The organism is Microbacterium sp. (assembly GCF_047606685.1).
Classification (GTDB): Bacteria; Actinomycetota; Actinomycetes; order Actinomycetales; family Microbacteriaceae; genus Microbacterium.
In genome coordinates this window covers 1-54,620 of record NZ_JASGEC010000102.1, presented here as the reverse complement: position 1 = coordinate 54,620, position 54,620 = coordinate 1, and the positions used below count along the sequence as shown (strand labels likewise).

Sequence of the window (54,620 nt, the reverse complement as noted above, 5' to 3'; positions counted from 1 at the left end):
GCCGCGTGCGCGTGCTGCCCCGGCCGGACGCGCGGCGATCCGGCCGTGCGCGCCGGCCACGGGACGACGCGGCGCGCGAGGTCGTGGTCGAGCGGGCGCGCGGCCGCGATTTCCGTGTCGCCGCGGGCGGCTTCTGGCAGGTGCACCGCCTCGCGGCGGACACGCTCGCCGGGCTGGTCGTCGAGCGCGTGCGGGCGGTCGCGCCGCACGGGCAGACCGCGGCCGTCGACCCGGATGCCTGGCATCTCGACCTGTACGGGGGCGTGGGCCTGTTCGCGGCGGCGCTCGGCGAGCTGGGCGGCCCGTCCACGCGGGTGACCTCCGTCGAGTCCGACCCGCGTGCCACCGCCCACGCCCGCGAGAACCTGGCAGAGTGGGCCGGCGCCCGCGCCGAGACCGCTCGCGTGGACCGCTGGCTCGCCGCCCTGCCAGAGAGGGCGACCCGGGCCGATCGCGAGCGGCTGCGGCGCGGCGTGGTCGTGCTCGACCCGCCGCGCTCGGGCGCGGGCGCGGCCGTGTCGTCGGCGATCGCCGCGCTCCAGCCAGCCGCCGTCGTGTACGTCGCATGCGACCCCGTCGCCCTCGCGCGCGACCTCGCCGCGTTCCGCGCCGCGGGCTACCAGCCGCGCTCCATCGACGCCGTCGACCTGTTCCCGAACTCCCACCACCTCGAGGCCGTCGCGCTGCTCGTGCGCGACGCGCCCTGATCCGCTCGCGCACACGGCGCCGCGGTGGGGCGTGCCCTAGCCTTGACGTGTGACGAATGTCGCGCTCATCGACGACCACGAGTCCGTGCGACTCGGACTCGAGGCCGCCTGCCAGCGTGCCAGCACGAAAGACGTGGTCTTCTCCGGCAGCACCGTGACCGAGTACCTGTCGTGGCGCGCCCGCGCCGGCGCGAGCCCCGCCGACGTCGTCGTGCTCGACCTCACGCTCGGCGACGGGACGACAGTCACCGAGAACGTCGGGCGCCTCGTGCGCGACGGCTCCAGCGTCATCATCCACAGTGTGGCCGACCGCCCGGCCGCCGTGCGCGAGGCGCTGGCCGCCGGCGCGGCAGGCGTCGTGAGCAAGTCGTCGTCGATCGACGAGGTGATCGCTGCGATCCGCACGGTCGCCCGTGGCGAGCTGCTCAACAACGTCGAGTGGGCCAGCGCGGTCGAGGGCGACCGCGAGTTCGCTGACGCGCAGTTGTCCGCACGCGAGCGCGAGGTGTTGCGGCTCTACGCCGCCGGGCTCCCGCTGAAGGTCGTCGCCGACCGCCTGGGCGTGGCCTACTCGACAGCGAAGGAGAACATCACGCGCGTGCGCATGAAGTACGTCGAGGTGGGCCGCCCCGCCCCGACCAAGGTCGACCTGCTGCGGCGCGCGATGGAGGACGGCATCCTCGAACCGGGCACGGACGGCCGCGATGCCGACTGACGCCGCGCGTGCGGTGCTCGGCGACGCGTGGGGGCGCATCCCGCAGACACGGGAGGCGACCGAGAGCCTCGGCTCGTTCACGCGCACGCGCATCGAGCGGATCATCGACTTCTCGGTCGGATTCGGATGCCTCGTGCTTGGCGCGCAGGCGTTCGTCGCCGCCCTGACCGCCGAGTCGGGGGTGCCGGAGGGCTGGTCGACGACGCTCATCGTCGCGACGTTCGTGCCGCTGGCGGCCATGATCATCGCGTGCGCGATCGGCCGGGCCGTGGTGTGGTTCGCCGGCGCCTTCGCGGTCATTTACGCGCTGATCCTCATGGTGTGGCCGATCGCGACGACGCAGTCCACCTTGCCGGCGCACATCGAGCCGTGGGTGTTCTACCTCGTCAACGTCGGCACGGCGGCCGCGGTGCTGGCGTTCCCGCTCACCCTGCAGATCGCGTGGGCGGTGCTCATTCCGCTGATGTTCGGGATCGCACGCCTGATCCAGGGCGGCTTCGCGCCGCCCCTTCGCGTCAACGTGGTGCTCGACGTGTCGTTCACCCTCATCCTCGGCGGCGTCCTGGTCACCCTCGGCTGGCTGTACCGCGCGATCGCGGTGAACGTCGACGAGACGCGCGCCCGCGCGGTCTCGTCGTACTCGGCGGCAGCGGCGGCCGCCGCCGCCGAGTCGGAGCGCGTCGCGGTGGCCGGGCTCATGCACGACTCCGTGCTGGCCGCGCTCATCGCCGCGTCGCGCACCGAGAGCCCGCGCGAGCGCCACCTCGCCGTGCAGATGGCCCGGGAGGCGCTCACCCGGCTCGCCAACGCCGACTCGACGGCGGAGGAGGGCTCGGACGCCCCGGTGACCGTCGCCGGCATCGCCAACGAGATCGAGCGGGTCGCCAGCGACCTGGGCGTGGTCATCCGCGTTCGCCGCGAAGACGCCGCGGGGACGCCCGCCATCCCCGGCCGCGTCGCGCACGCCCTCGTGCTCGCGGCGGCCCAGGCCGTCGCGAACAGCGTGCAGCACGCGGACGCGAAGGGCTTGCAGGTGTCTCTCGCCCGCGAGGGCGAGACCGGCCTGTCGGTGGCGGTGCGCGACCGCGGGCCCGGGTTCGACCTCGGCTCCATCCCGCCCGACCGGCTCGGCATCCGCGGCTCGATCATCGCCCGCATGGACGCCGTCGGCGGGCAGGCCGTGGTCGAGCCCGGGCCCGCGGGCACCACGGTGGTCCTCACCTGGGAGGCCTCGGCCTGATGCTCAGCGTGCGGAACGTGCTCATCGGGCTCGCGGTCGCGTTCACGGCCTATCTCGGCGTGCGGGGCCTGCTCGGCCTCGGCTCCGTCGAGTCGCCGCTGATCATCATCGCCACCCTCGCCGTCTATGTCGCCGGCACCTGGGTGTGCCTGCTGGTGCAGCGCCCGGGCGAGGCGCGCTCGGCGCGCGTGGAGCAGCCGGTGCACGCCACGCCGGCCTCCCGGCTGCCGCTGGGCGCGGCGATCGCCGCGCTGTTCGTGGCGGCAGTCGTGCCCACGGGCATTGCCCTCGGCGTCGGCGAGTCTGTTCGCGCCGAGCCGTTCGCCACGTGGTACATCGGCGGCATCGGCGCCCTCATGACCATCGTCATGGTGCGCCGCCGGCCGTGGTTCGCATGGGCTGGCATGGTGCTCCTGACGGCCGCGTGCTCGGCGTGGATCGGGCTGTTGCTCGCCCTCGCGCTGGGCCTGGTCGGCTCGCTCATGTGGGTGACGGCCGCCCAGCTCCTCGTGTACGCGATCGATCGCGCGGTCAGCGACACCGAGCGCCTCGCCGAGCTGCAGCAGGCCGCGTCGGCGTGGCAGGCGTCGCAGGCGGGGCGCCAGCGCGAGCGCCGCGTGCAGGTGCAACGGGCGCTGGCGCTGGCGGGGCCCGTGCTGACCCGTGTGGTGCGCTCGGGTGGGCACCTCGACGAGGAGGGCCGTGCGTCCGCTCGACTGGCCGAGGGCCGCCTCCGCGACGAGCTGCGCGGCCCGCGGCTGCTCGACGACGACGTGCGCGCGGCGCTGGAGGCGGCCCGCCGCCGCGGCGCCACGGTGACGATGCTCGACGAGGGCGGCTTGGACGACCTCGACGCGGACGCGCTGCGGGTCATCCGGGCGGAACTGGCCGACACGATCCGCGGCTCGACCTCACGCCGGCTGTACATCCGCACGGCTCCGCACGACAGTGTCGCGGTGACCGTCGTCGGCCGCGAAGAGGCGACCGGCACGCTGTCCGACGACGACAGCGTGGACCTGTGGCGCGAGATCCCGCGCCCGAACGCGGCGGCTCCGGAGAGGTGAAGGCGAGGGGCGGCGAAGCCGCCCGCCCCTCGCCCGTGGCGGGAACGGTTACCCGAAAACCGTCCCGCGCGGCTGAGCCCGGCCCGTTATCGGCGCAGGCCAACCGAACGCGAATGCGTTCCAGCTTGTCCAGTATGCGTGAGCCTGCGGCGGCTGTCTGTAGGTATTTCGGGGGACAAAGCCAACACACAGGATTGCGTCAGCCTGCGAAGCGCCCCCACGCCACATCGCGCCGCAACCGCTGGTGCGGAGCGCGCTGCGACCGGCGCCACGGCGACGGCGGCGGCTCGTCTTCGGCGACCGCGGCCGCGACCTCGCTCGCGTACGCCTCGCTCACGACGGCGATGAGCGCCGCCAGCTCCTCGGGCGTCGGGCTGCCTCGGCGCACCTCGACCGCGAGCTCGCCGCCATCCGGGCCCTCGTCGTCTCCGGTCATAGCGGGATGTTGCCGTGCTTCTTCGGCGGCATGCTCGATCGCTTGCCGCGCAGCGCCCGCAGCGCCTTCGCGACCGCGACGCGGGTCTGCGCCGGCTCGATGATGCTGTCCAGCTCGCCGCGCTCGGCCGCCAGGAACGGCGAGGCGACGTTGTAGGTGTACTCGTTCGCCAGGCGCGTGCGCACCGCCGCGACATCCTCCCCGGCCTCCTCGGCCTTCTTGATCTCGCCGCGGAAGAGGATGTTCACGGCGCCCTGCCCGCCCATCACCGCGATCTCGGCGGTCGGCCATGCGAGGTTGATGTCGGCGCCGAGCTGTTTCGAGCCCATCACGATGTACGCGCCGCCGTAGGCCTTGCGCAGGATGACGGTCACCAGCGGCACCGTCGCCTCCGCGTACGCGTACAGCAGCTTCGCGCCGCGCCGGATGACGCCGGTCCACTCCTGGTCGGTGCCGGGGAGGTAGCCGGGAACGTCGACGAGCGTGAGGATCGGTATCGAGAACGCGTCGCAGAAGCGCACGAACCTGCTCGCCTTCTCGCCCGCCTCGATGTTCAAAGTGCCCGCCATCTGCGAGGGCTGGTTGGCGATGATGCCCACGGTGCGGCCCTCCACGCGGCCGAAGCCGATCACGATGTTCGGCGCGAACAGCGGCTGCACCTCGAGGAACTCCTCGCCATCGACGATGTGGCGGATCACGGTGTGGATGTCGTACGGCTGGTTGGGCGAGTCGGGGATGACCGTGTTCAGCACGCGGTCGGCGTCGGTCGTCTCCCACTCGAACGCCGTCTCGTAGACGGGGACCTCGGACATGTTGTTGTCCGGCAGGAAGCCGACCAGCGTGCGGACGTAGTCGATCGCGTCGTCCTCGTCCTCGGCGAGGTAGTGCGCGACGCCGGAGCGCGTGTTGTGGGTGTGCGCGCCGCCGAGCTCTTCCATCCCGACGTCTTCGCCCGTGACGGTCTTGATGACATCGGGGCCGGTCACGAACATCTGGCTCGTCTTGTCGACCATCACGACGAAGTCGGTGAGCGCGGGGGAGTACACGGCCCCGCCGGCGGCAGGCCCCATGATGATCGAGATCTGCGGGATCACACCGGACGCCGCGGTGTTGAGGCGGAAGATCTCGCCGTACTTGCCGAGCGCGACCACGCCCTCCTGGATGCGCGCGCCGCCCGAGTCGAGCAGGCCGATGCACGGCATTCCGCCCCGCATCGCGAGCTCCATGATCTTGATGATCTTCTCGCCGGCGACCTCGCCGAGCGAGCCGCCGAACGTCGTGAAGTCCTGCGCGTAGACGGCGACGGTGCGGCCGTGGATCGTGCCGACACCGGTGACGACAGAGTCGCCGTACGGGCGCGAGCGGTCCATGCCGAAAGCGGTCGTGCGGTGCCGCACATACTCGTCGAACTCGACGAACGTGCCGGGGTCGGTGAGCAGTTCGAGCCGCTCGCGGGCGGTGAGCTTGCCCTTCGCGTGCTGCTTGTGCTGGGACGCCTTCTCGGCGTCCACGACGGCTTCCGCGTACCGTGCGCGCAAGTCGGCGATCTTGCCGGCCGTGGTGGAGAAGTCGGGCTGATCGGTCACGCGTTCCACCCTAGCGCCGAGGTCTCCCGAGGCTTTGGCGGGTGGGCACAAGGGGTTCGCGCGTCTGCTGTCGGCATCCCACCGCACGGCGACGGGCGCGGGCGTCCAGTTGCCGCGATCCGCGGGCCCCGGGCGCAGAACGCGGCACACGGACGACGCGGGCCGACGTAGGGTGAGGGGATGCCGGTGCCCGCCGCCTCGTATCCGCGCGCCGCCGCGCTCAGCCCGAGGCTGGAGCCGCGCGAGCGCGCCGGCTCGACCAACGCCGACCTCGTCGCGGCGGTGTCGTCCGCGCCAGCGGAGTGGCCGCACCTGTCCGTGCTGCTGACGACGTCGCAGACCTCGGGGCGCGGCCGCCTCGGCCGCACGTGGACGGCCGCTCCCGGCGCGGCGCTCGCGGTGTCGGTGCTCGTGCGGGTGCCGCTCGTGCCGCCGGAGTCGCGCGGCTGGATCCCGCTGGCAGCCGGTGCGGCGATGACGTGCGCGATCGCGCGGCAGGTGCCGGGCACGGGCGTGAAGTGGCCCAACGACGTGCTCGTGGCAGGGCTCAAGATCTGCGGCATCCTGGCCGAGGGCGTTCCGGGCGAGCCGCATGCGGTCGTCGTCGGCAGCGGCGTCAACACGCGGATGGCGCCAGTCGACCTGCCGGTGCCGACCGCGACCTCCTTCGCCGCGCTCGGCGCCGAGGCCGACGACGACGCACTGGTGGCCGACTACCTCGCCGGGCTGCGGGACCGCCTCGACGCGCTGGCGGACGCGCGCGGCGACGCGGACGCGTCAGGACTGCGGGCCGAGCTGCAGCGGCTGTGCGTGACGCTGGGGCGGGATGTCGCGGTGTCGCTGCCCGGCGGCGACACCCTGCGCGGACGGGCCGAGGGACTGGACGCGTCCGGCCGCCTGCTGGTCGTCGCCGACGGAGCCGTGACGGCGGTCTCCGCCGGCGACGTCGTGCACGTGCGCTGACGCGCCGGCGCTGCAGCTCGGCGCGCAGGAGCGCGGCGCGCAGGAGCTCGGCGCGCAGGAGCTCGAAGTGTCGCGTCGCGCCGCATCCTCCGTCCTGACACGACACGAAGCGCCACCTTCCGGGGTTGGAGCGCGGCGCGCAGAAGCTCGAAGTGGCGCGCGGCGCCGGATCGGGGCGAGGGATGCGGCGCGAAGCGCCACCTTGGGGAGGAGGCGGTGGACAGCGGGGATGGGGCGGGGAAGCGGGGAGTCGAGCTCGAGGCGCCGGACCCGGAACCGCGCGGGGTGGCGCGCCGGCGTGTCGGCGCCGCGGGGCACAATGGAACCGTGACGCAGCCGATGACGTACGGGGGGCGGCCGATGACGCCCCCGCCGGGCGCGCCCGCGCCGCCCGAGGCGCTCATCGCGCGATTCCGCGGCAGCGCGCGGCGGCTGTTCTGGTCGGCGCTGCTGCTCGTCGCCGTCGCCGCGGCCACGGGCTACTTCCACGGCAACCTCCCGGCGCCGTTCGAGGACTGGATGCTGCTGGCCGCCGCCGCGGCGGTCGTGCTGCTGCTCGTGGTCGTGCCGTTCGTGGTGTGGAGCTCGCGCGGCTACACCGTGACCACGCGCCGGGTGATCGCGCGGTGGGGGGTCTTCGCGCGCCACTCGCGCGAGATGCCGCACGCGCGCGGTTACCAGATCTCGATGCGGCGGGGGCCGCTGCAGCGCCTGTGGGGATGCGGCACGCTCACGCTCGACAACGGCGTGGAGGCGCCGTTGCGCCTCGTCGACGTGCCCAGCGCCGTGCTCGTGCACGAGGCGCTGGTCGACCAGGTCGAGGTGAGCCAGATCATGGCCCACCGCGACTCGCAGGCGATTCCGCCGCCTCCGCCGCTGCCGGCCTCCTGACCCTGCGCTGCTCGGCGCGCGGTGGGGGAAGATGGGTGCGGCACCACGGAAAGGAACAGCATGGGGTTGCGAGTCGGCGTTGTCGGTGCAGGCCAACTGGCGCGGATGATGATCGCGCCGGCGGTCGAGCTCGGAGTGGAGCTGCGCGTGCTCGCCGAGGAGCCGGGGATGGCGGCGCGGCTGGCTGCGACGTCCGTCGGCGACTACCGCGACGCCGCGACCGTGCTCGCGTTCGCGCGCGAGGTCGACGTGGTCACGTTCGACCACGAGCACGTTCCGCAGCAGGTCTTGCGCGCGCTCGTGGATGCCGGCGTCCACGTGCGTCCTGGCCCCGACGCCCTGCAGTACGCGCAAGACAAGCTGCGCATGCGCGCGAAGCTGCAGGAGGTCGGGATGCCGCAGCCCGACTGGGCGGCCGTGGCCAGCGCGGCACAGCTGCAGGAGTTCCTCGACGCGCACGGCGGCCGGGCTGTCGTCAAGACGCCGCGCGGCGGGTACGACGGCAAGGGCGTGCGGGTGGTGTCGGCGGCGACCGAGGCCGACGACTGGTTCGCGGCGCTCGCCGAGGACGCGCACGGCGGACAGCTGCTCGCCGAGGAGCTGGTCGACTTCCGCCGCGAGCTCGCGCAGCAGGTGGCCCGTCGGCCGAGCGGCGGGATCGTGGCCTGGCCCGTCGTCGAGACGGTGCAGCGAGACGGCGTGTGCGCCGAGGTGATCGCCCCGGCGCCGCAGGCGAGCGAGCGCCTGGTCGAGATCGCCGCCCGCATCGGCGCCGACATCGCCGCGGGGCTCGGGGTCGCGGGAGCCTTCGCGGTCGAGCTGTTCGAGACCGTCGACGAGCGGCTGCTCGTCAACGAGCTCGCCATGCGGCCGCACAACAGCGGGCACTGGACGCAGGACGCAGCGGTCACCGGCCAGTTCGAGCAGCACCTGCGCGCGGTGCTCGATCTGCCGTTGGGCGACCCGTCGCCGCGCGAGGACTGGGCGGTGATGGTGAACATCCTCGGCGGCCCCGACCAAGACAGCCTCGAGGATCGACTGCCCGCCGCGCTCGCGGCGCATCCCTCCGCGAAAGCGCACTTGTACGGCAAGGCCCCGCGTCCAGGACGCAAGGTCGGCCATGTGACGGTCGCCGGCGACGACCTCGACGACATCGCGTACCAAGCGCGGGCCGCGGCATCCCTCTTCCTCGGCTGAGCTCCCCGGCGGGCGCGCCGTTACGGGGTTCTCGCAGGCGTGCGGCCTAGCCTTGACGCGTGACCCGGCCGCTGCACTCCTCTGACGCGCCCGTCGTCGGCGTCGTGATGGGATCCGACTCCGACTGGCGGGTGATGAGCGACGCGTCGCAGCTGCTGACTGACTTCGGTGTCGCGCACGAAGTCGAGGTGGTCTCGGCGCACCGCACCCCCGACAAGCTCGTGGCGTACGGGCGCACCGCGCGCGGGCGCGGCCTGAAAGCGGTCATCGCCGGCGCGGGCGGCGCCGCGCACCTGCCCGGCATGCTCGCCTCGGTCACGCCCCTGCCGGTCATCGGCGTTCCCGTGCCGCTGGCAACGCTCGACGGCCTGGACTCGCTGCTGAGCATCGTGCAGATGCCCGCGGGCATCCCGGTCGCCACGGTGTCGATCGGCGGCGCGCGCAACGCGGGCCTGCTCGCGGTGCGGATCCTCGCGGCCTCTGACGCGGCGCTCGCCGACCGCGTCGAGGCCTACGCGCGGGAGTTGGAGCGGCAGGTCGAGGACAAGAACGCGCGATTGAAGGAGTCGCTGTGAGCGTGCTCACTCCGCCGCGCGAGTCGGCCGCGTCGCGTCGGCGCGCGCCGGCGATCGAGGCGCTGCCGCTGCGCAACCCCGACACCGCCTCGAGTGCCGTGATGGGCCGCCGCGCGTGGTGGCTGGTCGGCATGAACCTGCTCGTTCCCGGCTCGGCGCAGATACTGGCCGGCAACCGCCGGCTGGGGCGCTTCGCGCTCGGCGCCACCCTCGCGCTGTGGGTGGGGGTGGCGCTCGCCGTCGCCGCGTCGCTGCTGTGGCGGCCGGTGCTGTACACGCTCGCGACGAACTGGTTCGCCCTCACCGCCGCGCAAGTGCTGCTCATCGGGTACGCGGTGCTCTGGGTCGTGCTGGCGTTCGACACGCTGCGGCTGGTGCGCCTCGTGAAGCTGCGCCCGCTGGCCCGCATCGGCGTGGCAATGCTGGCGTGCGCGCTCATGGTGGCCACGAGCGGCAGTGCGCTGTACGCGGCGCACGTCTCCGGCGTGGCGCGCGACACGCTGGGCTCGATCTTCGGCGCCGGCGGCCCGCCGGTGGAGCCCACCGACGGCTACTACAACATCCTGTTGCTCGGCGCCGACCCCGACAAGGGCCGCGACTCGATGCGCCCCGACAGCATCTCGGTGGTCTCCGTCAACGCCACTTCCGGCGCGGTCACCATCATCGGGCTGCCGCGCGACACCGTCGGCGTGCCGTTCGCCGAGGGCCCGATGAACGACCTCTTCCCCGACGGCTACCAGGGCAGCGAGTGCCAGACCGCGCACTGCGGGCTCAACGAGATCTTCACCGAGGTCGAGGTGCTGCGCGACGGGACGGAGCTGTATCCCGACGCCGAAGAGCAAGGATCGACCCCGGGGATCGAGGCGATGAAGGATGCCGCGGCCGGCTACCTCGGCATCGCCGTGCCGTACTACGTGCTCATCGACATGCACGGTTTCGCCGCCCTGGTTGACGCGCTCGGCGGCGTCGACATCACCGTCAAAGAGCGCCTGCCCATGGGCGCGCTCAGCAAGAACGCCGACGGGTCGCTCAGCGGAGTGAAAGGGTGGATCGAGAAGGGCAGGCAGCACATGGACGGCGAGACCGCCCAGTGGTACGCCCGCTCGCGCTACACCACGAGCGACTGGGACCGCATGAAGCGGCAGCGCCAGCTGCAGGCGGCGATTCTCAAGCAGTTCACCCCCGAGAACGTGCTTGCCCGCTTCCAGGAGGTGGCCGCCGCCGGCGAGCACTTGGTGCAGACCGACATCCCGCAGTCGATGCTGCCGTATCTGGCGCAGCTCGCCGTGGAGTCGAAGAAGCACAAGATCACGAGGATCGAGCTCACCCCGGAGGGCGGCGTCGACCCCGACAACCCCGACGTCGCCTTCGTGCGGGAGCTCGTCGACGAGGCGCTCCACCCGCCGTCCCCGTCGCCGACGCCGTAGCGCGGCGTCAGCCGCAGGCGAGCTCGCCGTGCTCGACAGCGGCGGGCTCCGCCATCGGCGTCACGTGCGCGTCCACGGTGGGAAGGGCGTCGCCGGCCGCGACGAAGTCGACGGTGATGCTCTGCGCACCGCCTGGCGGCGTGCGCAGCTCGTACTGGACGACCGGCCGCTCGCCGTGCTCGGTGGTGGCCTCGGCCGCCACTTCCCCGGTGGCCGAGCCGGAGGCGATGCGCCATCCTTCCGGCCCGAGCAGCGCGACGCGCGTGCCCATCGTGCCCGCCGGCAGGGCGCGCCCGGTGACGAGGGCAGGAAGGGATGCCGCGGCGTCCGCGGTCACCCGGTTGCTCCAGTCCACGGTGACCCGCGCGGTCGCGCGGCCGTCGCACACGCCTGTGTGCACGGTGACGGCGGCGCGGGCGAACGAGTCGATCCTGCCGCCGGTCGTGTCGTTCGCGAGCACGCCGACGTGCGCCGTCTTCGCGTCGTCGCCGGGCAGCGCGCCTGCCAGCGTCGTCGTCGCGATGCGCTTTTGGAGGTCGGAGTCGGCGCTCCACAGGCGCACTCTGCCGTCTTCGTCCGCGGCCACGAGCGCGGCCAGCATGTCGCGCGCGTCGACCGAGTCGCCGGTGAGCCTCGCGAACACGCGCGAGGTCGCCGAGCGCAAGAACGCGTCCGACGTCGAGCGCTTCGGCCTTGCCTCGTAGAGCCCGCCGGACAGGTAGCCCGCCGCGTTCTCGGCAGTCAGCTCGACGCCTCCGACCGTGATGGAGCCGGTCGCCTCGAGCAGGCGCGCGAGTGCCACCGTGTCGATCGCGACGACGCCGTGCACCCGGCCGCCCCGCGCCTTCTTCCACTCGGCGGCGGCCAACCTCGCGCCGGTCGCGAAGTCGGGGGCGCTGAGCGCGTCGCGGATGCGGCGGGCCGGGGCCTGGCCGAACAGCGCGCGGACGGCCGCCGGCAGCTTCGCGACCGGCTTGTCCGCGGCCGGCAGCGCGGCGCTGCTGACCAGCGTGGTGAGGGAGACCGTGCCGTCCTTCGCGCGGATGAGTCCGAGAATGCGCGGCGCGCCCCCCGACGAGCGCAGCTGCCCGTTGTCTTGGACCACGAGCAGGTAAGTGCGCGAGGCGCCTCCGCCGAGCATCACCGGCGCGAGGTCGGCTGCGGCGGCAAGCCGTCTCGCCGCCGCCGAGCCCGCGTCGACCTCGTGGACGAGGTCGTCGACGGCGCCGCCGAGGGGCGGGATAGCGCGAGCCGTGTCGATGTCACGCAGCCGGCGGCGGGCGGCGTCGAACGCCGCATCGGCGTCGGCCAGACTCGTTGCGACCGCGTCGAGCGGCGCGAGGTCGATGTGGCCGTCATCGACGCCGAGGGTGGCGAGGTCGAGGCCGCGGGACGCCTCGATCAGCGGCGGAAGTCCGGCTTTCGCGAGGTCGTCGGCGATCTCGCTGATCTGCCGGGCCGCGCGCAGGCTGCCGCCGAGCCACGGCGTGCCTTCGGCCATGCCCCACACCGGGTCGGCCGTCAGCGCGCGGGCGTTCGCGACATCCGCCTCCACTCTGCGCGCGGCTGCGGCGGCATCGTCGGGCAGGCCCGCGGCCAGAGACGTCCGCACGTCGGCGATGTCTTTCTCCGCCGCCGCCAGCGCGATTCCCGCCCCGATCGCGCGGACTGCGACCCACGCGGCGACGAACAGCACCACGACGGCCACACCGAAGACCGTCCAGCCGATCCAGGCGCGACGGCGGGCGCCGGAAACCTCGTCGCTCACGAGAGCATCTTCGCACGACCGCGGTTGCCGGCGCCTCCGATCGTGGCTCTCCGAAATGTCCTGATCCGGCGTGGTCAGGGCGATCTGCCGGGAAACGCCCTGCGTGCGCGGAATCGCCTGACCCGGGTAAACACGGCAATGCGGGGCGACCGCGTAGGGTCGAAGGATGACGGTCGCTCTGCGTGTGGTGCTGGACCAGCTGGTCGCGCCGACCGACGACGATCTCGCCGCCGCGTCGATGTCGCTGGCGCGGGGCCTGGTCGCGGCCACGCCGCCGGGATGCGAGGTCGCCGGCATCGTGCCCTCCTGCCCTCCCGACCAGCTCGAGCAGCTCGGTCGCGACGTGGCCGGGCTCGCAGACGTTCATCGCGCGGTGCTGCCCCGCCGCGAGCTGGCCGCCGCGTGGCAGCTGGGGGCGGTGCCCGGCGTCGGCGGCGGCATGATCCACTCGCCGACGCTGTTCGCGCCGCTGGCGCGTCACGATCGTGTGCACGATCACGACCAGACGGTCGTGACGCTGTGGGACCTCTCCGCCTGGGAGTCGCCGGACGAGCTGCCCCGGCCCGCCGTGGCCTGGCAGCGGGCCATGCTCAAGCGGGCCGTCCGGCACGCCGACGCGGTGGTCGTCCCGACGCACGCGATGGCGGTTCGGCTCGCCGACCGGGCACAGCTGGGCGAGCGGGTGCGCGTGGTCGCCGGGGCCCCGGCCGTCGGATTCGCCAGCCCGCCCGACGCGCCCGCACGGCGGGAGGCGCTGGGGCTGCCCCCCGACTATGCCGTCGTCTCGGCGTCCCTGGCGCCGTCCGCGGGCCTGTCGCTCGGCCTGTCGGCCGTGGCGCACGCCCTGCGCGCCGATCCCGATCTGCACGTCGTCGTGCTCGGAGCGGGCGAGGGCGACGAGCCGGCGGTGGCGGATGCCGCGGCCGCGGCCGGCATCCCCGAACGCCGCGTGCACGTGCGCGACGGGCGGGAGCGCGGCGACCGTGCGGCCGTGACCGGCGGCGCCCGGGCATTCGTCGCGCCCGCGCGGCAGTCCGCCTTCCCGTGGCGGGTGCTCGAGGCGCTCGAGCTGGGTGTTCCGGTGGTGGCAGCGGCATCCGACGTGCACGCGGAGGTGGTCTTCGACGGGGGTCTGGTCGTCGGCCGGCCAGACGCCGAGGTGGACGCCGAGGAGCTCGGCGCGGCCGTGCAGACGGCGACCGGCGACACCCAGGCCGCGGCCCGGCTGCGCGTGCTCGCGACCGACCGAGCTCGGGCGTTCTCGTGGCGCGAGGCGGCCGAACGGGTGTGGCAGCTGCACGCGGACCTGTGACACGCCGGGCGCGCGAAAATACGTCGATTCTTCGCGAAGGGTGGTAAACACCAGTCACGTCAGTCACAATGGTCACCATGCCTCACACCGGAGCGTCCGCCGCACGAACCCCCCGATGGACCGCCTTGCTGTTGGCAGCGATGCTCGCTGCCGCGATGCTCGTGCTCGCTGCGCCGCCGCAGAAGTCGGAGGCCGCCGACCTGCCCGGCTCGATTCTGGAGGGCGGCTTCATCATCAGCGACGACGAGTTCTTCGACGGGGACGCGATGTCCGCGTCGCAGATCAGGAGCTTCCTGAAAAAGCGGGTCCCCACGTGCGCGTCGGGGCGCACGTGCCTCAAGTCGTACAAGGCGAACATGGCGGCCAAGAAGAAAGACAAGTACTGCAAGGCCATCAAGGCCGCCAAGAAGGTCTCCGCGGCGACGATGATCGCGCGCGTGGGCAAGGCGTGCGGCATCAACCCCAAGGTGATCATCGTGATGCTGGAGAAGGAGCAGGGCCTGGTCACCAGCACGGCGCCGACCAAGGCGCGTTACAGCGCGGCGATGGGCTACAACTGCCCCGACACGACCGGGTGCTCCACAGCATCCCTCGGCTTTTTCACCCAGGTGTACGGCGGGGCCCGCCAGCTGCAGGTGTACACGAAGAACCCGACCTTGTTCAACTACCGCGCGGGGCGCGTGAACACGATCAAGTGGCATCCGAACAGCTCGTGCGGAACCTCGAAGGTGTACATCCAGAACCAAGCGACCGCGAACCTCTACATCTACACGCCGTACCGGCCGAACATCGCCGCTCTGGCGGCCGGGTACGGCACAGGCGACAAGTGCTCGTCGTACGGAAACCGCAACTTCTACAACTACTACGTGAAGTGGTTTGCCAAGGGCGCCTCGTCGTCGACGGGCGCGCCGGCCAAGGTGTCCTCCTGCAAGAAGCCGCCGACTGCCGACGTGACCCGCGTCAGCGGCACGGCAACCACGACGTACACGGCGCTGAATGTGCGAAAGGCGCCCACCCAGACCTGCGACTCCGGCGTCTACACGGTGCCCAAGGGCACGAAGGTGACGGTGACCGGGCGCTACGGCATGTGGACCCGGATCAAGACCTCCAAGGGCACGCGATGGGTCGCCACCGAGTACCTCAAGCCGAAAGGCAGCGCGGCGGCCGGGCCCGGCAACGCGTGCGCGGTGCCTTCCTCGGCGAGCATCGGGAAAGCGTCCGGCACGGTGAAGGTGACGCTGCCCGCATCCCTCGACGGGCTCAACGCCCGCAAGGCGCCCGCCGTCGCGTGCGGGACGGGGGCTGTGCTGCTGAAAGACGGCGCCAAGTACAAGCGCACCGCGACCTACGGCGTGTGGTGGCGGCTGGAGGTGGGGGGCAAGCAGTTGTGGTCGCACAGCGACTATCTGCGGGTCGTGTCCAAGACGTGCACCGTGCCGACATCGGGCGTGACGGCGGCCAGCGGCACCTACATCCGGGCGGTGAAGCTGCCCGTTGCCCGCACCGCGCCCACCGCGAAGTGCTCCACGGGCGCCCAGAAGATCACGTACGGCACCGCGTTGAAGCGCACCGGGGTGTACAAGACCTACACGCGCGTCACGGTCGGCGGCAAGAGCATGTGGATCAAGACGTCGTCCATCAAACGCGCCACGGTGCTGAAGGTGGTCTCGGCGGTGAACCTGCGCACCGGCCCCTCCACCTCCACGAAGTCGAAGGCGGTGCTCGCCAAAGGCGTGAAGGTGGCGGTGCTCGCCGTGCACGGGAAGTGGCGCAAAGTCCTGGTGGGCAGCCGCACGGGCTGGGTCCACAAAAACTACATTCGGTGAGCTCCGGGCGTCGGGGCCGTTCCCAGGCCGAGGTCCGTTAGGATTGCGGGTGGCCTGCGGGGCCCCGACCCGTCGCCCCCAAGGACTCATCACGTGACAGCAATCGACCGAAGCGCCTTCGACACGCCCGGGCGCGGCCGCGGACTCCTCGACGTCTTCCGCTACCACTACCTCCTGCGACTGCTCATCGGCAAGAGCACGTCGCTGCGGTATCGGAACTCGATGCTCGGATGGTTCTGGTCGTACGTGCGCCCGACCATCCAGTTCCTCGTCTACTACCTGGTCGTGGGGCACATCCTGGGCATGGGCAGACGCGTGGAGCTGTTCCCGCTCTACCTGTTCAGCGGCGTCGTGGTGGTCAATCTCTTCAACGAGGCTTTCGGCGCCGCCACTCGGTCGATCGTGGAGAACCGGGCGCTGGTGCGCAAGATCTACCTCCCGCGCGAGCTCTTCCCGATCGCGTCGATCGTGGGCGCTTTCACGCATTTCCTGCCGCAGTTGGTGATCCTGCTGGCCGTGTGCGTGTTCCTCTTCGGCTGGGCGCCGTCGTTCGCCTCGGTCGGACTGGTGCTCGGCGGCATCCTGCTCGTGCTGTTGTTCGTGCTGGGGATCGGACTGTTCTTCGCCGCCATCAACGTGCGCTTCCGCGACGCCACCAACATCGTCGAGGTGGTCCGCACGGTCTCCACGTGGTCGTCGCCGATCCTGTACACGTGGGTGATGGTCTCGGCCGTGGCCGAGAACATCCCGTGGCTGTACTACCTCTACATGAGCAATCCGGTCACCATCGCGGTCGAGTTCTTCCACCACGCGTTCTGGGACCCGGTGATGGCGGTGGCCCACCCTGACCAGCGCATCGGATGGCCCCCCGAGATGGGGCTGCACACGGCGTGCGCGCTCGGCGTGACGCTCCTGTCGATCGTGCTCGGCCAACTCGTCTTCCGGCGCCTCGAGCGCACGTTCGCCCAGGATCTGTGATGCCCACACCCACCGTCTCCACGCAGCCTCGCATCGTCGTCGAAAACGTGTCGAAGTGGTTCAATCAGCGCAGTTCGCGCTCGTTGAAGGACGCGCTGATCAACTGGGTCCGGCGCCGGCCCGTGCGCTCGCAGCAGTTCCAGGCGCTCAAAGACGTCTCGTTCACGATCAACGAGGGCGAGTCCGTGGCGGTGATGGGCTTGAACGGCTCGGGCAAGTCGACCACGCTCAAGCTCGTCTCCGGCGTGCTCGAACCGGACGAGGGCACGGTGCTCACCCGCGGCCGCGTGGCGGGCTTGATCGAGGTCGGAGCCGGATTCCACCCCGAGCTCACCGGGCGGGAGAACGTCTACCTCAACGCGGCGATCCTCGGAATGAGCGAGCGGGAGACGAAGGCGCGCTTTGACGAGATCCTCGCCTTCAGCGAGATCGGCGAGTTCATCGACCAAGAGGTCAAGCGGTACTCGTCGGGCATGTTCATGCGGCTGGCGTTCAGCGTCGCCATCCACGTCGAGCTCGATGTCCTCCTCGTCGACGAGGTGCTCGCCGTCGGTGACGCGCCCTTCCGCGCCAAGTGCAACGAGAAGCTCGCGGAGCTCGCCCAACGCGGCGTCACGATGATGGTCGTCAGCCACAGCAGGCGCCAGGTCAAGCGGCTGTGCTCGCGCGGCATCGTCATCCGCAAGGGCCAAGTGGTCTTCGACGGCCCCATCCATGACGCGATCGCCGTGCTGGACGGAAAGAAGTAGCGGTGAGAGAAGGCGGTCCTGCCGACGGGCTTGCGCGAGTGCCGCGCATCCTGTGCGTGGGCGCCTACGAGCGCGACAACTTCGGCGATCTGCTGTTCCAGCTCATCACGGCACAGTACCTCGACGGCGCCGATGTCGTGTTCGCTGCCCCGTTCTCGTCCGACATGACCGAGTTGATCGGCATCCACGTCCCCGCCTACGGGCCGCTCTTGGAGTCGGAGCGCTTCGACGCCGTGTGGACCGTCGGCGGCGAGGTGGGCGGTGTGGGCATCGACTACGCGTACCGCACCAAGCACGGCGACGACGCCCACCGGGACTTCGTGGCGAAGACGCCGGACGAGCGCCGCGCCATTCTCGCGGCAGAGCAGGGCGCCGTGCCCGTCGAGTCCCCGTACCTGCCGCGCGCGAGCGCGTACGCGCCGAACGTGAACGCCGCGGTGGTCGTGAACTCGGTCGGCCTCGCGGGCGTCCGCGGCCTGCCCCCCGTACGCAAGGCGGGCGTGCTCGGCGTCTTGCGGGAGGCGACGCGCATCGCGGTGCGCGACCAGCGCTCGAGCGAGGCGCTGCGCGACGAGGGCATCGAGCACCGGCTGGAGCCCGACCTCGTGCACTCGATCGCGGTCACGCGCCCGCTGCCCGATCGCGTTCGCGGCGACTACGTGCTGCTCCAGGCGTCGGCCGCGCACGTGCGCGGGTATGGCGTCGACGGCTTCGCCCGAGCGATCATTGACAGTCCGGTGCTGCGCGAGCACCCGGTGCGGCTGTTCACCGCCGGCACCGCGCCGGGCCACGACTCGTTCGAGGTGTACGAGCGGGTGCGCGATCTCGTGCGGGAGGCCGACCCCGCTCGTCGCATCGAGATCAGTCGCACCACCGACCCGTGGGCGCGGGTCGACGAGATCGCCAGCGCGAAGCTGTGGATCGGCAGCTCGCTGCACGGCAGGATCATCTCGTGCGCCTACGGCGTGCCGAGGGTCAGCTTCGCCCGACCCAAGGTCGACGACTACGCCCGCACGTGGGACGACGAGATGCCCTGGGGAATCGACCACGGGGGAATGGATGCCGCAGCGTCGCGTGCGCTGGAACTGCCCGCCGACGACCGCGGCGCCGATCTGGGCAAGAGAGCACACGAGAACGCCCTGTCGGCGGTCGAGCACGTGCGCGAGTGGGCCGCGTCAGGCCCGCCGCCCGATCGCGCCGAGGCGATCATCGGCGTGCGCAACGAGCAGTGGTCGCGGCTGACGATCGAGCTGGCGCGGGCGGATGCCGCGCGCAAGGCCGCGCAGGCGCCCGCGCCGGCCGCGAAGCCTGCTCTCACCGCGAAGCCGGGCCTGGCGCGTCGCCTGCGGCGGCGCGCGGGCCGGGTCGTGCGGCGGGTGCGGGCACTCCTGCGTAGCGGATGAGTCAGCGCAGGTAGTCGGCGAGTGTGGTTCGGGGTGTGTATCCGGTGGCGGTGATTTTGGCGGTGTCGAGGGTGCTGTTGCGGGGGCGTGGGGCGATGGGGCCGGTGGCGCCGGCGAAGTATTCGTCGGTGGTGACGGGTGTGACGCGGTCGGGGTTGTGGCCGGTGAGTTCGAACACGGTGCGGGCGATGTCTGCCCATGATGTGGGGTCGCCGTTGCTGGTGAGGTTGTAGACGCCGTAGGGGGGGCGGGTGCGTAGGAGGTGGTGGATGCCGCGGGCGAGGTCGTCGGCGAAGGTGAGTCTGCCGGTTTGGTCGTTGACGACGCGGGGGTTGATGCCGCGCTCGGCGAGCGAGCGCATGGTGCGGACGAAGTTGGGGCCGTCGCCGGTGACCCAGGAGGTGCGGACGATGTAGTGCTTGGGGGCGGTGGCGGCGGCGGTGTCGCCGGCGGCTTTGGTCTGCCCGTAGACGCTGAGGGGGTTGAGGGGGTCGGTTTCGGTGTAGGGGCGGTCCAGGGTGCCGTCGAAGACGTAGTCGGTGGAGATGTGGACGAGGGTGATGCCGTTGTCGGCGGCGATGCGGGCCAGGGCGGTGACGGCGGTGGCGTTGGCGGCCCAGGCGTCGGTGCGTCCTTGGGGGGTTTCGGCGTGGTCGACGGCGGTGTGGGCGGCGGCGTTGACGATGGTGTCGTAGTCGCGCCAGCGGCGGGCGGCGCCCAGGGCGGGGTGGGCGAGGTCGAGGTCGGCGCGGGTGGCGTGCTCGATGTGCGGGGGGTTGCCGAGTTCGGCGCGCAGGGCGCGGCCGAGTTGGCCGTTCGCGCCGAGGACGAGGGTTTTGCGCGGGGGGACGGGGGCCACGTCGGCGAGCCGGGGGTGGGCGCGGTCTTTGTCGGAGAGCTCGGCGTTGTCCAGGGGGATGGGCCAGGGAATGCCGGCGGTCTCGTCGGCGAGGTTGAGGAACGTGTACGCGGCGTGAGGGGTCCAGTGGTCGTTGACGAGGTAGGTGTAGGCGGTGCCGGGCTCGAGGGTCTGGTAGGCGTTGCCGACCCCGCGGGGCACGAACACGGCGCGGGACGGGTCGAGCACGGCCGTGTGCACGGCCCCGAACCCGGGGCCCTCTCGCAGGTCGACCCACGCGCCGAACACCCGCCCGGCCGCGACGGAGACCCATTTGTCCCACGGCTCGGCGTGGATGCCGCGGGTGGTGCCGGCCGCGTCGTTGAACGAGACGTTGTGCTGCACGGGGGCGAAGTCGGGAAGGCCGGCGGCTGCCATCTTCTCCCGCTGCCAGTTCTCCTTGAACCAGCCGCGGCTGTCGCCGTGCACCGGCAGCTCCCACACCACCAGCCCCGGGATGCCCGTCCCGCGCGCCGTCAGCGGCTTGCCGAACTCCGTCATGGTCGCCGTGTTCCGTCCGGGCCCATCATTGCCCCTTGCCCGCGTAGAAGGCCTCTGTGGCGTCTTTGGCGGGCGCCCACCAGTGCTCGTTGGCCCGGTACCAGTCGATCGTGTCGGCAAGGCCGGCCTCGAAGTCGCGGTAGCGGGGCTGCCAGCCCAGCTCGGCGCGCAGCTTCGCGGAGTCGATCGCGTACCGCAGGTCGTGGCCTGCCCGGTCGGCCACGTGGTCGTACGCGCCGGCCGGCTGGCCCATCAGCCGCAGGACGAGCTCGACGACCTCCTTGTTGGACTTCTCGCCGTCCGCGCCGACCAGGTACGTCTCCCCGATCCGGCCGCGGTCGAGGACCGCGAGCACGGCGGAGGAGTGGTCGTCGGCGTGGATCCAGTCCCGCACGTTCTGCCCCGCCCCGTACAGGCGCGGCCGGATGCCGCGGATGATGTTCGTGACCTGCCGGGGGATGAACTTCTCCACATGCTGGAACGGGCCGTAGTTGTTCGAGCAGTTCGAGATCGTCGCCCGCACCCCGAACGACCGCGCCCACGCCCGCACCAGCATGTCGCTGCCCGCCTTGGTCGCCGAGTACGGCGACGACGGGTTGTACGGGGTGGACTCGGTGAACCGGGCCGGGTCGTCCAGCTCCAAATCCCCGTACACCTCGTCCGTCGAGACATGGTGGAACCGGCGATCATGCTTGCGGGCGGCCTCGAGCAGCGTGTACGTGCCGGCCAGGTTCGTGTCCAGGAACGGGCGAGGATCGTGCAGCGAGTTGTCGTTGTGCGACTCCGCCGCGAAATGCGCCACCGCGTCCACCCGCGCGAACAGCCCGTCCACCAGCTCCGCGTCCCCGACATCCCCCCGCACGAACTCCACCCGGCCCTCCGGGAGCCCCGCCAGCGACGCCAAATTGCCTGCGTACGTCAGCTTGTCCAGCACCGTCACATGCCAGTCCGTGTGCGCCACGACATGGCGGGTGAAGTTCGACCCGATGAACCCCGCCCCGCCGGTCACCAGCAGCCGCGTCATCCGCGCCCCCGCTCCAACACGTCCAGCAGGTACCGGCCGTACCCCGACTTCACCAACGGCTCCGCCCGCTCCCGCAATTCGTCGTCCGTGAGGAACCCCTGCCGCCAGCCCACCTCCTCCGGCACCCCGATCGACAGCCCCGTCCGCCGCTGGATCGTCCGCACATACTCCGCCGCGTCCGTCATCTGGTCGAACGTGCCCGTGTCCAGCCACGCCGTCCCCCGCGGCAGCACCTCCACCCGCAGCCTCCCCCGGTCCAGGTACGCCCGGTTCACATCCGTGATCTCCAACTCCCCCCGCGCGCTCGGCGACAAACCCCGCGCGATCTCCACCACCTCGTTGTCGTAGAAATACAACCCCGGCACCGCGTAATTGCTCCGAGGCGCCACCGGCTTCTCCTCCAACGACACCGCCCGCCCCGACCCGTCGAACTCCACCACCCCGTACGCGCCCGGCTCCGCCACCCAGTACGCGAACACCGCCCCGCCGTCCACATCCGCGAACCGCTTCAACTGCGACCCCAACCCCGGCCCGTACAACAAATTGTCGCCCAGCACCAGCGCCACCTTCTCGCCCCCGATGAAGCCCGCCCCGATCGTGAACGCCTGCGCCAGGCCGCCCGGAGACGGCTGCACCGCGAACGAGAACGACACCCCGAACTGCGACCCGTCGCCCAACAACCGCTCGAACTGCGCCGCGTCATGCGGAGTCGTGACCACCAAAATGTCCCGGATCCCCGCCAACATCAGCGTCGACAACGGGTAATACACCATCGGCTTGTCAAACACCGGCACCAACTGCTTCGACACCCCACGGGTCACCGGATACAACCGCGACCCCGAACCCCCCGCCAAAATGATGCCCCTCACGCAGTCCATGGTGCCAGAAGCGCGCGGGCGACCTCCCAGAACTAGAGCGAGAACGGGCTCGAGGACTCCTTCAGCACCGCCAGCATCCGGGTGACGCCGCGCTCGAGGTCGAAGGCCGGCGTCCACCCGAGTGCCTCCAGCTTGTCGGAGGCGAGGGAGGAGTTCTCCATCAGGTTGTGGGCGCCCGATGCGGCGCCTGCCGGAATGTCGTAGCGGACCGCCACGCCCGCAGCCTTCGCGACGGCTTCGGCGAGCTCGCGGATCGTGCAGATCGCGTGCGGGTTCGAGATGTTGTAGGCGCCTGCCGGCTCGCCACGAAGAAGCACCGTGAGGATGGCCGACGCGCAATCCAGCGAGTAGCAGTACGACCGGAGCTGGTCGCCCTTGCTCTTGAGGATGATGTCTTCGCCGGCGAGGGCTCGCCGCGTGATCTCCGCCGACACGCGATTGTCCGAGGCGCGGATGGAGGGGCCGTAGATATGCCCCGGCCGCACGATCACCGAGTCGATGCCGTACTCCATCCCGTACGCCACGCACAGCGATTCGCCGGCGCGCTTGGACGAGGGGTAGCCCGCGCGCCGGTTCAGGATGTCGAGGTACCCGTAGTCGTTCTCGGAGTACGGATGCGTCCCCTCCTTGCGCCCGTAGACCTCGCTCGACGAGATGTAGAGGACTCGCCGGGCCGACTTCGCGCGCGCCAGGTCGAACATTCTCGACAGCCCGAGGAGGTTCGCGAGCATCGTGCCGACGGGCTGCTGCATGTAGAGCGCGGGGTTCGCGTTGCTGGCGCCGTGGATGATGTAGTCGACGCTCGACGCGAGCGCGACGTCGTCGCTCGACGTGGCGTCGTAGGGCACGAAGACGAGCCCGTCCTCCTCGGTGAAGCCGCGGAACCGGTCGGCCGCGTCCTGCGCGCTGCGGCCCGCGACGAAGACCGTGATGCCCGCGCCCTGCTCGCGGTTCATGCGGAGCAGGATGTCGACGACGCACGAGCAGATCATCCCCGTCGCGCCGGTCACGAGGATGCGCGTGCGGAAGAGGTCGCGCGCGTCGGGAATGCTCTCGCATGCCACGCGCAGGTCGTCCCAGTAGGAGGCGCTGGCGGTCATCGGCTCAGCCCGCGGAGTTCCGCGCGTCGAGAATGGCCTCGAAGATGTAGAGATCGTCCATCGTGGTGATCTTCAGATTCTCTTCCGAGCCTGCCGAGAAGTAGACCGTCTCGCCGAGCTCGTGCATGAGCACGCACGATGCCGCCGTGTCGCCGATGCCTCGGGCCTTCGCCTCCTCGTGAGCCCACATGAGCTTGCCCAGCGTGTACGAGTGCGGTGTCTGCGTGCGGAACAACTGCTCGCGGGGAATCGACACGGTGGACGAGATGCCGTTGTCGTTACTGCGGAACACCGCCTCCACGCAGGGGATCGCGGCGACAGCACTGCCGTTGGCCTTGAACTCCGCGACGCTGTCGGAGATGATCTCCGACGAGACCAGGCACCGATTGCCATCGTGGATCATCACGATGTCGTCGTCGGCGGCGCCGTCTTCCCTGATCTTGACGAGGCCGTTGTGGATCGACTCCTGGCCAGTCGCTCCGCCGGGCACGATCGCCTGCAGCTTCGTGATGCCGTACTGCCTCGAGTAGGCCGACACGACGTCGATCCAGGACGGAAGGGTGACCACCACGATCGCGTCGATGGAGGGGTGGTTTTGGAACGCCTCCAGGGTGTACACGATCAGCGGCTTGTTCTTCACGTGCATGAACTGCTTCGGGATGTCCTGCTTCATCCGCGAACCGGTGCCCGCCGCCGTCAACAGTGCTGTGATCATGGTGAAGCTCCTGGTGGTTCAGTGTCGTGCGCGGAGAATAAGGCCGAGATAGTCGCTGACGCTCTCTTTCGCCTTGTCCTTCATCGCCGAGAGCAGTTCGTCGTCGATTCCCTCCGCCTGGGCCTTCTCCATGGCGTCGACGATGTGCTCGGGACGGAAGTCCTTCTGCCGGATGGCGCGTTCAGGGTAGCCGATGATCTCCATCAGCTTCTCGACCTTGTCGTTCCAGGAGAGGATGACGGACGGCACGCCCATCGTGAACGCCGCGATGGACGAGTGCATCCGGCACGTGATGATGGCCTTGTAGCCATTGATCGTGTCGACCAGGACGGTGTCGTCGACGGGCCGGTCGACGAGGGAGGAGTCGGGCAGCCCAAGCTTTCTCAGCACCTTCTTGCCCAGCGCGATGTCGCCGGGCAGCCCGTTCGTGAAGAACTCGAACTCGTAGCCGCGATCCTGGAGGACGGTCGCGATGCCGGCGAAGAGGGCGACCCACTGCTTGGAGCCGAAGTCGACGCCGTAGCCTTGCAGCGAGTTGCCGCGGATGAGGCCGATGCCGATCTTCTTCCGCTCGATGCCGGTGTCGACCTGGTAGGCCTCTTTCATCCAGAACGCAGAGTCGGCGAGCAGCTTGACCTTGTGCCGGGGCCCGGCGCAGGCTTGCACCTCGGCGACGTTGTCCCTGGCGGACACGTAGGCGACGGCCGAGGAGCGGATCGCCCGCTTGAGGATGGTGCTGCCGAAGTCCCGTTCGTCGAAGGCGCCGGCTCGGCCGATGGCGTTGTAGACGACCTGGAGTCCGTGCCGCTCCGCGTACTCGCTGATGAGCAGGAGCGACCAGTGGTACTCGTTGTAGCTGTACTCGAGGAGGCCGGCGCCGTCGATCACGATGTAGTCGACGCCTTCGAGCTTCAGCTCGAAATAGCTCGCCAGTCGCTTGCGATAGTTGCGGCCGAACTTCCAGATCAGGTGCCGGGTCCTGCTGATGAGGTTCTGCACCGCTTTGCTCTTGGCCTTGCGGCCCCAGCGCTGCAGGTCGAGGAACAGCTTCTCGGTGCGGCGGCCCTTCTCGCTGTACTGGTAGTAGTTGCGCAGGCGCCGCTCGCGGGCATCGGGTATCTCGAAGATCGTGTCGTTTCGGCCGAGCAGGTCGACCTCCACGTACTCGATCTCGATGCCTGGCTGCGCCTGCTCGAGACCTTCCGAGATCAAATACTCCAGGCTTCGGGCGATGAACATCTCGCCGAGGTTCTCGCTCTTCACCAACCCGCAGATGGCGATCTTCACTGTTTTCGTCTCCCGGTTGTCGGTGTCGGTCACGCCATCTCGTCTTGCATGTCGTCGTCGTCGGTCGCCGTCAGGTCGCGGTCGCCGTCCTCCGGCTGCTCGTCGAGCGCCCGCGGCTTCTCTCCGGGCCCGTAGGGGATGAAGGTGACGAAGTCGTGGCGCGGAACTCGCTTGTGCACGGGCAGCCAGTTCATGTAATTGGGCCCGTACAACTGGCGGAGGTAGGTGTCGTATCCCGCGGGGCACGACAGCAGGTGGCCCTCGAACTCCATGCGCACCACGGGGGCGTACTCGGACTTGACGACGCGTTCTTCCGTCGTGTGCACGTTGGTCATCATCACGCCGACGTACTCGGAATCCTCGAACTTCCTCGACTTCGCGTGCTCGGTGACCTTGTCGAACAGCGGGTCCACGCCCTGAAGGCGGTAGACGAACCGCGCGGCCCGGTTGCGAAGCTTCCGGTAGGGGTTCGAGCCGCGGTACCGGCGCGCGTTGCGTGCGAGGCTGACGCGGTTCTTCCGGCGCCGGATCTCCGCGTAGTGCTCGATGTTCTCCTCTTCCGTGTCGGGCAGGCCGTCGATCGGAAAGATGTCGAGGAAGATCGGGTAGACCTTGTCGCCGACTCCGCCTTGCCTGCGCTTGGCGATGAGAATCGACGAGGAGTACAGCTTCCAGTGGTAGGCGAAGTACCGGGACGACGAGTTCGGAGGCATGAACTCGTAGTCGCCGATGCGCCCGCCGGACAGCTCCATGAGCCTTTCACAGTCGGGCCTGGGCATGTTGACGTCGATGTCGTCGTCCCACGGGATGAACCCCTTGTGCCTGATCGCTCCCAGAAGGGTGCCTCCGGAGAGGTAGTAGGTGAGGTTGTGCTCGTCGCAGAACTTGTCGAACGCGAGCAGCACTTCGAGCATGGCTGCCTTGTGCTCTGCGTCGGATGCGAGGTCCTTGAGGTCGCTGTGGTCGTAGTCCCGCATTCGCGTGCTTGTCTCCTTGGTCGCTTTTCGTTCATCCCGGGCCATCGGCGGCCGTCTGTGACGGAGGTGCGACCGAGGTGTCGCGGCGTGCAACCGTCGCAACATCATACCCGGGACCGAACTGTCCCTTGGCTGTGTGGCCGGGCTCACCACAGCGCGCGGCGGATCAGGTCCGACTGCCGCAGCTTGGCCTCAAGGGGCTGGGTGAGCGTTCTCGCGTACGTCTCGGTGAAGTGGTGGGCGTCTCGCCACACCACGACGTGCCCGACGACAGGGGCGCACGCCTCGGCATCCGGGCAGATCCAGTTGTTCATGTCGATCACGGCCGTGTCCGCCAGCCCGTTCACGGCGCGTCGCACGTAGGCCTCGCCCCAGCCGAGCGCGTCTTCGCGCGCAGTCGCGCACGCGGTCAAGTGGCCCTGGTTCGCAGAGATGCACTCCGGGACGTCGCTGTTCATCTCCGGTGTCGTGTTCATCACCAGCGTCGGGATGCCTGCCTGGTTCAACCGCTGCAGGTTGTCGTGCAGGCCCTCGGCGAACAAGAGCTGCGTCTGCGCGCCGGAGACTCCCTCCTGGTACGCGGCTCGCGTGTGCCTGTTGGCGGTGACCACCAGGTCGGGGTGCTCCTCGAGGATCTGATCGAAGCTCGTGGCGCTCCACTGGTCGCACGAGGGGTACTCGTTGCCGTCGCGATCGGCCTGGCTCGCGCTGGAGAAGCCGCACGAGGCCTTGCTGGTGATCCTGAGCTTCCAGCCGTGCTGCTGCGCAAGCGCGATGAACGGCGGCGCCCAGTTGGCGGCGTGCGAGTCGCCGATCAGCACGATGCTCACGTCGCTGTCCGGGTCGCCGAAGACGCAGCCCTTGATTTTCGGAGTCGGCGAGCGGCTGGTGCGATTGCAGCCGAGATCGTAGACGACCGTGTTGTCGTCGCGCGCGTCGATGGCGGTGGGCGTGAACCCTCCTGCGACGACGTCGACGGGCTTTCCGGCATCCGTGAAGGTCGACAGGTCGTCGTTGGCGAAGTCGTCGGTCAGCGCTTCGGCCCCGATTCTGTCGTCGGCGCTGGCCTGGTACTGCGGATTCATGCTTCGTGGCGCGAGGGAGACGACACACGCGCAGACAGCTGTTGTCGCCACCAGGCCCGCCCCGGCCAGCAGCGAGCGGCGCGCGGACTGAGTCAGCCGCTTCCCGGAGCGGAACGGATTCTCGACGAACGTGTAGCTCAGCCACGCCGGGAGCACGGAGAGCGCGACGATGAGCAGTCCGTACTGGACGGGCAGCTCGCCGCCGAGGAGAAACGTGCCGATGACGATGAGCGGCCAGTGCCACAGGTAGAGCGAGTACGAGATGTCGCCGATCCACCGCATCGGCTTCACCGTGAGCAACCGCCCGACACCGGTCTCGGCGCGGCCGTTCATGCCCGCGGCGATGATTGCAGCGGCTCCCAGGGTCGGCAGAAGCGCCGCGTAGCCGGGGAACGCCGTGGCACTGGAGAACAGCAGCGCCGCGGCGATGATCGCGACAAGACCTGCCCAACCGAGGGTGTGGCCCAGCCAGTCGGGGATGCGGGTGACGTGGGTCGCGAAGACCGCGAGGGCCGCCCCGATCGCGAGCTCCCACAGCCTCGTCGTCGTGACGAAGTAGGCGGTCTCGGGCTCGACGGCCGTGAGGAAGACGGAGTACAGCAGCGACGGCACGAGGATCAAGAGCACGCCGGCCCGCGCTGCGCGCGCGGCGCTTCGGCCATGATCGGCCACCGTGCTCTTGCGCGCTCGAAGCCAGGCCAGCAGCGCCACCAGGACCAGGGGCCAGAAGATGTAGAACTGCTCTTCGACCGCCAGCGTCCAGAAGTGCTGCAACGGGCTGGCGGCGACCTCGGCGTCCAGATAGTCGGTGTTGGCGGCGAGCACCCAGTTCACGAAATACAGGGCGGAGGCGAACGCCTCGACGCCGATCGAACCCCACCGCACCTGCGGGAGGACGAGCACCGTGAGCCCGAGGGTGGTGAGCAAGACGACCGTCGCCGCGGGCAGAATGCGCCGAGCGCGCTTCGCGTAGAAGTCGCCGAGCCGGATGCGCCCGGTGCGCTGGGCCTGCCGAAGGAGGATCCCCGTGATCAGGAACCCGGAGATCACGAAGAAGATGTCGACGCCGGCGAACCCGCCGCCGAACAACGACCAGTTCGCGTGGTAGAGCAGGACCATGCCGACGGCGACCGCTCGGAGACCCTGGATGTCCGGTCGGAAGCCCGAACTCGTCAGCGGTTTCTGAGGGCCTTGCGAATCCGCTCGGGGGCGGTCACACTCGGACGGCGCCACGGGGGGAGAGGGTATCAGACGATTCTGTCACCGCTCGCCGCCCGGGGCCCGCGGACGGGCCGCGTGCGGCCATCGCCACACGCCGTAGGATGTGTCGAAGCTCTCGACGTCACACCGCAAGGAATCATCGATGCCCCCGTCGACCCGCACCGTCGCCGTCATCCTGGCCGGCGGCATCGGCGTTCGCGTCGGGCTCGGCATCCCGAAGCAGCTCATCAAGATCGCGGGCAAGGCGATCGTCGAGCACACCCTCGAAGTTGCCAACGCGAGCCCGGTGATCGATGAGATCGTGATCGTGATGAACGCCGGGTCGCTGCGCGAGCTCGACTCGCTCAAAGACCCGGAGCGCTTCCCGAAGCTGACCCGGATCATCCCCGGGGGAGTCAGCCGCAACGACTCCACGCAGGCGGCACTGGCCGTTCTCGGCGACGATCCGGACACCAAGGTGATCCTCCACGACGCCGTGCGGCCCTTCGTCAGCGAGCGCATTCTCGAGGATTGCGTCGATGCCTTGGACGACTACGAAGCCGTGGATGTGGCGATTCCGTCGGCGGACACGATCATCGAGATCGATGCCGCCTCGCACATCACGAACATCCCGGATCGCTCCACGCTGCGCCGGGGCCAGACTCCGCAGGCGTTCCGGCTCGGCACGATCCGTGAGGCCTACCGGCGGGCGGAGACCGACAAGGCGTTCCGCGCGACTGACGACTGCGGTGTGGTGTTCACCTACCTCCCGGACGTCCCGATCTACGTCGTCGAGGGCTCCGCCGAGAACATGAAGATCACCGAGCCGATCGACGTGCACATCGCCGACAAGCTCTTCCAAATGCAGTCCGAGAGCCTGTCGGCCATCGACGAGCTTCCCGACCTTCGCGACAAGGTGGTCGTCGTCTTCGGTGGCAGCTACGGCATCGGCAAGAGCATCGTCGACCTCGCGACGCGGGCAGGCGCCGAGGTGCACGAGTTCAGCCGTTCCAGCACCGGCACCGATGTTCGCTCCCACAAGCACGTGAAGAAGGCGCTCAAGCTCGCCCACGAGAGGTCGGGACGGATCGACTTCGTCGTGATGTCGGCGGGCATGCTGCAGATGGGCCCGCTGACCAAGGCCGGGGTGGAGGAGATCGAGGCGAGCATCGAGACGAACTTCGTGGCGCCGGTGATCGTCTCCCGTGCCGCGCACAAGTACTTGATGCGCTCGGGCGGTCAGCTGCTGCTGTTCACGTCCAGCTCCCACACCCGCGGCCGCGCCAACTACGGGGTCTACTCGGCGAGCAAAGCCGCCATCGTCAACCTGACCCAGGCGCTGTCGGAGGAGTGGGCGCCCGACGGGGTGCGCATCAACTGCATCAATCCGCAGCGCACCCGCACTCCGATGCGCAGAAGCGCGTTCGGCGAGGAGCCCGAGGACACGCTTCTGGATCCGAATGATGTCGCGTCAGTCAGCCTTCAGGTCCTCGTCAGCGACCTCACCGGCCAGGTGGTCACCGTGCAGGTCGAGCGGATGCGGAAGCGCTGAACCGGCGCTGCGCCGTCACCCGCCGATCTGATTGCGCTCGATCACGTCGAAGAACGCTCGGCAGATGTAGTAGTCCTCCGCGGTGGTGATCTTGATGTTCGAGCGCGGCCCGTCCACGCGGAACAGCTCGTGGCCATAGCGCCGCAGCAGGGTGGCGGTGTCGATGGAGTCGTGCTCGCCCTCCGCCACGGCACGGTTGTAGATGTCCAGCGCGGTGCCCAGGCGCAGACTCTGCGGGGCCTGGGCGACGTAGAGGAAGTCGCGCGGGAGCACTTCGTCGATGTGCCGGCCCGACGAGGAGACGATCGTCTCGTTGCCCTTGGTGCATGTGATCGCCGAGCCGAGCTCGCGCACCGTCCGGATGTTGTCGGAGATGAGTTGCGCGTCGATCAGCGGCCGCACGCCATCGTGGATGAGGACCACCGCGTCTTCGGGGCAGTCATTCGCCACGGCCCGCAGGGCCCGGTGCCTCGACTCCTGGCCGGTTGCGCCGCCATCGACGATCCAGTTCACCTTGGTGAGCTCGAACCGGGCGACCAGGTGCGCGAACCGGTCCCGCCAGTCCGGGTGGATCGCGACGACGACGCGGTCGATCTCCGGGTGGTCCTGGAAGTGTTGGATGGTGTGCACGATCAGGGGCGTTCCGTGGATTTCGAGGAACTGCTTGGGCAGGTTGGCGGACGACATCCGAGATCCGATGCCGCCCGCGAAGATCACTCCGATGTTCATCGCTGTTCACTCTCCATCGCTGGTATGCCGCTCGCCGAGGACGAGCCAGTCGATCACGCGATCAGCGGCGCCCGTGTCGACGCGGTCGAAGTTCTCCGCCCGGAAACGAGCGAGCTTGTCTTGCCCGAACTCGTTCTCCCGGATGGCCTGGACGACCTCGTCGAAAGTCTCGCAGACGCGGCCAGGGGCTGTCTCGTCGTAGTCGCGGTGGAAGCCGCGCGTTGCCGCGTAGGTCGTCTTGTCGGGCGCGAAGAACAGCATCGGCCGGTCGAGCAGCGCGAACTCGTAGATGATCGACGAGTAGTCGGTGATCAACAGGTCGGTGACGTGCAGCAGGCCCAGGCCGTCAGGGAACCGGGTGAAGTCGAAGAAGCGGTCGCGGTACTTCTCCGGGATCCGGAGGGGGTCTTTCACGAAGTGGTGCATCCGGAACAGCACCACGGTGTCGGGTGGGCACGCCCGGTAGAGGGCGTCGAGGTCGATGAGGCCGTAGTCGTAGAACGCCGCGCTGTGCGAGCTGCCCCGGAACGTCGGCGCGAACAGGATCACGCGCTTGTCGCGCAGGTGCGGATGCTGCGCGTAAAACGCCTCCGTGAACGCCGCTGTGCGCGCCTCGTCGAGGAACCAGTCCAGCCGCGGCAGCCCGGTCGGGACCACGGCGCTCTCCTCGATGCCGAACGCTTCCGCGTAGACGTGGCGCAGGTGCTCGGAGCCGCTGATCGCGGCCGAGTACTGTCGGTGCGGCTGGTCGAGGTGAGGCGAGTCGGCGATGCCGAAGCGGCTGTAGCCCACCGACTTGAACCCGCTGCCGGCGTGCCATAGCTGGATGACGCGCGTGCGCCGGTCGATGGTGACGACATCGAGCAGTCCGAAGTAGTCGTCGATCAGGATGACCTCGCTGGTGGCCATGAGGCAGATGAAGCGCGTGCTCGTGAGCCATCCCGCCGTGCCCGCGCGGCGGATGGCGTAGCGCAGGTCCAACTGCCTGTCGAGGCCGCGCTCGAGCATGCGCTCGTGGACACGCAGAAGGTTGCCCTCCATCGACGACTGCTGGTCGGAGGCGAAGAGGATCCGCCCGGGCCGGGGCCCGACGAAGCGGGCAACGAGACGGTAGACCGCGCGCGCGTACCTCCGCTTCGCGTTCGTGCCGGCAAGCGCCGCCGTGATCCGCGCGGGGACCGAGGCAGCCTTCCGCGGAGGCGGCGAACGGCGCAAATGGTACGTGTGGACGAGAAGGTCGAGGCGCGAGGCATCCTCGCTACTCTCCTCGACGCCGAACGAGACCGTCAGGGCCGAGCGATTGCCGTCGTAGAGGAAGACGCGAGATGCGCGGTCGAGGTCTTCGAGGGCGCCGCCGTGGCACGACGCCGTCGGGCCGGGCTCTTGATCGAGGCGCGCCTGAACGCGCCACGTTCCGTCGGGGATGGCCGCGCGATCCGCGAACGTCGTGACATTGACCCGGATGGCGAACGAGCCGCCGCCTTCGTCCGCGCACGGGACGTCGAACACGCGGCCGCCGTCGGTGAACACGAACGACACGTCGGGCCGATCCGCTGAGTCGGGACCAGGCGAAAGGCGCAGCCGAATCGTCAGGTGGACGCGCTCCCACGAGAACCCGGTCGCTTCGAGCACGTGGCCGCGCGCGAGGGGATCGTCTGCGGACACGAGTGCAGTATATTTCAGGCCGGTCCGCGGCCCGCTCAGCGGGCCATCAGCTCCTCGATCCTGTCCACGACCCGTCGCGCGGCGGAGCCGTCGTCGCCGCTGCCTCGGGCCTTCAGGAACTGCTCGATCCGGTGCCGGTGGGCCTCGGGGTCGAAGCCTGCGATCTGGGCGAGCAGCTCGTCGTTCGAGGTCGCGAGCGGCAGGTGTTCGTCACAGCCCCGAGCCTGGTCGCGCTGCGCGCAGAACACGAAGGCCGGCTTGCCCGTGAGGAGGTAGTCGCACAGCCACCGGGAGCGATCGGCGATGCCCGCGTCGGCGAGGACGAGCAGCTCCTGCACGTCCGGGTAGGACGACGCGTTGTGGCAGTACGCGGGGAGCCCGGCCAGCGACAGGTCGGACGGCGCCGTGCCGCTGCCGTGGACGCGGATCAGGATGTCCCACGTTCCGCCGAAGCGCTCCGAAAGCGCCGCGCGCAGGCGGATGAAGTCGATGCCGCTGAGCGGCGCGCCGCGGGCGCCGTCACCGCGCGCGGGGGTGAACAGCGCGAGCCTCTGCCCCGTGTCGGCGATGCCGAGGCGGTCGAGCGCCTTCTTCCGCAGCTCGCCCGCGGCCTCGGGCGAGGTGTGGAAGAGGATGTCGTTTCGCGGGTGGCCGAGCGTGAGCCCGGGACCGGTGTGCAGCCAGTGCTGGCCGGATCTGTTCACGACCCCGCTCTGCTGCAGGCAGCGCCCGCTGTGGACGACGACCTTGGCGGCGGCGACAGCCCGGACGTAGTCGGCGGTGCCGTACCTGACGAAATGGAACTCCCGCGGGTAGGGGCCGACCGATTGCGGGCGCAGCACCCAGGTGATCCGGTAGGGCGCTGCGCGGCGCAGGAGCTCTTCGGCGACGTACTTGGGGTCGCCGGCGTACTCGCCGTCCTGCTCGATGATCACGATCGAGGAGCCGTCCACCGCGACTCTCCTGGCCACCATGCGCTTTCCGAAAACCGACATCCACGCGTCGATCGGCGAGGTGAGAGCGTTTTGCACGAGCGCTGCCAGGCCGCGCACGCCGAGGTGGATGGCGCGGACGAAGACCTCGACGAGACGGAACACGCTGCCGACGATCACGGTGAGCAGTCGTCCCTCGATCAGTTTGTCGATCATGTCTTCCTCGCAGGCACGCTCTCCACGAACGCGGAGAGCTGGCGTCGGGTGCGCTCGCGCAGCTCGGCGCGCAGCGCGTGGTCGGGCGCCGGCAGGTCGTTGCTCACGAGCAGGCGCGCGATCCGTCGGAAGTCGAGCTCGTGCTCATCGAAGTACCTGTCGCGCAGGCCCGTGATCTCGGTCAGGAACTGGAGCTTTTCTCCCCAGATGAGCCCCACCACCGGCACGTCGATCGCGTAGGCGGTGATCCCGGCGTGCATGCGCGCGCTCAGGATGATGTCGAAGCCGGCCACGAGGTTCACGAACGCTGCCGACGTCGTGGGCCTGGGCTTGAGCTGCTCGCTGCGCAGGTTCATGCTCGAGACCAGGGACTGGCCGAACTCCTGGTCGACGGTCATGCCGTTGGAGAAGAGGAAGAAGTCGGCGTCGAGCCGCCGCAGCTCGGTGATGAGGTTGCGGTAGAAGTTCGTCACGGCGTCTTGTGAGACGTCTCCGCCGTACACCGAGAAGTTGCGCGGGTTGATGAGGTTGATGCCGATTCGGTTGCCGCGTGGCTCGGCGCCGCGCGCGGCGGCACGGTCGACGACATCCATCTCCGCGAGCCAGAACACCGGGTCGCCGACGCGCTCGGTCACGATGCGCGCGTTCGTGATGTAGCGCTCGTTGAGGGTGTCGATGTCGTCGCGCGTGGTGATGACTCTCACGTTGTCGGAGTTGAGTGCCTTCTTCAGCCGTTGGCACCGGATGTCGGTCCGGCTGTAGCCCTCGACGCCGACCGCGTTCATCATGACGGGGATGTTGCGCTTGCGGGCGGCCTTCAAGATGATCTCGTCGACATAGTTCAAGCCCTGAGTCTTGAACTTGATGAATCCACCGCCGGTGAAGACGATCGCGTCGAGGTCCCCCAGCTGCTCGGTGAAGCGCACGCCGAGCTTGGCCCTCCAGTACAGGTAGTTGTAGTGGTAGGCCGCCCGCTGGCCGCGCAGCACCGACAGGACGGGCCGCTCGAACGCCTTCATCACCCGCGCCGCCCGGAAGCACAGGCGGTGCAGTCGGGAGCTGATGCTCGCCCCGCTCGGATCCGCGTCGATGTCGACGAGAACCGTGTCGGGGTCGTGCGTGCGCAGCAAGTGCTTCGAGGCCTCGACCAGGAGGTAGTCGCCCACGTTCTCGTTGGTGAGCAGGCCAACGACCCCTATCGTTCTCTTCATGCCTGGGTCAGTGTAGTGCCGCCGAGTGCATCGACGACGATCTCGGCGATGTGGTCGGCGCATGGCGTGCTCGCCGCTGCGGGCGGAGGGTCGCCGGGAACCTGCACCCAGCGGCGGGCGAAGGCCGCAGATCGCTCTTTGCTCGCCTCGCCGCTGGCGACCGCCGCGGCCAGCTCGTCCACCGTGCGGGCGATCGGGCCCGGCAGGTCGCGGTGGTAGTCGAGGTAGAAGTCGCGCGAGGCGAGGTAGTCGTCGAGGTCGGGCGCGATGAAGTACGTGGGCACGCCGACCAGGGCCGCTTCGTAGAGGGTGGAGGAGTAGTCGGTGACGAACGCGTCCGCGACGTGGAGCAGCTCCTGCGTCGAGAAGCCGGGGGCGGTGTCGACGTCGAGGCCGAACTGCCCCGCCATCAGCGGGTGCAGCTTCACCACGAGGTGCATGCCGGCGGCGGCCAGCGCGGAGCTGAGCGCCGGCACGTCGACGGTCACACCGCCGTCGAGGCGGAAGGTGGGCGCGAACACGGCGACGGCGCGGTCGCGCAGGTGCGGGTGAGCGTCGAGGATGCGCGCCCGTGTCGCCGCGGCGGCATCCGGGTCGCGCAGGCGGTCGACGCGCGGCAAGGGGGCCACGACGACTTTCTCCAGGGGCGTTCCGAAGGCCTCCGCGAAGGCCGGCCGGCACTCCTGGCCGCTGGCCAGCACAAGGTCGTAGCCCTGGTGCATGCGTGTCGCCTTCGCCAGTCGGGCGTCGCGGCCCTCCGCCTGGTCGAGGATGCTGAGCCCGAACTTCTTGAAAGCCCCCAGCGCGTGCCAGATCTGCATGACGGTGAGTGTCTCGCGGTGGCGCAGCACGCTGGCGACGATCGCGTACGTGTCGATGACCAGCACGCGCGCCGTCGCCACGTGGTACAGCTGCCTCAGCATGTGGGCCATGTAGCCGACCTTGGCCAGGTAGCCGGGCGGCACCATGCGCACCAGCATCACGACGCGCACGCCCGCGTCGCGTCGCGCGATCGCGTCGCGCAGCGCCGCGAAGTCCTCCGGGACGGTGGGATGCTCGCGGCTGATCATGACGACCTTGCGCTGCACGGGCAACAGCTTCAGCGGCGCGTACACCGCGGCCAGCACGACGCGCGCGATGGCGACGACCAGCAGCCGCAGCGGCATCGCACGGGATGCGCGGGTCGGCGCCGGGGTGCTGCCCCCCGGCGCGACGGTGTTCTCGGCGACCACCGCGCGCGTCGGGTCGGCGCGGCGGGTGGTCAGCAGCACCTCGCGCACGATGCGCTCGCTCGAACCGCCGTCGCACGCGCTCATGAAGCGCTCCAGGAAGGCCGCGTGGCGCGGGTCGACGCCGGCGGTGCGGATCGCGTCGGCGAGCTCCGCGTCGTCGCGCACGAGCGGGCCGATCACGTAGTCCGAGAACGGGTGGTAGAAGTCGCGGTCTGCGGTGTACTCCTCGAGGTCGGGGCAGAAGAACACGATCGGCCGGCGCAGCAGCGCGAACTCGAAGATCGCCGACGAGTAGTCGGTCACCAGCACGTCGGCCGCCATCAGCAGCTCGGTGATCTCGCGGTCGCGGGTCACATCGATCACGGTGCGAAGGCCCCGCCCCGCGACGTCGAGCGGCGCGACGAAGGGATGCATCTTCACCAGCAGCGTCCAGTCGTCGCCGAGTCGGGCAGCCACCGCCGCCCAGTCGACGCTGTCGTGGTCGAAGCGCGCGTCGAGCTGCCCCTCGCCGCGGAAGGTCGGGGCGTACAGCGCGATCCGGCGGTCGGCGGGGATGCCGTGCCGGGCGCGCACCGCGGCGCTCGCCGCGGCGACCGCGGCCGTGTCGAAGAACGCGTCGGTGCGGGGCACGCCGAGCGCGTGCACGCGAGCGATGTCGATGCCGAACGCCTCCGCGTAGTCGGCGCGCACGCCGTCGGCGCTGACGGTGGCGTCCGTGTAGTTGCGGTGCAGGGGCGATCCGGGGACCGGCCCGCCGGGCCGCCCGACGCGGCTCCACCCGACGCGCTTGAACGCGCCCGCGGCGTGCCAGACCTGGACGAGCCGCGTCTCGGCCCGGATGTGCAGCGGGTACACGAGCGGGTAGAAGTCGTCGACCACGATCGTCTGCGCCGAGGCGAGCAGCCACGGCAGCCGCACGAGATCGCGCAGCGAGCGCCGGGCGCGCAGCCGCGGCTTGAACACGCCGATCGCCTCGGCCGTGGCATCCTGCCGGCGCAGCTCGTCGCGGAGGAAGGCGAAGTTGCCGGAGAAGTCCTCGCGCGAGTCGGAGAGGAACACGGTGCGGCCGGCGCGCACCGGCGCCACGCGCCGCGCGAGCGCGTAGAGCAGGATGTAGCCCGCGAAGCGCCACTTCTGCAAGAACGCGCTCTGGCGGAGGAACGAGCGGAGGCGTCGCATGGGGGGCTTTCTGCGGAGGGAGGGTTCGACCCGCGATTCTAGCCGCAGGCCCCGAGCGTCGGCCGGGAGCGCCGGCGCCGGATCAGCGGCCGGGCTCGTGCGGGAGCGCCGGGGAGGACCCGCCCGGGTCGTCCAGGCCCGCGCGCCAGCCCCGCACGAGCGAGGACCGGGTGGCGCACACCACCAGCAGGAACCAGCCGAAGCCGCACAGCAGCGTGCTCTCGAAGAACGAGTTGGCCAGCAGCGCGATGAGGATCAGCGCCGGCCACGTGTAGACCGTGGAGCGCCGTTGCGACGCGGTGAGCCACGCGCGGGCGGCCGCGACGACGCAGAGCACCGCGAACAGGAACCCGCCGACCCAGCCGCCCTGCAGCAGCATGTCGATGAACGCGTTGAGCGCCGAGGTGTCGTCGCGACCGGTCAGCACGTTGATGTGGATGAACGGCAGCAGGTTGTCCGGCCACGTGCCGTACCAGCCCCAGCCTTGCACGGGCCGTCGCTCGACCATGTCCAGCGACGCGTTCCACACTTGCGACCGGGTGAGAAACTCGGGGGCGGCGTTCAGCCAGTACACCAGCGGCCGGCGGAACACGTACACGAGCACGGCGGCGATCGCGAGGATCGCGGCCAGCGCCATCTGCAGCGTGGAGCGCGTGTGGGCGGGCGCGCGCCGCACGATCGCGAGCACCGCCGTCGCCAAGCCCGTGGCCACGGCGAGCAGGAGCACGATCGGCGACCCGGTGAACAGGGCGAGGATCGCGGCCACCACGACGGAGTACACCGTGAGGCCGGGCCGGACGGAGCGCGTGCGCCACTCGACCAGGAAGGTGATCATCGCGAGCATGGTGACCAGGCCCAAGCGCGTGCGAGTGCCGAAGAGCCCTTGGATCGGCCCGCCGTCGGCGAGATTTCCGGCGACGGACAGGAACGAGATCGGCAGGTCGATCAGGATGCCGCTGAGCACCTCGACCAGCAGCGAACCGGTGAGCATCACGCGCAGCACGTCGCCGGTGGCGCGCACCGTCTGCATTGTGTCGCGGGTGTGGGCGACGACGGTGGCCAGCAGCGCGGTGGCGGCGAGGGCGAGCCATCCCGCGATCGACAGCGACGGGGACGTCGCCCACGCCGTCGTCAGCAACAGCCACGCCATGAGCAGGACGAGCGTGCTCGGCACGAGGCGCACGAGCGTCAGCTCGTGGCGGCGGGCGACCAGGATCGCGACGCCGACGACGCACAGTCCGACCACGACCGCGGAGTAGCCGGGCTGGCCCATGACGCTGACGAGAACGTGCGAGCCGAACAGCGCGCCGATCGTGGCCAGCGCGTACGACGCGGCCATCGCCGACGAGCCCAGCAGGTCGGGCAGCCACGCGTGCCGGGCCGCGCCCTCGGCCGTCATTGCTCGGAGACGAGCCGCTCGCCGCGCTCGATGGCGAGGGTCTGCTCGGTCGGGCCGACGCCGACGTGCGGCGACTGCTTGATCTTGAACGAGAAGAGGACCACCAACAGCCATCCCCATTCCATGAGCGGGCGCGACTCGGAGACGCCCTGCACCAGCAGCACGGCGCCCACCAGCGTGGGCAGCAGCGTCAGCGCGGAGTACGGGCGGTCGGCCTTGAGGTCCCAGCGCGGGCGGTCCACCGCGAAGAACCACGCGCGCCACACGTAGGCGAGCCACAGCAGTGCCATGAGGCCGACGCCGACGAAGCCGAGCTGGAAGAACACGTCCAGCCACATGCTGTGCGCCATGAACACCGTGAGGTCGTGGTCGATGATCCAGCGGTCGAATCCGCTCTCCCACGGCAGCCACGGCGTGCTGAAGCCCCAGCCGATCACGGGATGCTCCCACGCGCGCTCCAGCACGGCCGCCCAGATCTCCTCGCGGCCGGTGAGGTCCGCCGAGCGGCCGAGGAAGCCGGCGACCGTGTCGCGCAGCAGCCACGCCGCCGCGCCGCCTCCCGCGCCGACGACGAGGTACACGAGATACCACCGCGTGCGCTGGCCGGGCCGCTGGGCGGTGCGCATGGCCAGGGCGCTGGCCAGCACGACTGCGGCGGCGGCCGCGGCGAGGTACGCGGTCGCCGACTGCGCCCGGTACAGGAGGAACGCCGACAGCGCGATCCACGCGATGAGCCAGCCGCGCCGGCTGACCGACGCGAGGCGCACGGAGAAGACGATGACCCCGGCGAGCGCCGCCATCGCCAGCAGGTTCGAGTTGCCGACGATCCCCTGGATCCGCCCGCCCTCGAACAGCACGGCGCGGGTCCAGTACAGCTCGACGGGCATCGAGTCGGGAAGCTCGACGAAGTTCGGCAGGACCGGGCCGGCCAGCCACGCCGCCCACAGCTCGAACGCCACAGACAGCCCGAGCACCCACTTCAGCGCCGACGCGATCGTGCGCACGATCTCGCGCCACGTCAGCATGCTGGCGACGAACAGCCCCTGCAGCGTCGTCGCCACCAGCACACACCACGTGATGAGGGTCGCTCGCGGCCAGTGCGTCCACTGGAGGGATGCCAGCGCCCACGTCGCGTAGAAGAGCGGGAACCACGGCAGGCGGCGCCATGGCAGCCGGATGGCGCGCGGGTCGGCGGGCAGCGCCCACAGCACGATGCTGATCACGCCGATCACGGCGATGAGCGCGCCGAAGCCGACGGGGCCGAGGAGGTTCGTCCACATGCTCGCGGCGAACGCCGTGAACACGACGAATGTGCAGTACGCGCGCAGCAGGAGGTGGCCCGTCGTCTCGCGCTCCGGCGCGGTGGGCGGCGCGCTGGCGGCGTGCTGGGCGTGTGCGGCCATTGTGCACTCAGGCTACCCACTGGTGTTGTGTGCGTGCCGTCCCCTCGAGGGCGTCGCACGCCGGCCGCCTCGGAAAGTGGCGCGCCGCGCCGCATCCATTGGCGCGATGCGGCGCGGGCCGCCACCTTCTTGGCCCGCTGTGGGTTGCGCTCGTAGGCTGTAACGGTGCTGTTGCGCCTGTCCAACACCCCCCGCGACTACGCGTGGGGGTCGACGACACTGATCGCCGAGCTGGAAGGCCGCGAGCCCGCCACCGCCCCCGAGGCCGAGCTGTGGCTCGGCGACCACCCCGGCGCGCCGGCGACGGTGGAAGACGGCTCCGGCCGCACTCTCGACCGGTGGCTGGACGACCACGCGCCGGGCACACGGCTGCCGTACCTGCTCAAGCTGATCGCGATCGCGCACCCGCTGTCGATCCAGGCCCATCCGTCCAAGGCGCAGGGCGAGTCCGGGTTCGCGCGCGAAGAGGCCGCCGGCATCCCGCGCGACGCGCCCGAGCGCAGCTACCGTGACGACAACCACAAGCCCGAGCTCCTCGTCGCGGCGAGCGAGCGGGTGCGCGCGCTCGCCGGCTTGCGCGAGACCGCCCGCACCCAGCGGCTGCTCAGCGCGCTCGGCGAGGCGGCGGGCGTGCGCGAACTGCGCGAAAGGCTGGAGAAAGCGGATGCCGCGGGCCGGTTGGGCGACGTCGTGGCGTGGCTTCTTTCTCCCGCGGCATGTGCGGCGGTGGCCGACGTGCGCGCCGCGCTGCCGACGGCGTCGTCGGACGAGTTCGCCGACGAGCTCGCCGTCGCGCGGTGGCTCGACGACGAGATGCCTGGCGATCCCGGAGTGCTCGTCGCGCTGCTGATGAACCTCGTCATGCTGCGCCGCGGCGAGGGTCTCTACGTGCCCGCGGGGGTGTTGCACGCCTACGTCGACGGCCTCGGCGTCGAGATCATGGCGGCCAGCGACAACGTGCTGCGCGGCGGGCTGACCACCAAGCACGTCGACGTCGACGAGCTCGCAGCCGTGCTCGACCCCTCGCCCGGCGCGCCGCCGGTGATGCGCCCGGTCGCGCTCGCCGGCGCCATCGGCGACGTCGCGGTGTACGCGGCGCCGTGCCGCGACTTCGAGCTCGCGCGAGTCCGCGTCGCGGCCGGGTCGCCCGCACAGCTCGTGCCGCGCGGCATCTCCATCGCGCTCGCGCTCGCGGGAACCGTGGCGGTCGCGCAGGGCGGCCAGGAGCGCGCGCTGCGGCCCGGGCAAGCGCTGCTGGCAACGGATGCCGCGTTGCCGCTGCGCGTGGCCGGGGACGGCGAGCTGTTCCTCGCGCAACCCGGTCGCCGAATCCCCGGCGCGTCGTGAAGGTTCAAGGCATGGTTGAGCCTTTATGATCTGCCACTTGACCAGAGCGAATGACAACGGTGTAATTAGTGCAGTCACAACACGGGGGTGGAAAGACATGGCCGGAATGCACTATCGCGCGGAGGTTCCCGGGGATTGGTTCGTCGATCCCGTCGACCTCGGCGTCCCCGGCGTGCGTCGCCCCGCCGACGACGAGGCGCTGGGCTGGCAGACCGACGCGCTGTGCGCGCAGACCGACCCCGAGGCGTTCTTCCCCGAGAAGGGCGGTTCCACGCGCGACGCGAAGCGCATCTGCACCTCGTGCGAGGTGCGCGCGCAGTGCCTCGAGTACGCGCTGCAGAACGACGAGCGGTTCGGCATCTGGGGCGGGCTGAGCGAGCGCGAGCGGCGCCGTCTCAAGCGTCGCGCAAGCTGACATCCCGATCCTGGTTTACGGCGTGTGCCCCGGCTTGCGCGCGCCGATCGCGCCTAGGCTGAGACGCCATGCCTGCCCCAGCCGGACGCAGCAGAGTCCACGCCATCCTGGTGGTGCGCCCTGACGGTCGCACGCCGGCCTCGGCGCACCTGAAGCGCACACTCGCCGCCCTCGACAGCCAGTCGCGGCCCGTCGACGCGCTCACGATCGTCGCGTGCGGCGAAGACGACCTCGTTGCCGCGCGCGTCGCGTCCACGTCCGCCGGCTCCCTGCGGCTGCCGGCGAGCACGTCCTACGCGGAAGCGGTCCGTCTCGCCTCGGACGGCCTCGCCGAGGACGAGGCCGTCTGGCTGCTCGCTCAGGACACCGCCCCGGAGCCCGCAGCGCTCGAGCTGCTGGCGGGCACGCTCGAGCTGTCGGAGTCGGTGTCGATCGCCGCGCCCAAGCTCGTGCGCTGGGACGATCGGGCCGAGATCGCCTCGCTCGGCGCCACGATGACCCGGCTCGGCCGCACGGTCACGCTCGCCGAGGGCGAGCTCGACCAGGGCCAGCACGACGCCGACGAGGACGTCATGGGCGCGGACGTGCGGGGGATGCTGGTGCGCGCCGGCGTGTGGCGCGAGCTCGATGGCATCGACCGCGCGCTCGCCGGCGCCGACGAGGGCCTCGACCTCGGGGCCCGCGCCCGCTTGGCGGGCGGGCGGGTCGCCGTCGTGCCCGCGGCGCGCGTCGCCGTCAACGGCGACGGCGTCGCAGGGCTGCCCGATCCGCGCGACAGCAAACGCGTTCGCCGCATCGCCTACGCGACCCGCACGGCGCAGCTGCACCGCCGTTTCGCGTACGCGCGCGCTCTCGCCCTGCCGTTCGTGTGGCTTGCCACGCTGCCGCTGTCGGTGCTGCGCACCGTGGGCCACTTCGCGGCCAAAGCCCCCGGACTCATCGGGCCGGAGTGGGCGGCGTCCGCGACGGCGTTCGCGCGGTTCGGCGCGATCGCCGCGTCGCGGCGGCGCATCAAGGGCATCCGCCGCGTGCCGTGGTCGCGGCTGCGCGAACTGCGGCTGGGTCGCTTCGAGCTGCACAAGCGGCTGGACACCGTCGACCCCGACGCGGGCGTGCGCCGTCGCGGCGAGCTGCGCTTTTTCGCCGGCGGGGGAGCGTGGGCCGTGCTCGGCGGGCTCGTGGCCTCCATCGCGGTGTTCACGCCGCTGCTGGCGTGGCCGGTGCTCGGCGGAGGAGGGATGCTGCCGCTCTCGGACTCCGTCGTGGAGCTGTGGCGCAACGCGGGATGGGGCCTGCGCGCCACCGGTGTGCGCACCGTCGGCCCTGCCGACCCGTTCGGCGCGGTGCTGGCGGTGATCGGGAGCCTGTCTCCTGCGCACCCGTCGACGGCGCTGGTCGTGCTGTGGGTGCTCGCCCTTCCGCTCGCGGTGCTCGGCGGCTGGTTCGCCGCCACCCGCATCACCGAACGGTCGTCGCTGCGCATCGCGGGCGGCGCCGCGTGGGCGCTCGCACCCACCCTGCTGGCGTCGCTGCAGCAGGGCCGGCCTGGCCCCGTGATCGCCCACCTGCTGCTGCCGTGGCTCGTCTACGCCGGGTCGGTCGCCCACCGCTCCTGGGTCGCCGCCGCCGCGGCATCGCTCTGCTTCGCCGGCGTCGCCGCCGCCGCGCCCTCGCTGGCGCCGGCGCTCGTGCTGCTGTGGCTCGTGGCCGTGGCCCTGTTCGCGGTCGCTCGCGCGGGGATCGGGCTCGTGCGCGTCGTGTGGATCGTCGTTCCCGCCGCCGTCCTGGCCGCCCCGCTGGTGTGGCGGCAGGCCACGACCGGCAGGGCGCTCGCGCTGCTCGCCGACCCGGGCGTGCCGTGGTCGGGCACGCAAGCGGCTGCCGACCCCACGGGCCGCGCCGCGCTGGCCACCGGCTTCCCCACCGCCGACCCGGGCGGCTGGGCGGCGTTGCTGGGCGACGGGGCTTCCACGTGGTGGGTGCCGCTGCTGCTCGCGCCGCTCGCGATCCTCGCGCTGCTGGCGCCGGTCACGCGGAGGTGGCGCGGCGGGTGCACCTTGGTCGCCGTGGCGCTGGCGGGCATGGGCACCGCGTTCGCCTCGGTGGGCATCTCGGTCAGCTCCGCTCAGTCGCAGGCCATCCCGCTCTGGCCGGGCTGCGGGCTCAGCCTCGCATGGCTCGGCGTCGTCGGCGCCGCGCTCACGACGCTCGACGCCGGCCGCATCGAGCCGAGCGCCGCGTTGCGCCCCGCTGTCGTGCGCCCCGTCGCGGTCGCGGTCGTCCTTGTCGCGCTCGCGGCGCTCTCGTTCCCCGCGCTGTCGGGCGTGCACCGCGAGAAGGCCTTGCTCACCTCCGGCCCGTCCACGACCCTGCCCGCGTACGTCGCAGCCGAAGGGCGCACCGACCCCGACATCGGCACGCTCGTCATCACACCGCAGGACGGCGGGGGCATGGCGTCCACGATCGTGTGGGGGCCGAGCGAGACGCTCGACGGGCAGTCCACCTACCTTGCGTCGCGCACGGCCCCCACGGCGGCCGACCAGCGGCTCGCGGAGCTCACGGCCGACTTGGTCGCCTCCAGCGCGTCGGAGACGATGGACGAGCTCATCGCCGACGGCGTGTCGTTTGTCCTCGTCGCGCCCGCGCCCGAGCCGGAGTCCGAGCGCGCCCGTGCCGCTCGCGTTCGCGCCGTGACCGGCATCGACCAGCGGCAGCAGCTCGTCTCGGTCGGCGAGACGACGCGGGGCACGCTGTGGCGCGCTGTGTCCGAGCCGGGGGAGCGCGCTCGCCCGACAGCGAGGCAGAGCGCGCTCGGCGGCTGGGCGACAGCCGCGCAGCTCGCGGTGTTCACGATCGCCGTGCTGCTCGCGATCCCCACGACCGCGTCGCGCCGGGCCGCGCGCCGCACCCCTCGGATCGTCGGGCTCGACCCGGGAGGGGAGACATGACCGACTCGACCCGCACCCGCTGGGCGCTTCGCGGCGCGCGCACCTTGACCGGCGCGGCGGTCGCCGTGGGTGCCGTGGTGGCCGTGGTCGCGGGGGCAGCCGCACCGTGGCCGAGCACCGCCCACGCGCCCCTCGAGGTCGTCGTCGCCCCCACGCCGTCGGCCGCGGTCGCGGTGTGCGACGGCGCCGTGCTCGCGGCGGGCCGGGTCTCCGGCAGCGCCGACGAGATCGCCGCGATCACGAGCCCGACCCCGGTCGTCGCCGCAGAGGGCGAGGTGGAGGAAGTCTCTGTGCAGGCAGATGCCGTTCAGGGCTCCGAGGGCGTTCCCGCGTTCATCGCTCCCCCGCGCGGGCGCGACGCCACCTCTCTGGCCGCCGCGACCTCCGCGCGCGTCAGCGGCGACGAGTACGCGGGGTACACAGCCGACGCCTGCCGCCCCGCGCTGTTCGAGTCGTGGCTCGCGGGCGGATCGACCCAGACCGGGGCGTCCGACCTCGTGCTGATCTCGAACCCGGGCGAGGTCACCGCCACTGTCGACATCACCGTCTACGGCGCCACCGGCGAGACCGCGCCGCCCGGGGGCGCGGGAGTCTCGATCCCGGCGCGCGCCCAGCGCGTCATCCCCCTCGCCGGCCTCGCGCTCGGCGAGGACAGCCCGGTCGTGCGCGTCGTCGCCACCGGTGCGCCGGTGCGGGCCAGCATGCAGTCCAGCCTGATCCGCACCCTCGTGCCGGGCGGTCTCGACCAGCAGAGCGCGATCGCTTTCCCGATGCGCACGCAGGTGGTGCCCGGTGTCGTGGTCGTGGCGCCGCCCGCGGAGGCGGGCACGGCCGACTCGCCCACTTTGCTGCGCCTGCTTTCTCCCAGCGCGTCGGGGGAGGCGACCGTCACCGTCACCGCGATCGGGGGGACCGAACCGGTGCTGCCCGCCACGACCGTGCCGGTGGGCGAGGGCACGCCCACCGAGGTCGATCTCAGCGGCCTGGCGCAGGGCGCCTACGTGGTCACGGTCGTGGCCACGACGCCGGTCGTGGCCGCCGTGTGGCAGACGACGGGGTTCGGGGCCGGCTCGGACTTCGCGTGGCTGACCTCCGCGCCCGCTCTGGAGGGCCCGACGCTCGTCGCCGTCCCGTCCGGCCCCTCGCCGACGCTGCAGCTGGCCAACCCGGGCGCCGACGACGCGACCGTCGCGCTGCACGCGATCAGCGGCGCCGGCTCGGACCGCGCGATCCGGGTGCCCGCCGGAGGCTCCGCCTCGATCGCGCTGTCGGCCTCGAGCGTGTGGCAGCTCGACCCCGGGGAGTCGGTCGAGGTGCGCGGGCAGGTGACCTTTGCGGCATCCGACGCCCTCGCCGGCTATGCGGTGTGGCCGTCGGACGCGGCCGTCCCGCCGGTGCGCGTCTACCCGTAGGGGCGAGGGGAGCTCAGAAGTAACGGAACCGCTCGGGCCCGAGGTCCCACGGGTCGCGTCCGACATACTCGGCGGCTGCCCGGAACACGGCGCCTTCGATCGCCATCCGCTTGTGGAACTCGTCGTCACGGTGCAGACGGCTCAGCCGCTCCAGCGGCAGGCGGTACAGCACGATGCGCCGCTCGTCCGCGAAGACCTGGTAGCGGGGGATGCCGCCTTCCGGATCGTGGTGCGCCGGCATGTCGGCGAACTGGAAGCTCACCTCGCGCAGCTCGGGCCACGCCGCGCGCAAGAACTCGGCGACCGAGCCGACCGTGAGGTCGAACCGGTCGACCCGGGAATCGAGCGGGGCAAGAGGCGGCCGCACCACGGAGCTGCGGCCCATCCGGCCGTGACGGCCATGCCGGGACGGCCGTGCCGCTTGTGGGGCGCGTCGTGCTCGCATTCTCCCATCCTAGGTTCGGGCGGCGCGGCTGCGGCTCCGACGCGAGGCGCCCCGCTAGCGTGGTGCCGATGCGCGACAGACTCTGCTCCAAAGTGGGATGCGCCCGTGAGGCGGTGTCCACGCTGACGTACGACTACGACGATCAGATGGCCGCCCTCGGCCCCCTCGGCGGTGCGGACGACCCGCACGCGCACGACCTGTGCGCGATCCACACCGACCGGATGTCGGTGCCGAAGGGGTGGATCGTCGTGCGGCACGAGACCATGCGCGTTTGAATCGCGGGTCGCGACCGCGTGGGAGAATGGGCGGATGCCACAAGCCGCCGTTCCCGCCGTGACCGAGTTCGCGGTCGCCGACCTCGCCCTCGCCGAGTCCGGGCGCCATCAGATCCGCCTTGCCGAGAACGAGATGCCGGGCCTCATGGCGTTGCGCGCCGAGCTCGCGCCGAGCCAGCCGCTCGCCGGCGCGCGCATCGCCGGCTCGCTGCACATGACGGTGCAGACCGCTGTGCTCATCGAGACCCTGATCGCACTCGGCGCACGGGTGCGGTGGGCGAGCTGCAACATCTTCTCGACGCAGGACGAGGCGGCCGCCGCCGTCGCGGTGGGGCCGAACGGCACGCCGGACGCGCCCGCGGGAGTGCCGGTGTTCGCGGTCAAGGGCGAGAGCCTCGAGGAGTACTGGCGGTACACAGAGCGCATCTTCGACTGGTCGGCGGAGGGCTTCGACGGGCCGAACCTCATCCTCGACGACGGCGGCGACGCGACACTTCTCGTGCACCAGGGCGTCGAGCTGGAGGCATCCATCCCTGCGACAGGCTCAGGAGACGGGGCAGATGGCTCAGGGGAGTCGCACGAGCACCGCGTCATCCGCGACCTGCTGCGCGCCGGCATCGCCGCCGACCCGCAGCGGTGGACCCGGGTCGCGGCGGGCGTCATCGGCGTCACCGAGGAGACCACCACCGGCGTGCACCGGCTGTACGAGCTCGCCGCCTCCGGCGGGCTGCTGTTCCCCGCGATCAACGTCAACGACTCGGTGACGAAGTCGAAGTTCGACAACAAGTACGGCATCCGCCATTCGCTGCCCGACGGCCTGAACCGTGCCACCGACGTGCTCATCGGCGGCAAGGTCGCGTTCGTGGCCGGCTATGGGGATGTCGGCAAGGGCGCCGCCGAGGCGCTGCGCGGGCAAGGCGCGCGCGTGATCGTGAGCGAGATCGACCCGATCTGCGCGCTGCAGGCCGCGATGGACGGCTTCCAGGTCGCGCGCCTGGACGACGTCGTCGGCGAGGTCGACATCCTCATCACGGGAACGGGGAACCGGGATGTCGTGACCGTCGAGCACATCCTCGGCCTCAAGCACCTCGCGATCGTCGGCAACGTCGGCCACTTCGACAACGAGATCGACATGGCCGGGCTGGAGTCGCTGCCCGGGGCGGAGAAGGTCGAGATCAAGCCGCAGGTGCACGAGTGGCGCCTGCCGCACGGCCGGTCGGTGCTCGTGCTGAGCGAGGGCCGGCTGCTCAACCTCGGCAACGCCACCGGGCACCCGTCGTTCGTGATGAGCGCGTCGTTCACCAACCAAGTGCTCGCGCAGGTCGAGCTACACACGCGGACCGCGTCGTACCCTGCCGGTGTGCACGTGCTGCCGAAGGCGCTCGACGAGAAGGTCGCGCGGCTGCACTTGGACGCCCTCGGCGTCCGCCTGACCGAGCTCACGGCCGACCAGGCGGCGTACATCGGGGTGCCGACCGGGGGCCCCTACAAGCTCGAGCACTACCGCTACTAGCGTCCGTCTCCTCCGTGCGATCGCGGCTCGCCCAGATCAGGAGATCTCGAGCGTCGCCGACGAGGTCAGCGAGCGGGCAGGTCGCGGTCGGCGTCGAAGCCGGCGGTGAGGGATGCGACGCGAGAGCGCTCCAACGCAAGGGCGGTCAACTCGCGGTCGCGGCGCAGCGCGGCGACCGCGCGGACCACGACCTCGGGCGGCGCGGACGGAACAGGCGACACGTGCGCCGCGGCCTCCGACGCGAGAGTCTCCGCCAGTCGCGCCCGGGCGACCGGCTCCATCGTCTCGGCCCCGCGCGCGAATTGCGCGATGCGCCGGGCGAGGCTGTCGGGAAGCCGCGCGACGTCGGCCACCGCGGCCCACCCCTCGAGCCCGGGAGGCAGACCGGGCGCGGGCGGGGGCAAGCGCGGCGCCCGCGTGCGCTCGCAGTACGTGCCGGCGATGAGGTCGCCGAGCCGCTGGGAACGCGGGGTGAACGCGCCCACGAGCAACGCCACCGACCCCACGGTGAGGTAGATCTCCAGCACGCCCACCAGCGCGCGGATGAACGCCTGCCGAAACCCCGAGGCGCCGCCGTCCTCCCGCACGATGCGCCCGCCCACCGCCAGCCGGCCGATGCTGCGGCCCCGTGTGGCTGTCTCCACGGCGGTGGGGAGCACCACCATCGCCACGACGGTCACGGTGATCACGGCGATCGTCGCGGTGGCCTCGCTCAGGGCGCCTTGCGCTCCCAGCACGCTGAGGACGATCGAGCCCAGAGCGAGCAGGGCGAGGCTGATGACCACATCGATGAGCGCGCCGACGGCGCGCAGGAAGTAGCCCAGCGGCTGCACGTCCAGCGCGACGGCTTCGCCGGTGAGGATCTCGTCCTGGTGGATGTCGACGAGCACGGGAGGGCCCTCGGCCATAGGTACAGTGAAGCATATGGACCTCGACGCCCTCACCGCCGCGCGGCGCGACGAGTGGGCTCGGCTCGACGAGTTGTCCAAGCAGCGGACGATGGACGGGCGGGATGTCGACGAGCTCGTGGCGCGGTACCGCTCGGCATCCGCCGACCTCGCCGACATCAAGACCTCGGCGGGGCGCACCCAGACGGGCGACCACGTCTCCACGCTGCTTGCCCGCGCGCGGCTGCGGCTCACCGGCGCGGGTGAGAATCCGCTGCGGATGCTGCCCCGGTTCTTCGTGCTGCAGTTGCCGGCGGCGCTCTACCGCGTGCGCTGGGCGACGCTGGCGGTGACGATCGCGTTCCTCGTGGTTGCGACGGCGGCGGCGCTGTGGATCGCCGGCGACGAGCGGGTGCTCGCGGCGCTCGGCGACCGCGCCGAGCTGAAGTACTACGCCGAGCACGCGTTCACCGACTACTACTCGGAGAACCCCGCCGCCGAGTTCGCCGGCCAAGTGTGGACCAACAACGCGTGGATCGCGGCCCAGTGCGTGATGTTCGGCATCACCGGCCTGTGGCCGCTCATGGTGATGATGCAGAACGCCGTGGGCGTCGGGATGGCGGCTGCCGTGCTGTTCTCGTTCGGCCGCGGCGACGTGTTCTTCGCGTCGATCCTGCCGCACGGGCTGCTCGAGCTCACCAGCATCTTCGTCGCCGGCGCGGCGGGCCTGAACCTGTTCTGGGCGTGGGTCGCGCCCGGTCGCCGGGGCAGGGGGGAAGCCCTCGCCGAGGCGGGGCGGGCGCTGGCGACGATCGTGATCGGGCTGATCCTCGCGCTGGCGCTGTCGGGCGTGATCGAGGGCTTCATCACCCGCCAGCCGTGGCCCGCCTGGACCAAGATCGGCATCGGTGCGTTCGCGCTGGGGGTGTTCCTGTTCTACATGCTGTTCGTGGGCCGCCGCGCGGCGAAGCAGGGCGAGACCGGCGACCTCACCGAGTACGAGGCCGGCACGCGGCGCCTCGTGGCCGGCTGACCCTGATCGCCTACGCCTTCGCGCCGCCGAACAGCGCGCGGTACGCGTAGCCGGCTGCCAGGGCGCCGAGGGCCGGGAACACGAGGAACACCCACAGCTGGGCCAGGGCCTCCCCGCCGCCGTAGATCGCCGTCGCGATCGAGCGCGCCGGGTTCACCGACGTGTTGTCGACGGGGATGGTCGCGAGGTGGATGAGCGTGAGGGCGAGTCCGATCACGAGGCCCGCGATCGTCGGGTTGCCGCGCGTCGGGTGCGTGACACCGAGGATGACGATGACGAAGACCGCCGTGAAGACCAGCTCGACGACGATGGCGCCGCCGATGTCGAAGCCGCCGGGGGAGAGCCGCCCCCACCCGTTGCTCGCGAAGCCCGCCTGCTGCGCCGAGGTGAGCCATCCGTCCGGCCCGAACACTCCGACGAGCACGACGAGCGTTGTTGCGACCGCCCCGCCGATGACCTGCGCGATGACGTAGCGCAGCACGCTCGACCACGGGAATCGGCCCGCGGCCGCCAGTCCGAGAGTCACCGCGGGGTTGAAGTGCCCGCCCGAGATCGGGCCGAACGCGTACGCGCCGGCGACGACGGCCAATCCGACCGCGAGCGACACGCCGAGGAAGCCGACGCCGAGGGAGGTGCCGTTGTCGCTCGCGCCGAAGTCTGCCGCGAACAAGGCGGTGCTGATCACGCCGAGCACGAGCAGGAACGTGCCGAGGGCTTCGGCGACGAGCGCCGCCGTGGGGGACGGGAGGGTGTCTGCGGCGCCGGTCGTCGGCTGCTCGGGACGAGGCTCGCTCAAGGACTGCTCCTTCGGTCGGCGGGGATGGGTGCGCCCTGATGAAGCTAGTCGATTCCGTTCGCGCGCGCTGGCGACGAGCCGGTGTCGCGCAAACGGCGCGCGTGTCGCGGCCCGCCGTGCGCGCTCCCTGGGAATGCGCTGACAGTGGGTTAGCGTTTCCGTGTATTGCGCGATGCTCGCAGCTCGCGCCCTTACTCCAAAGGGAGGAATCTCATGACGGGCACACTTCGCAGTGCGGTTGCCGAGCTGGTCGGCACCTTCGTCTTCGTCTTCGCGATCATCGGCGCGGTCAACAGCGGCAGCGATTTGACGCCGCTCGCGATCGGCATCGCGCTCATGGTGATGGTCTACGCCACGGGGCACGTCTCGGGCGCGCATCTGAACCCCGCCGTCTCGGTCGGCGTGTGGCTGCGCGGCGCGATCGACGTCGCGGGCCTTGCCGCCTACATCGTCGCCCAGCTGGTGGGCGCGGCGCTGGCCGCGGCTGTCAGCTTCGCCATCTGGCCGGCGGCTGCCGAGGCCGCCAAGATCGAGATCGGCCCGGCCTTCCTGGCCGAGGCGCTGTGGACCTTCGTGCTCGTGTACGTGGTGCTCAACGTCGCAACGTCCAAAGACCACCCGGACAACTCGTTCTACGGGCTGGCCATCGGCGCCACGGTGTTCGTCGGCGCCGTCGGCCTGGGCGGGGTCTCCGGCGGCGGGTTCAACCCCGCCGTGGCGCTGGGCCTGTCGATCACGGGCGCGTTCGACTGGAGCGCCTACTGGCTCTACTTCATCGCTCCGATCGTCGGAGCCGCCCTCGCCGCAGTGGTCTTCCGCGCGCTCAACGCGCACGACAAGCTGCCCGCGTCGGCGTAGGACGCTCGCGGGCGCGCTTGTCTCGTCGCACTGCTCACGCTCTGATCCCACACGAGATCAGAGCGTGAGCAGTTTCGGGAGGAAGCCTTTGTCTCGCGCGAGATCACAGGCGAGCACGCCTACAGGCGCCCCGCGGCCTTGAGCTCCAGATAGCGGTCGGCGATCCGCGGCGGCAGCTGCTCCGGAGTGTCGGCGATCGCGTCGCCCCCGGCCCGTCCGATAGCCGACGCCACGTGCGCCGCGTCGCGCAGCGTGCGCTCGACCGCCGCCGCGCGGTACACCTCCTCGCCGGTCGCGCGCTGCGCGGCCAGCTCGTGCAGCGCGGTGTCGGTGACCGATCCCACCACCAGCCGCGCCGATCGGGAGACGAGCCCGAGCGACCCGAGGAAGCCGCGCGCCGACTCGGGCGCGTCCTGCGCGGTCAGCACGACGACGAGGGACGGGCGGGATGTCAGCGCACGCACCTGCGCGAACGCTCCGTCCCAATCGGTGTCGATGAGCTGCGACTCGACCGGCGCCATCGCGTCGACGAGCGCCGGCAGCAGCGCCGGGCCGTCCACGCCGGTGACCCGGGCGCGCACGACCCGGTCGAACATCACGAGGTGCACGTGGTCGCCGGCGCGGCTCGCGAGCGCCGACAGCAGCAGGGCGGCCTCCATCGCGGCGTCGAGCCGGACGCCGTCGCCGACCCGCGCCGCTGAGGTCCGGCCGGTGTCAACGAGGATCACGACGTGCCGGTCGCGCTCGGGGCGCCACGTGCGCAGCATCGTTGTGCCGGCGCGGGCGGTGGCTCGCCAGTCGATCGAGCGCACGTCGTCGCCACGCACGTACTCGCGCAGCGAGTCGAACTCGGTGCCCTGGCCGCGCACCTGAACGCTCGTGTTGCCGTCGAGCTCGCGCAGTCGGGCGATGCGCGAGGGCAAATGCCGCCGCGACGCGAACGGCGGCAGCACGCGCAGCGCCCCGCGCGCGTCGATCCGCGCCTGCCGCCCCGCCAGCCCCAGGGGCCCGGCCGAGCGCACCGCCACGAACTCCGTCGTGCGCTCTCCCCGTCGCCGCGGCAACAGGGGCACGACGAGGCGACGGCGTTCGCCAGGGGGGATGTCGATCCGCAACCGGTCGTCCGGGGCGCCCGCGGTCGGCTGCCATGCGTCGCGGACGAGCCCGCGCACCCTGCGCGTGCCGGCGTTGGCCAGCCACAACTCGGTCTCGACGCGCTCGCCGAGTCGCGCTCGCCGCGGAATGCGCCGCGCCACGGTCAGCCGCCGCGGATCGGCCGCGAACGCGACATCCACCGCCGCGAGCACCGCGCTCAGCGCCAGCCATCCCCCCACCACCGCCCACGCGGCCACGTCGGCGAGCACCGACAGCAGCACCACGGGGACGACCCCGAAGGCGGTGAGCAGGGCGGCGCGGCCGGTGAGGTACATGTCAGATCGGCACCCGGGTCTGCTGCAGCACCGACCGCAGGATCGCGTCGCCGGACACGCCCTCGATCTCGGCTTCGGGCCGCAGCCGGATGCGGTGGCGCCACACCGGCACAAGCATCGTCTGCACATGGTCGGGTGTGATCGCCGGATAGCCGCCCAGCCACGCCCACGCCTTCGCGGCCGACAGCAGAGCGGTCGACGCGCGCGGGCTGACGCCCAGTTGCACCGACGGGCTCTGCCGGGTCGCCCGCGCGAGGTCGACGACGTACGCGAGCACGTCGTCGGTGACGGTGACCGATGCCGCGGCCCGCTGCGCGGCCCGGATATCGTCAGCCGTCACCACCGCGGAGACGCCCGCGCCGGCCAGGTCGCGCGCGGTGAAGCCGTCGGCGTGCCGGCGCAGCACGTCGATCTCTGCCTCGCGAGCCGGCACCTCCACGACGAGCTTCAAGAGGAAGCGGTCCAGCTGTGCCTCGGGCAGCGTGTAGGTGCCCTCGTGCTCGACCGGGTTCTGCGTCGCGGCGACGAGGAAGGGCTCCGGCAGCGGCCGCGTCACGCCGTCGGTGGAGACCTGGCGCTCCTCCATCGCCTCGAGCAGAGCGGCCTGGGTCTTCGGCGGTGTGCGGTTGATCTCGTCTGCGAGCACGATGTTCGTGAACACCGGACCCTCGCGGAACTCGAACTCGCCGGTCCGCGCGTCGTAGACGAGCGATCCGGAGACGTCGCCCGGCATGAGGTCGGGCGTGAACTGGATGCGCTTCGTGTCCAGCCCCAGGGCGCGGCTGAACGAGCGCACGAGCAGCGTCTTGGCGACGCCCGGCACGCCCTCCAGCAGCACGTGGCCGCGCGAGAGCAAGGCGATGAGCAGGCCCGTGACGGTGCCGTCCTGGCCGACCACCGCCTTGCCCACCTCGAGGCGCACGCGGTTCATCGCCTCGCGGAGCGCGGCGGGGTCGTCCGACGGCTGCTGCGGCGTCGCGGGATCGGTCATGGGTCGGTCCTTTCGATGTGGACAGAGGCGCGCACGGCCGCCTCGAGGTCGCGAAGCCGGTCGCTCGCGGCGACGAGCTCGGCGTCGGTGGTGGGGACGGAGTCGACGAGGATGGCGCGCGCCACCTCGCGCGGGGCGCCCAGCCGGTCGGCCGCCGCGTCTGCCACCTCGCCGGCCGAGGCGGAGGGGCCCAGCCCCAGCAGGCGCGCGATGCGGTCCACCGCGCCCAGCCGCAGGGCGTCGAGCGCGT

The 54,620-nt window shown here is 71.1% G+C and carries 45 protein-coding genes and 2 pseudogenes; 23 read left to right on the top strand and 24 right to left on the bottom strand.

The genetic code is table 11. The annotated features are described in order from the left end of the window. From QM611_RS12440 to QM611_RS12425, 4 genes and pseudogenes are all read left to right on the top strand, one after another. Positions 1 to 707 (top strand): annotated as a pseudogene (locus tag QM611_RS12440) (class I SAM-dependent RNA methyltransferase); the annotation flags it as partial. A 49-nt stretch (positions 708 to 756) separates the two neighbouring features. Continuing rightward, positions 757 to 1,422, top strand: a complete 666-nt coding sequence (locus QM611_RS12435) for a response regulator (protein WP_415080234.1) — start codon at positions 757 to 759, stop codon at positions 1,420 to 1,422. Further along, positions 1,412 to 2,662, top strand: a complete 1,251-nt coding sequence (locus tag QM611_RS12430) for an ATP-binding protein (protein ID WP_415080233.1) — start codon at positions 1,412 to 1,414, stop codon at positions 2,660 to 2,662. Before QM611_RS12435 ends, QM611_RS12430 begins: the two co-directional genes overlap by 11 nt. Next, positions 2,662 to 3,726, top strand: a complete 1,065-nt coding sequence (locus tag QM611_RS12425) for a hypothetical protein (RefSeq protein ID WP_415080232.1) — start codon at positions 2,662 to 2,664, stop codon at positions 3,724 to 3,726. The genes QM611_RS12430 and QM611_RS12425 overlap by 1 nt, the downstream gene beginning before the upstream one ends. 199 nt (positions 3,727 to 3,925) lie before the next feature. Here the strand turns inward: QM611_RS12425 and QM611_RS12420 are convergent, their stop codons facing one another. Beyond that, positions 3,926 to 4,162, bottom strand: a complete 237-nt coding sequence (locus QM611_RS12420) for an acyl-CoA carboxylase subunit epsilon (RefSeq protein WP_415080231.1) — start codon at positions 4,160 to 4,162, stop codon at positions 3,926 to 3,928. Next, a complete protein-coding gene (locus QM611_RS12415) occupies positions 4,159 to 5,748 on the bottom strand; it encodes an acyl-CoA carboxylase subunit beta (protein ID WP_415080230.1) in 1,590 nt (529 codons plus the stop codon). The genes QM611_RS12420 and QM611_RS12415 overlap by 4 nt, the downstream gene beginning before the upstream one ends. A gap of 180 nt (positions 5,749 to 5,928) precedes the next feature. Between QM611_RS12415 and QM611_RS12410 the strand changes: the two genes are divergently transcribed. From QM611_RS12410 to QM611_RS12390, 5 genes are all read left to right on the top strand, one after another. Continuing rightward, positions 5,929 to 6,711, top strand: coding sequence for a biotin--[acetyl-CoA-carboxylase] ligase (locus tag QM611_RS12410; RefSeq protein ID WP_415080229.1), 783 nt, complete (start codon positions 5,929 to 5,931; stop codon positions 6,709 to 6,711). 327 nt (positions 6,712 to 7,038) lie between these two features. Continuing rightward, positions 7,039 to 7,602, top strand: a complete 564-nt coding sequence (locus QM611_RS12405) for a PH domain-containing protein (protein WP_415080228.1) — start codon at positions 7,039 to 7,041, stop codon at positions 7,600 to 7,602. 60 nt (positions 7,603 to 7,662) lie between these two features. Continuing rightward, positions 7,663 to 8,799 carry a 5-(carboxyamino)imidazole ribonucleotide synthase gene (locus QM611_RS12400; RefSeq protein WP_415080227.1) on the top strand — a complete coding sequence of 379 codons (1,137 nt, stop codon included), beginning with the start codon at positions 7,663 to 7,665 and terminating at the stop codon, positions 8,797 to 8,799. 107 nt (positions 8,800 to 8,906) lie between these two features. Continuing rightward, on the top strand, positions 8,907 to 9,374 hold the full coding sequence (gene purE / locus QM611_RS12395; protein WP_415080235.1) for a 5-(carboxyamino)imidazole ribonucleotide mutase: 468 nt from the start codon (positions 8,907 to 8,909) through the stop codon (positions 9,372 to 9,374). Beyond that, entirely contained in the window at positions 9,371 to 10,801 is a 1,431-nt protein-coding gene (locus tag QM611_RS12390; protein ID WP_415080226.1) for an LCP family protein, read from the top strand. Before purE ends, QM611_RS12390 begins: the two co-directional genes overlap by 4 nt. Before the next feature lie 7 nt (positions 10,802 to 10,808). On the opposite strand, the gene QM611_RS12385 is transcribed toward QM611_RS12390, so the two are convergent. Further along, positions 10,809 to 12,569, bottom strand: coding sequence for a DUF4012 domain-containing protein (locus QM611_RS12385; protein WP_415080225.1), 1,761 nt, complete (start codon positions 12,567 to 12,569; stop codon positions 10,809 to 10,811). A 166-nt stretch (positions 12,570 to 12,735) separates the two neighbouring features. Between QM611_RS12385 and QM611_RS12380 the strand changes: the two genes are divergently transcribed. The 5 genes from QM611_RS12380 to QM611_RS12360 all read left to right on the top strand — a co-directional run bounded on the left by QM611_RS12380 (position 12,736) and on the right by QM611_RS12360 (position 18,837). Further along, positions 12,736 to 13,881 (top strand): glycosyltransferase, encoded by a 1,146-nt coding sequence (locus tag QM611_RS12380; protein WP_415080224.1) that lies wholly within the window; start codon positions 12,736 to 12,738, stop codon positions 13,879 to 13,881. A gap of 77 nt (positions 13,882 to 13,958) precedes the next feature. Continuing rightward, on the top strand, positions 13,959 to 15,707 hold the full coding sequence (locus tag QM611_RS12375) for an SH3 domain-containing protein (protein ID WP_415080223.1): 1,749 nt from the start codon (positions 13,959 to 13,961) through the stop codon (positions 15,705 to 15,707). A gap of 93 nt (positions 15,708 to 15,800) precedes the next feature. Next, the gene (locus tag QM611_RS12370; protein ID WP_415080222.1) at positions 15,801 to 16,685 is read left to right on the top strand and encodes an ABC transporter permease; all 885 of its coding nucleotides are present in this window, start codon (positions 15,801 to 15,803) and stop codon (positions 16,683 to 16,685) included. Continuing rightward, positions 16,685 to 17,434, top strand: coding sequence for an ABC transporter ATP-binding protein (locus QM611_RS12365; RefSeq protein WP_415080221.1), 750 nt, complete (start codon positions 16,685 to 16,687; stop codon positions 17,432 to 17,434). Before QM611_RS12370 ends, QM611_RS12365 begins: the two co-directional genes overlap by 1 nt. Positions 17,435 to 17,436: 2 nt before the next feature. Then, a complete protein-coding gene (locus tag QM611_RS12360; protein ID WP_415080220.1) occupies positions 17,437 to 18,837 on the top strand; it encodes a polysaccharide pyruvyl transferase family protein in 1,401 nt (466 codons plus the stop codon). A 1-nt stretch (position 18,838) separates the two neighbouring features. On the opposite strand, the gene rfbD is transcribed toward QM611_RS12360, so the two are convergent. From rfbD to QM611_RS12320, 8 genes are all read right to left on the bottom strand, one after another. After that, positions 18,839 to 20,236: a dTDP-4-dehydrorhamnose reductase gene (gene rfbD / locus QM611_RS12355; protein WP_415080219.1), complete on the bottom strand. Its 1,398-nt coding sequence runs from the start codon at positions 20,234 to 20,236 to the stop codon at positions 18,839 to 18,841. Positions 20,237 to 20,261: 25 nt separating this feature from the next. Continuing rightward, the gene (rfbB, locus tag QM611_RS12350) at positions 20,262 to 21,260 is read right to left on the bottom strand and encodes a dTDP-glucose 4,6-dehydratase (RefSeq protein WP_415080218.1); all 999 of its coding nucleotides are present in this window, start codon (positions 21,258 to 21,260) and stop codon (positions 20,262 to 20,264) included. Then, entirely contained in the window at positions 21,257 to 22,129 is an 873-nt protein-coding gene (rfbA, locus tag QM611_RS12345; protein WP_415080217.1) for a glucose-1-phosphate thymidylyltransferase RfbA, read from the bottom strand. Before rfbA ends, rfbB begins: the two co-directional genes overlap by 4 nt. 41 nt (positions 22,130 to 22,170) lie before the next feature. After that, complete coding sequence (locus QM611_RS12340) at positions 22,171 to 23,238, bottom strand: NAD-dependent epimerase/dehydratase family protein (RefSeq protein ID WP_415080216.1); 1,068 nt, start codon at positions 23,236 to 23,238, stop codon at positions 22,171 to 22,173. 4 nt (positions 23,239 to 23,242) lie between these two features. Beyond that, positions 23,243 to 23,953 carry an IspD/TarI family cytidylyltransferase gene (locus QM611_RS12335; protein ID WP_415080215.1) on the bottom strand — a complete coding sequence of 237 codons (711 nt, stop codon included), beginning with the start codon at positions 23,951 to 23,953 and terminating at the stop codon, positions 23,243 to 23,245. A gap of 18 nt (positions 23,954 to 23,971) precedes the next feature. Continuing rightward, on the bottom strand, positions 23,972 to 25,273 hold the full coding sequence (locus tag QM611_RS12330) for a polysaccharide pyruvyl transferase family protein (RefSeq protein WP_415080214.1): 1,302 nt from the start codon (positions 25,271 to 25,273) through the stop codon (positions 23,972 to 23,974). Beyond that, positions 25,270 to 26,217 (bottom strand): LicD family protein, encoded by a 948-nt coding sequence (locus tag QM611_RS12325; RefSeq protein WP_415080213.1) that lies wholly within the window; start codon positions 26,215 to 26,217, stop codon positions 25,270 to 25,272. The genes QM611_RS12330 and QM611_RS12325 overlap by 4 nt, the downstream gene beginning before the upstream one ends. A gap of 146 nt (positions 26,218 to 26,363) precedes the next feature. Beyond that, positions 26,364 to 28,535, bottom strand: a complete 2,172-nt coding sequence (locus tag QM611_RS12320; RefSeq protein WP_415080212.1) for an acyltransferase family protein — start codon at positions 28,533 to 28,535, stop codon at positions 26,364 to 26,366. A 130-nt stretch (positions 28,536 to 28,665) separates the two neighbouring features. Between QM611_RS12320 and QM611_RS12315 the strand changes: the two genes are divergently transcribed. Beyond that, complete coding sequence (locus QM611_RS12315) at positions 28,666 to 30,054, top strand: SDR family NAD(P)-dependent oxidoreductase (protein WP_415080211.1); 1,389 nt, start codon at positions 28,666 to 28,668, stop codon at positions 30,052 to 30,054. 15 nt (positions 30,055 to 30,069) lie between these two features. Here the strand turns inward: QM611_RS12315 and QM611_RS12310 are convergent, their stop codons facing one another. The 7 genes from QM611_RS12310 to QM611_RS12280 all read right to left on the bottom strand — a co-directional run bounded on the left by QM611_RS12310 (position 30,070) and on the right by QM611_RS12280 (position 40,020). Beyond that, the gene (locus QM611_RS12310; protein WP_415080210.1) at positions 30,070 to 30,783 is read right to left on the bottom strand and encodes an IspD/TarI family cytidylyltransferase; all 714 of its coding nucleotides are present in this window, start codon (positions 30,781 to 30,783) and stop codon (positions 30,070 to 30,072) included. A gap of 6 nt (positions 30,784 to 30,789) precedes the next feature. Then, entirely contained in the window at positions 30,790 to 32,448 is a 1,659-nt protein-coding gene (locus QM611_RS12305; protein WP_415080209.1) for a CDP-glycerol glycerophosphotransferase family protein, read from the bottom strand. Positions 32,449 to 32,483: 35 nt separating this feature from the next. Further along, positions 32,484 to 33,596, bottom strand: a complete 1,113-nt coding sequence (locus tag QM611_RS12300; RefSeq protein WP_415080208.1) for a CDP-glycerol glycerophosphotransferase family protein — start codon at positions 33,594 to 33,596, stop codon at positions 32,484 to 32,486. Next, the gene (locus QM611_RS12295; protein WP_415080207.1) at positions 33,593 to 34,807 is read right to left on the bottom strand and encodes a polysaccharide pyruvyl transferase family protein; all 1,215 of its coding nucleotides are present in this window, start codon (positions 34,805 to 34,807) and stop codon (positions 33,593 to 33,595) included. The genes QM611_RS12300 and QM611_RS12295 overlap by 4 nt, the downstream gene beginning before the upstream one ends. Then, positions 34,804 to 37,218, bottom strand: coding sequence for a CDP-glycerol glycerophosphotransferase family protein (locus QM611_RS12290; RefSeq protein WP_415080205.1), 2,415 nt, complete (start codon positions 37,216 to 37,218; stop codon positions 34,804 to 34,806). The genes QM611_RS12295 and QM611_RS12290 overlap by 4 nt, the downstream gene beginning before the upstream one ends. 82 nt (positions 37,219 to 37,300) lie before the next feature. After that, on the bottom strand, positions 37,301 to 38,617 hold the full coding sequence (locus QM611_RS12285) for an O-antigen ligase family protein (RefSeq protein WP_415080204.1): 1,317 nt from the start codon (positions 38,615 to 38,617) through the stop codon (positions 37,301 to 37,303). Continuing rightward, a complete protein-coding gene (locus QM611_RS12280) occupies positions 38,614 to 40,020 on the bottom strand; it encodes an O-antigen ligase family protein (protein ID WP_415080203.1) in 1,407 nt (468 codons plus the stop codon). The genes QM611_RS12285 and QM611_RS12280 overlap by 4 nt, the downstream gene beginning before the upstream one ends. A gap of 165 nt (positions 40,021 to 40,185) precedes the next feature. Here QM611_RS12280 and manA point away from each other — a divergent pair, with 165 nt between their 5' ends. The 4 genes from manA to QM611_RS12260 all read left to right on the top strand — a co-directional run bounded on the left by manA (position 40,186) and on the right by QM611_RS12260 (position 46,142). Beyond that, the gene (gene manA / locus QM611_RS12275) at positions 40,186 to 41,367 is read left to right on the top strand and encodes a mannose-6-phosphate isomerase, class I (RefSeq protein WP_415080202.1); all 1,182 of its coding nucleotides are present in this window, start codon (positions 40,186 to 40,188) and stop codon (positions 41,365 to 41,367) included. Positions 41,368 to 41,464: 97 nt separating this feature from the next. Continuing rightward, positions 41,465 to 41,782, top strand: coding sequence for a WhiB family transcriptional regulator (locus tag QM611_RS12270; protein WP_415080201.1), 318 nt, complete (start codon positions 41,465 to 41,467; stop codon positions 41,780 to 41,782). Positions 41,783 to 41,850: 68 nt separating this feature from the next. After that, positions 41,851 to 44,730, top strand: a complete 2,880-nt coding sequence (locus QM611_RS12265; RefSeq protein ID WP_415080200.1) for a glycosyltransferase — start codon at positions 41,851 to 41,853, stop codon at positions 44,728 to 44,730. Then, positions 44,727 to 46,142, top strand: a complete 1,416-nt coding sequence (locus QM611_RS12260) for a DUF5719 family protein (protein WP_415080199.1) — start codon at positions 44,727 to 44,729, stop codon at positions 46,140 to 46,142. The genes QM611_RS12265 and QM611_RS12260 overlap by 4 nt, the downstream gene beginning before the upstream one ends. A 13-nt stretch (positions 46,143 to 46,155) precedes the next feature. Here the strand turns inward: QM611_RS12260 and QM611_RS12255 are convergent, their stop codons facing one another. Further along, entirely contained in the window at positions 46,156 to 46,527 is a 372-nt protein-coding gene (locus tag QM611_RS12255; protein ID WP_415080198.1) for a hypothetical protein, read from the bottom strand. 128 nt (positions 46,528 to 46,655) lie between these two features. Here QM611_RS12255 and QM611_RS12250 point away from each other — a divergent pair, with 128 nt between their 5' ends. Then, positions 46,656 to 46,862: a DUF3499 family protein gene (locus QM611_RS12250; RefSeq protein ID WP_415080197.1), complete on the top strand. Its 207-nt coding sequence runs from the start codon at positions 46,656 to 46,658 to the stop codon at positions 46,860 to 46,862. A gap of 34 nt (positions 46,863 to 46,896) precedes the next feature. After that, entirely contained in the window at positions 46,897 to 48,375 is a 1,479-nt protein-coding gene (gene ahcY / locus QM611_RS12245) for an adenosylhomocysteinase (RefSeq protein WP_415080196.1), read from the top strand. Between the two features lie 65 nt (positions 48,376 to 48,440). Here ahcY and QM611_RS12240 read toward each other — a convergent pair whose 3' ends face one another. Further along, positions 48,441 to 49,283: an RDD family protein gene (locus QM611_RS12240; RefSeq protein ID WP_415080195.1), complete on the bottom strand. Its 843-nt coding sequence runs from the start codon at positions 49,281 to 49,283 to the stop codon at positions 48,441 to 48,443. A gap of 16 nt (positions 49,284 to 49,299) precedes the next feature. Between QM611_RS12240 and QM611_RS12235 the strand changes: the two genes are divergently transcribed. After that, entirely contained in the window at positions 49,300 to 50,295 is a 996-nt protein-coding gene (locus QM611_RS12235) for a stage II sporulation protein M (RefSeq protein WP_415080194.1), read from the top strand. Positions 50,296 to 50,305: 10 nt separating this feature from the next. Here the strand turns inward: QM611_RS12235 and QM611_RS12230 are convergent, their stop codons facing one another. Then, the gene (locus QM611_RS12230) at positions 50,306 to 51,091 is read right to left on the bottom strand and encodes an aquaporin (RefSeq protein WP_415080193.1); all 786 of its coding nucleotides are present in this window, start codon (positions 51,089 to 51,091) and stop codon (positions 50,306 to 50,308) included. A 213-nt stretch (positions 51,092 to 51,304) separates the two neighbouring features. On the opposite strand from QM611_RS12230, the gene QM611_RS12225 reads away from it, so the two are divergent. After that, positions 51,305 to 51,949: an MIP/aquaporin family protein gene (locus QM611_RS12225; RefSeq protein WP_415080192.1), complete on the top strand. Its 645-nt coding sequence runs from the start codon at positions 51,305 to 51,307 to the stop codon at positions 51,947 to 51,949. 119 nt (positions 51,950 to 52,068) lie between these two features. Here the strand turns inward: QM611_RS12225 and QM611_RS12220 are convergent, their stop codons facing one another. The 3 genes and pseudogenes from QM611_RS12220 to QM611_RS12210 all read right to left on the bottom strand — a co-directional run. Further along, the gene (locus QM611_RS12220) at positions 52,069 to 53,379 is read right to left on the bottom strand and encodes a DUF58 domain-containing protein (RefSeq protein ID WP_415080191.1); all 1,311 of its coding nucleotides are present in this window, start codon (positions 53,377 to 53,379) and stop codon (positions 52,069 to 52,071) included. A 1-nt stretch (position 53,380) separates the two neighbouring features. Continuing rightward, positions 53,381 to 54,370, bottom strand: a complete 990-nt coding sequence (locus QM611_RS12215) for an AAA family ATPase (protein ID WP_415080190.1) — start codon at positions 54,368 to 54,370, stop codon at positions 53,381 to 53,383. Further along, positions 54,367 to 54,620: pseudogene (locus tag QM611_RS12210) on the bottom strand (DUF4350 domain-containing protein); the annotation flags it as partial. The gene QM611_RS12215 and the pseudogene QM611_RS12210, both read right to left, overlap by 4 nt.

Bases quoted from the DNA above. Each gene is read 5' to 3' on its own strand.
- QM611_RS12430 (WP_415080233.1), top strand. From the start codon at position 1,412: ATGCCGACTGACGCCGCGCGTGCGGTGCTCGGCGACGCGTGGGGGCGC.
- QM611_RS12425 (WP_415080232.1), top strand. From the start codon at position 2,662: ATGCTCAGCGTGCGGAACGTGCTCATCGGGCTCGCGGTCGCGTTCACG.
- QM611_RS12420 (WP_415080231.1), bottom strand. From the start codon at position 4,162: ATGACCGGAGACGACGAGGGCCCGGATGGCGGCGAGCTCGCGGTCGAG.
- QM611_RS12410 (WP_415080229.1), top strand. From the start codon at position 5,929: ATGCCGGTGCCCGCCGCCTCGTATCCGCGCGCCGCCGCGCTCAGCCCG.
- QM611_RS12400 (WP_415080227.1), top strand. From the start codon at position 7,663: ATGGGGTTGCGAGTCGGCGTTGTCGGTGCAGGCCAACTGGCGCGGATG.
- purE (WP_415080235.1), top strand. From the start codon at position 8,907: ATGGGATCCGACTCCGACTGGCGGGTGATGAGCGACGCGTCGCAGCTG.
- QM611_RS12380 (WP_415080224.1), top strand. From the start codon at position 12,736: ATGACGGTCGCTCTGCGTGTGGTGCTGGACCAGCTGGTCGCGCCGACC.
- QM611_RS12375 (WP_415080223.1), top strand. From the start codon at position 13,959: ATGCCTCACACCGGAGCGTCCGCCGCACGAACCCCCCGATGGACCGCC.
- QM611_RS12365 (WP_415080221.1), top strand. From the start codon at position 16,685: ATGCCCACACCCACCGTCTCCACGCAGCCTCGCATCGTCGTCGAAAAC.
- rfbD (WP_415080219.1), bottom strand. From the start codon at position 20,236: ATGACGGAGTTCGGCAAGCCGCTGACGGCGCGCGGGACGGGCATCCCG.
- rfbB (WP_415080218.1), bottom strand. From the start codon at position 21,260: ATGACGCGGCTGCTGGTGACCGGCGGGGCGGGGTTCATCGGGTCGAAC.
- QM611_RS12340 (WP_415080216.1), bottom strand. From the start codon at position 23,238: ATGACCGCCAGCGCCTCCTACTGGGACGACCTGCGCGTGGCATGCGAG.
- QM611_RS12335 (WP_415080215.1), bottom strand. From the start codon at position 23,953: ATGATCACAGCACTGTTGACGGCGGCGGGCACCGGTTCGCGGATGAAG.
- QM611_RS12325 (WP_415080213.1), bottom strand. From the start codon at position 26,217: ATGCGGGACTACGACCACAGCGACCTCAAGGACCTCGCATCCGACGCA.
- QM611_RS12315 (WP_415080211.1), top strand. From the start codon at position 28,666: ATGCCCCCGTCGACCCGCACCGTCGCCGTCATCCTGGCCGGCGGCATC.
- QM611_RS12310 (WP_415080210.1), bottom strand. From the start codon at position 30,783: ATGAACATCGGAGTGATCTTCGCGGGCGGCATCGGATCTCGGATGTCG.
- QM611_RS12300 (WP_415080208.1), bottom strand. From the start codon at position 33,596: ATGATCGACAAACTGATCGAGGGACGACTGCTCACCGTGATCGTCGGC.
- QM611_RS12295 (WP_415080207.1), bottom strand. From the start codon at position 34,807: ATGAAGAGAACGATAGGGGTCGTTGGCCTGCTCACCAACGAGAACGTG.
- QM611_RS12290 (WP_415080205.1), bottom strand. From the start codon at position 37,218: ATGCGACGCCTCCGCTCGTTCCTCCGCCAGAGCGCGTTCTTGCAGAAG.
- QM611_RS12285 (WP_415080204.1), bottom strand. From the start codon at position 38,617: ATGACGGCCGAGGGCGCGGCCCGGCACGCGTGGCTGCCCGACCTGCTG.
- QM611_RS12280 (WP_415080203.1), bottom strand. From the start codon at position 40,020: ATGGCCGCACACGCCCAGCACGCCGCCAGCGCGCCGCCCACCGCGCCG.
- QM611_RS12270 (WP_415080201.1), top strand. From the start codon at position 41,465: ATGGCCGGAATGCACTATCGCGCGGAGGTTCCCGGGGATTGGTTCGTC.
- QM611_RS12265 (WP_415080200.1), top strand. From the start codon at position 41,851: ATGCCTGCCCCAGCCGGACGCAGCAGAGTCCACGCCATCCTGGTGGTG.
- QM611_RS12260 (WP_415080199.1), top strand. From the start codon at position 44,727: ATGACCGACTCGACCCGCACCCGCTGGGCGCTTCGCGGCGCGCGCACC.
- QM611_RS12255 (WP_415080198.1), bottom strand. From the start codon at position 46,527: ATGGGCCGCAGCTCCGTGGTGCGGCCGCCTCTTGCCCCGCTCGATTCC.
- QM611_RS12250 (WP_415080197.1), top strand. From the start codon at position 46,656: ATGCGCGACAGACTCTGCTCCAAAGTGGGATGCGCCCGTGAGGCGGTG.
- ahcY (WP_415080196.1), top strand. From the start codon at position 46,897: ATGCCACAAGCCGCCGTTCCCGCCGTGACCGAGTTCGCGGTCGCCGAC.
- QM611_RS12240 (WP_415080195.1), bottom strand. From the start codon at position 49,283: ATGGCCGAGGGCCCTCCCGTGCTCGTCGACATCCACCAGGACGAGATC.
- QM611_RS12235 (WP_415080194.1), top strand. From the start codon at position 49,300: ATGGACCTCGACGCCCTCACCGCCGCGCGGCGCGACGAGTGGGCTCGG.
- QM611_RS12225 (WP_415080192.1), top strand. From the start codon at position 51,305: ATGACGGGCACACTTCGCAGTGCGGTTGCCGAGCTGGTCGGCACCTTC.
- QM611_RS12220 (WP_415080191.1), bottom strand. From the start codon at position 53,379: ATGTACCTCACCGGCCGCGCCGCCCTGCTCACCGCCTTCGGGGTCGTC.
- QM611_RS12215 (WP_415080190.1), bottom strand. From the start codon at position 54,370: ATGACCGATCCCGCGACGCCGCAGCAGCCGTCGGACGACCCCGCCGCG.